Annotated in this window: 47 protein-coding genes and 1 pseudogene (2 of these 48 cut by a window edge); 32 read left to right on the top strand and 16 right to left on the bottom strand. The window is 60.6% G+C overall.

Going from position 1 to position 57,671, the window contains the following annotated elements:
• The 14 genes from dnaE to AC0L37_RS07400 all read left to right on the top strand — a co-directional run.
• Positions 1-1,831, top strand: partial view of a DNA polymerase III subunit alpha gene (dnaE, locus tag AC0L37_RS07335; protein ID WP_282221578.1) — the 3' portion only. The gene continues 1,625 nt to the left of window position 1, outside the view; 1,831 of the gene's 3,456 nt are visible here — the last part of the coding sequence; its start codon lies beyond the left edge, outside the window; its stop codon occupies positions 1,829-1,831.
• A 363-nt stretch (positions 1,832-2,194) separates the two neighbouring features.
• Complete coding sequence (gene rpsB / locus AC0L37_RS07340) at positions 2,195-3,010, top strand: 30S ribosomal protein S2 (protein ID WP_212657739.1); 816 nt, start codon at positions 2,195-2,197, stop codon at positions 3,008-3,010.
• 73 nt (positions 3,011-3,083) lie between these two features.
• A complete protein-coding gene (gene tsf, locus AC0L37_RS07345; protein ID WP_212657740.1) occupies positions 3,084-4,013 on the top strand; it encodes a translation elongation factor Ts in 930 nt (309 codons plus the stop codon).
• Positions 4,014-4,215: 202 nt separating this feature from the next.
• Complete coding sequence (gene pyrH, locus AC0L37_RS07350) at positions 4,216-4,935, top strand: UMP kinase (RefSeq protein WP_212657741.1); 720 nt, start codon at positions 4,216-4,218, stop codon at positions 4,933-4,935.
• A gap of 17 nt (positions 4,936-4,952) precedes the next feature.
• Positions 4,953-5,507 carry a ribosome recycling factor gene (gene frr, locus AC0L37_RS07355; RefSeq protein WP_212657742.1) on the top strand — a complete coding sequence of 185 codons (555 nt, stop codon included), beginning with the start codon at positions 4,953-4,955 and terminating at the stop codon, positions 5,505-5,507.
• Positions 5,508-5,536: 29 nt separating this feature from the next.
• Positions 5,537-6,298: an isoprenyl transferase gene (locus AC0L37_RS07360; RefSeq protein ID WP_282221577.1), complete on the top strand. Its 762-nt coding sequence runs from the start codon at positions 5,537-5,539 to the stop codon at positions 6,296-6,298.
• Positions 6,295-7,155, top strand: coding sequence for a phosphatidate cytidylyltransferase (locus tag AC0L37_RS07365; RefSeq protein WP_282221576.1), 861 nt, complete (start codon positions 6,295-6,297; stop codon positions 7,153-7,155). Before AC0L37_RS07360 ends, AC0L37_RS07365 begins: the two co-directional genes overlap by 4 nt.
• A 34-nt stretch (positions 7,156-7,189) precedes the next feature.
• The gene (gene rseP / locus AC0L37_RS07370; RefSeq protein WP_282221575.1) at positions 7,190-8,326 is read left to right on the top strand and encodes an RIP metalloprotease RseP; all 1,137 of its coding nucleotides are present in this window, start codon (positions 7,190-7,192) and stop codon (positions 8,324-8,326) included.
• 140 nt (positions 8,327-8,466) lie between these two features.
• Positions 8,467-10,650: an outer membrane protein assembly factor BamA gene (bamA, locus tag AC0L37_RS07375; RefSeq protein WP_473314880.1), complete on the top strand. Its 2,184-nt coding sequence runs from the start codon at positions 8,467-8,469 to the stop codon at positions 10,648-10,650.
• Positions 10,651-10,722: 72 nt separating this feature from the next.
• The gene (gene lpxD, locus AC0L37_RS07380) at positions 10,723-11,751 is read left to right on the top strand and encodes a UDP-3-O-(3-hydroxymyristoyl)glucosamine N-acyltransferase (protein ID WP_282221574.1); all 1,029 of its coding nucleotides are present in this window, start codon (positions 10,723-10,725) and stop codon (positions 11,749-11,751) included.
• Positions 11,748-12,212 carry a 3-hydroxyacyl-ACP dehydratase FabZ gene (gene fabZ / locus AC0L37_RS07385; protein ID WP_212657748.1) on the top strand — a complete coding sequence of 155 codons (465 nt, stop codon included), beginning with the start codon at positions 11,748-11,750 and terminating at the stop codon, positions 12,210-12,212. Before lpxD ends, fabZ begins: the two co-directional genes overlap by 4 nt.
• Positions 12,209-13,018, top strand: coding sequence for an acyl-ACP--UDP-N-acetylglucosamine O-acyltransferase (lpxA, locus tag AC0L37_RS07390; RefSeq protein ID WP_282221573.1), 810 nt, complete (start codon positions 12,209-12,211; stop codon positions 13,016-13,018). The genes fabZ and lpxA overlap by 4 nt, the downstream gene beginning before the upstream one ends.
• A gap of 8 nt (positions 13,019-13,026) precedes the next feature.
• Positions 13,027-13,863 (top strand): UDP-2,3-diacylglucosamine diphosphatase LpxI domain-containing protein, encoded by an 837-nt coding sequence (lpxI, locus tag AC0L37_RS07395; protein WP_282221572.1) that lies wholly within the window; start codon positions 13,027-13,029, stop codon positions 13,861-13,863.
• Positions 13,856-14,986, top strand: a complete 1,131-nt coding sequence (locus tag AC0L37_RS07400) for a lipid-A-disaccharide synthase (RefSeq protein WP_282223006.1) — start codon at positions 13,856-13,858, stop codon at positions 14,984-14,986. Before lpxI ends, AC0L37_RS07400 begins: the two co-directional genes overlap by 8 nt.
• On the opposite strand, the gene gltA is transcribed toward AC0L37_RS07400, so the two are convergent.
• Both gltA and gltX read right to left on the bottom strand, forming a co-directional pair.
• A complete protein-coding gene (gltA, locus tag AC0L37_RS07405; protein ID WP_212657752.1) occupies positions 14,983-16,272 on the bottom strand; it encodes a citrate synthase in 1,290 nt (429 codons plus the stop codon). The genes AC0L37_RS07400 and gltA overlap by 4 nt on opposite strands.
• 155 nt (positions 16,273-16,427) lie before the next feature.
• Entirely contained in the window at positions 16,428-17,846 is a 1,419-nt protein-coding gene (gltX, locus tag AC0L37_RS07410; protein ID WP_427857037.1) for a glutamate--tRNA ligase, read from the bottom strand.
• 242 nt (positions 17,847-18,088) lie between these two features.
• Here gltX and AC0L37_RS07415 point away from each other — a divergent pair, with 242 nt between their 5' ends.
• Complete coding sequence (locus tag AC0L37_RS07415; RefSeq protein WP_282221571.1) at positions 18,089-20,068, top strand: ComEC/Rec2 family competence protein; 1,980 nt, start codon at positions 18,089-18,091, stop codon at positions 20,066-20,068.
• Here the strand turns inward: AC0L37_RS07415 and AC0L37_RS07420 are convergent.
• Genes AC0L37_RS07420 through AC0L37_RS07435 form a run of 4 tightly spaced genes read right to left on the bottom strand, consistent with a single transcriptional unit; the run spans position 20,040 to position 24,422 of the window.
• Positions 20,040-21,998 (bottom strand): beta-galactosidase, encoded by a 1,959-nt coding sequence (locus tag AC0L37_RS07420; RefSeq protein WP_282221570.1) that lies wholly within the window; start codon positions 21,996-21,998, stop codon positions 20,040-20,042. The genes AC0L37_RS07415 and AC0L37_RS07420 overlap by 29 nt on opposite strands.
• A 10-nt stretch (positions 21,999-22,008) precedes the next feature.
• On the bottom strand, positions 22,009-22,884 hold the full coding sequence (locus AC0L37_RS07425; protein ID WP_282221569.1) for an SMP-30/gluconolactonase/LRE family protein: 876 nt from the start codon (positions 22,882-22,884) through the stop codon (positions 22,009-22,011).
• Entirely contained in the window at positions 22,881-23,492 is a 612-nt protein-coding gene (locus AC0L37_RS07430) for a 2-dehydro-3-deoxy-6-phosphogalactonate aldolase (protein WP_282221568.1), read from the bottom strand. Before AC0L37_RS07430 ends, AC0L37_RS07425 begins: the two co-directional genes overlap by 4 nt.
• 9 nt (positions 23,493-23,501) lie before the next feature.
• Positions 23,502-24,422 (bottom strand): 2-dehydro-3-deoxygalactonokinase, encoded by a 921-nt coding sequence (locus AC0L37_RS07435; protein ID WP_282221567.1) that lies wholly within the window; start codon positions 24,420-24,422, stop codon positions 23,502-23,504.
• Between the two features lie 294 nt (positions 24,423-24,716).
• Between AC0L37_RS07435 and AC0L37_RS07440 the strand changes: the two genes are divergently transcribed.
• Positions 24,717-26,525 (top strand): IlvD/Edd family dehydratase, encoded by a 1,809-nt coding sequence (locus tag AC0L37_RS07440; RefSeq protein ID WP_282221566.1) that lies wholly within the window; start codon positions 24,717-24,719, stop codon positions 26,523-26,525.
• Between the two features lie 103 nt (positions 26,526-26,628).
• Here the strand turns inward: AC0L37_RS07440 and aat are convergent.
• From aat to AC0L37_RS07465, 5 genes and pseudogenes are all read right to left on the bottom strand, one after another.
• Positions 26,629-27,257: pseudogene (gene aat / locus AC0L37_RS07445) on the bottom strand (leucyl/phenylalanyl-tRNA--protein transferase).
• A gap of 50 nt (positions 27,258-27,307) precedes the next feature.
• On the bottom strand, positions 27,308-28,654 hold the full coding sequence (gene accC, locus AC0L37_RS07450; protein WP_473314894.1) for an acetyl-CoA carboxylase biotin carboxylase subunit: 1,347 nt from the start codon (positions 28,652-28,654) through the stop codon (positions 27,308-27,310).
• A 10-nt stretch (positions 28,655-28,664) separates the two neighbouring features.
• Positions 28,665-29,159 carry an acetyl-CoA carboxylase biotin carboxyl carrier protein gene (gene accB, locus AC0L37_RS07455; RefSeq protein WP_473314896.1) on the bottom strand — a complete coding sequence of 165 codons (495 nt, stop codon included), beginning with the start codon at positions 29,157-29,159 and terminating at the stop codon, positions 28,665-28,667.
• A 34-nt stretch (positions 29,160-29,193) separates the two neighbouring features.
• Positions 29,194-29,631, bottom strand: coding sequence for a type II 3-dehydroquinate dehydratase (gene aroQ, locus AC0L37_RS07460; protein WP_212657763.1), 438 nt, complete (start codon positions 29,629-29,631; stop codon positions 29,194-29,196).
• Positions 29,632-29,725: 94 nt separating this feature from the next.
• The gene (locus tag AC0L37_RS07465; RefSeq protein WP_212657764.1) at positions 29,726-30,598 is read right to left on the bottom strand and encodes a DsbA family protein; all 873 of its coding nucleotides are present in this window, start codon (positions 30,596-30,598) and stop codon (positions 29,726-29,728) included.
• 154 nt (positions 30,599-30,752) lie between these two features.
• Between AC0L37_RS07465 and AC0L37_RS07470 the strand changes: the two genes are divergently transcribed.
• Both AC0L37_RS07470 and AC0L37_RS07475 read left to right on the top strand, forming a co-directional pair.
• Positions 30,753-31,898 carry a pyridoxal phosphate-dependent aminotransferase gene (locus AC0L37_RS07470; protein WP_282221564.1) on the top strand — a complete coding sequence of 382 codons (1,146 nt, stop codon included), beginning with the start codon at positions 30,753-30,755 and terminating at the stop codon, positions 31,896-31,898.
• Positions 31,899-31,999: 101 nt separating this feature from the next.
• Positions 32,000-32,581 carry a response regulator gene (locus tag AC0L37_RS07475; RefSeq protein ID WP_282221563.1) on the top strand — a complete coding sequence of 194 codons (582 nt, stop codon included), beginning with the start codon at positions 32,000-32,002 and terminating at the stop codon, positions 32,579-32,581.
• 67 nt (positions 32,582-32,648) lie between these two features.
• Here the strand turns inward: AC0L37_RS07475 and AC0L37_RS07480 are convergent, their stop codons facing one another.
• The gene (locus tag AC0L37_RS07480; protein ID WP_282221562.1) at positions 32,649-35,375 is read right to left on the bottom strand and encodes an Rne/Rng family ribonuclease; all 2,727 of its coding nucleotides are present in this window, start codon (positions 35,373-35,375) and stop codon (positions 32,649-32,651) included.
• Positions 35,376-36,019: 644 nt separating this feature from the next.
• On the opposite strand from AC0L37_RS07480, the gene AC0L37_RS07485 reads away from it, so the two are divergent.
• The 4 genes from AC0L37_RS07485 (at position 36,020) to prfB (ending at position 41,599) form a co-directional block, all read left to right on the top strand.
• Positions 36,020-37,270: an N-acetylmuramoyl-L-alanine amidase gene (locus tag AC0L37_RS07485; protein ID WP_282221561.1), complete on the top strand. Its 1,251-nt coding sequence runs from the start codon at positions 36,020-36,022 to the stop codon at positions 37,268-37,270.
• A gap of 182 nt (positions 37,271-37,452) precedes the next feature.
• Positions 37,453-39,924 carry a penicillin-binding protein 1A gene (locus AC0L37_RS07490; protein ID WP_282221560.1) on the top strand — a complete coding sequence of 824 codons (2,472 nt, stop codon included), beginning with the start codon at positions 37,453-37,455 and terminating at the stop codon, positions 39,922-39,924.
• Positions 39,925-40,419 (top strand): peptide deformylase, encoded by a 495-nt coding sequence (locus AC0L37_RS07495; protein ID WP_282221559.1) that lies wholly within the window; start codon positions 39,925-39,927, stop codon positions 40,417-40,419.
• A gap of 57 nt (positions 40,420-40,476) precedes the next feature.
• Positions 40,477-41,599 (top strand): peptide chain release factor 2 gene (gene prfB / locus AC0L37_RS07500; RefSeq protein ID WP_212657771.1). Its coding sequence is split into 2 segments (ribosomal slippage): positions 40,477-40,545 and positions 40,547-41,599, totalling 1,122 coding nucleotides; the frame shifts between segments, so codons are not numbered across the junction.
• 3 nt (positions 41,600-41,602) lie between these two features.
• On the opposite strand, the gene AC0L37_RS07505 is transcribed toward prfB, so the two are convergent.
• Together AC0L37_RS07505 and AC0L37_RS07510 are read right to left on the bottom strand one after the other, a co-directional pair.
• Positions 41,603-42,763 (bottom strand): M23 family metallopeptidase, encoded by a 1,161-nt coding sequence (locus AC0L37_RS07505; RefSeq protein ID WP_282221558.1) that lies wholly within the window; start codon positions 42,761-42,763, stop codon positions 41,603-41,605.
• A gap of 63 nt (positions 42,764-42,826) precedes the next feature.
• The gene (locus AC0L37_RS07510; RefSeq protein WP_282221557.1) at positions 42,827-43,315 is read right to left on the bottom strand and encodes a peroxiredoxin; all 489 of its coding nucleotides are present in this window, start codon (positions 43,313-43,315) and stop codon (positions 42,827-42,829) included.
• 141 nt (positions 43,316-43,456) lie between these two features.
• Between AC0L37_RS07510 and AC0L37_RS07515 the strand changes: the two genes are divergently transcribed.
• Entirely contained in the window at positions 43,457-46,942 is a 3,486-nt protein-coding gene (locus AC0L37_RS07515; protein ID WP_282221556.1) for an AsmA-like C-terminal domain-containing protein, read from the top strand.
• 53 nt (positions 46,943-46,995) lie between these two features.
• Here the strand turns inward: AC0L37_RS07515 and tyrS are convergent, their stop codons facing one another.
• Together tyrS and AC0L37_RS07525 are read right to left on the bottom strand one after the other, a co-directional pair.
• Entirely contained in the window at positions 46,996-48,240 is a 1,245-nt protein-coding gene (gene tyrS / locus AC0L37_RS07520; protein WP_282221555.1) for a tyrosine--tRNA ligase, read from the bottom strand.
• Positions 48,241-48,330: 90 nt separating this feature from the next.
• Complete coding sequence (locus AC0L37_RS07525; protein ID WP_282221554.1) at positions 48,331-48,993, bottom strand: alpha/beta hydrolase; 663 nt, start codon at positions 48,991-48,993, stop codon at positions 48,331-48,333.
• 288 nt (positions 48,994-49,281) lie between these two features.
• Here AC0L37_RS07525 and AC0L37_RS07530 point away from each other — a divergent pair, with 288 nt between their 5' ends.
• From AC0L37_RS07530 to aroA, 9 genes are all read left to right on the top strand, one after another.
• Positions 49,282-50,412 (top strand): cysteine desulfurase family protein, encoded by a 1,131-nt coding sequence (locus AC0L37_RS07530; protein ID WP_282221553.1) that lies wholly within the window; start codon positions 49,282-49,284, stop codon positions 50,410-50,412.
• 66 nt (positions 50,413-50,478) lie between these two features.
• Entirely contained in the window at positions 50,479-51,981 is a 1,503-nt protein-coding gene (gene sufB, locus AC0L37_RS07535) for a Fe-S cluster assembly protein SufB (protein WP_269368610.1), read from the top strand.
• The gene (locus tag AC0L37_RS07540; protein ID WP_269368609.1) at positions 51,978-52,451 is read left to right on the top strand and encodes a cupin domain-containing protein; all 474 of its coding nucleotides are present in this window, start codon (positions 51,978-51,980) and stop codon (positions 52,449-52,451) included. Before sufB ends, AC0L37_RS07540 begins: the two co-directional genes overlap by 4 nt.
• 91 nt (positions 52,452-52,542) lie before the next feature.
• Positions 52,543-53,292, top strand: a complete 750-nt coding sequence (sufC, locus tag AC0L37_RS07545; protein ID WP_282223005.1) for a Fe-S cluster assembly ATPase SufC — start codon at positions 52,543-52,545, stop codon at positions 53,290-53,292.
• 14 nt (positions 53,293-53,306) lie between these two features.
• A complete protein-coding gene (gene sufD / locus AC0L37_RS07550) occupies positions 53,307-54,503 on the top strand; it encodes a Fe-S cluster assembly protein SufD (protein WP_269368608.1) in 1,197 nt (398 codons plus the stop codon).
• Positions 54,503-55,723, top strand: coding sequence for a cysteine desulfurase (locus AC0L37_RS07555; protein ID WP_282221552.1), 1,221 nt, complete (start codon positions 54,503-54,505; stop codon positions 55,721-55,723). Before sufD ends, AC0L37_RS07555 begins: the two co-directional genes overlap by 1 nt.
• A gap of 16 nt (positions 55,724-55,739) precedes the next feature.
• Positions 55,740-56,165 (top strand): SUF system Fe-S cluster assembly protein, encoded by a 426-nt coding sequence (locus tag AC0L37_RS07560; RefSeq protein ID WP_249327595.1) that lies wholly within the window; start codon positions 55,740-55,742, stop codon positions 56,163-56,165.
• Positions 56,166-56,219: 54 nt separating this feature from the next.
• Positions 56,220-56,600 carry a HesB/IscA family protein gene (locus AC0L37_RS07565; protein ID WP_212657782.1) on the top strand — a complete coding sequence of 127 codons (381 nt, stop codon included), beginning with the start codon at positions 56,220-56,222 and terminating at the stop codon, positions 56,598-56,600.
• A gap of 71 nt (positions 56,601-56,671) precedes the next feature.
• Positions 56,672-57,671, top strand: partial view of a 3-phosphoshikimate 1-carboxyvinyltransferase gene (aroA, locus tag AC0L37_RS07570; protein WP_282221551.1) — the 5' portion only. The gene runs 278 nt beyond the window's last position; 1,000 of the gene's 1,278 nt are visible here — the first part of the coding sequence; it begins with the start codon at positions 56,672-56,674; the stop codon falls past the right edge of the window.

Consider the following 57,671-nt stretch of genomic DNA (forward strand, 5'->3'; position numbering starts at 1 on the left):
GGCGCCGCTTTATCGCGATCCGCGCTCGGACATGCCGGTGTGCCAGTACAATATGAAGTGGAGCGAGGCCGCCGGTCTGGTCAAGTTCGACTTTCTGGGCCTCAAGACACTGACCACGGTGCAGTACGCGGTCAATATGGTCAATCTGGATGGCGGCAGCTTCCGGATCGAAGATATCCCGATTAACGACAAGCCGACCTACGAGCTGTATGCGCGGGGCGACACGTTTGGCGTGTTCCAGGTTGAGGGCGCCGGCATGCGTCGGGCGCTGCTCGACATGAAGCCCGACCGGTTCGAGGACATCATCGCTATCGTGGCGTTGTATCGTCCCGGTCCAATGGACAATATTCCGCTGTTCTGTGACCGCAAGCATGGCCGCGAGGATGTGGAATACCCGCATCCAGAGCTGTCCAAGGTGCTCGATGAGACCTATGGCATTATCGTCTATCAGGAACAGGTGATGCAGATTGCGCAGCTGCTCAGCGGTTACTCGCTGGGTGAAGCCGATATGCTGCGCCGCGCCATGGGCAAGAAGATCAAGGCGGAGATGGACGCGCAGCGCGAGCGTTTCCGCGAAGGGGCGATCAAGCACGGTCTCAAGCAGTCGCTCGCCGACACAATTTTTGACCTGCTCGCCAAGTTCGCCAATTACGGCTTCAACAAGAGCCATGCCGCAACCTACGCCCTGGTGAGCTACCAGACCGCCTATCTCAAGGCGCATTATCCGCACGAGTTCCTGGCAGCGTCGATGACGCTGGATATGGGCAATACCGATAAGCTGGCCGAGTTCCGCAGCGAAGCCAAGCGCAACAAGATCGAACTCGTACCGCCCTGCGTGAACCGCTCACAGGTGGTGTTCTCGGTCAAGGACAAGGCCATTCTTTATGGCCTGTGCGCGGTCAAGGGCGTCGGTCGCCAGGTGGCAGAGCACATCATCGAGGTGCGTGGTGATACCCCTTTCAAAGACCTGGGTGACTTTGCTCGCCGGGTTGATCCGCGCGTGCTGTCCAAGCGGACACTGGAAACGCTGGCGAACGCCGGTGCGTTTGATGATATCGTGCCGCGGCGCGAAGTGGCCTTTGCGGCCATCGAAACCGTGATGGGCATGGCTCACACGCTGACCGCTGAGCGCAATGAAGGTCAGTGGAACATGTTCGACGCTGGCGAGCCTGAAACGCTGCGCCTGCCCGAAGGGGTGCCGAACTGGTCCACAACCGAACGTGCCGACCGTGAGCTTTCAGCCTTTGGCTTCCATCTGTCGGCCCACCCGCTCGATGCCTATTCCGACATGTTCGACAAGCTGCGCGTGCAGCGTTGGGGCGATTTTGAACGGGCCGTCAAGGATGGCGCCTCGGCGGGACGTCTGGCTGGGACCATTAGCGGTCGGCAGGATCGCCGGACCCGCAAGGGAACGCCGATGATGATCCTGACGCTATCCGATCAGTCGGGCAGCTATGAAGTGATCGCGTTTTCCGAGCAGATTACCCAGTTCGGTGCCATTCTGCAGCCGGGCAAATCCGTGATCCTGCAGGTTGGCGCGGATGAGCGCGCTGAAGGCGTGAGCCTGCGGCTGCTGTCGGCCGAGCCCATTGATGGCATTGCTGAAAAGATCGACCGCCGCCTGACGGTGTTTGCTGCCAGTGCCGCGCCCCTGGGATCTATCAGTGCCCAGCTCAAGCGGGGCGGGGAGGGATCTGTCAATTTCGTGGTGATCCGCGATGGTGGTGCCCGTGAGTACGAGATCGAACTGCCCGGCACCTACCTGCTGACAACGGCCGTCGCCGGCGGCATCAAGGCGCTTGAAGGCGTGACCGATGTTCGCTTCCACTGATTGAAGCGTGGTTTCTGCCGTCCTAGACGACGGTGATGTGGCTGTCATGTCGGGTTCATTGGCTGACGGCCTTGGTGCGAACGCTTGTTGTGCGCTGATCACGAAGTGTCAGTGCTTCGGGCGTTTGTCGTCTGCCTGTCGTGCGGCCCGCCGGTTTGCCTTCGCAAGGAATGGGCGTGGGGCAGGGCTGATCTCACTTGCCCTTTGTAGAGACATCGCCTATATCGCGCTTGCGTTTGACTGTGTGTCAGCGCGATTTCACACACGAGGCAGGCTTTTCGGGGAACCGAAAATCCATCCGGTGGCGGGATACCGTCGCAGCGCCTTGTGGAGGCATCAACCGGTAAACAAGGAGCAGCCCACATGGCACTGCCCGATTTCTCTATGCGTCAATTGCTTGAAGCTGGCGTCCACTTTGGTCACCAGAAGCACCGCTGGAACCCCAAGATGGAACGCTACATCTTTGGCGTTCGCAACGACATTCACATTCTCGATCTGAGCCAGACCGTGCCGGCTCTGAGCCGCGCCCTGCAGCTGATCAGCGACACTGTTGCTGACGGTGGCCGCGTGCTGTTCGTTGGTACCAAGCGTCAGGCTGCTCCGCTGGTAGCTGATGCTGCCAAGCAGTCGGCTCAGTACTTCGTGAACTCCCGCTGGCTCGGCGGCACGCTGACCAACTGGCAGACCATCTCGAACTCGATCGCCCGCCTGCGTACCCTGGAAGCCATGAGCGAAGACGAACTCGCTCTGCGCACCAAGAAGGAACGCCTGATGATGAGCCGCGAGCAGGAACGCCTTGAGCGTGACCTGGGCGGCATCAAGGACATGGGCAACCTGCCATCGCTGCTGTTCGTGATCGACACGAACAAGGAAGCCAATGCGATCAAGGAAGCTCGTCGTCTGGGTATCCCAGTTGTGGCTATCGTTGATACAAATTGCGATCCCGACACTGTCGATTACCCGATCCCGGGCAATGACGATGCGTCGCGCGCACTTGAACTCTACGTGTCGCTCGTCGCCAAGGCTGCCATTGACGGCATCGCCCGTTCGTCGTCCGACTTCGGCGCCGATCTGGGTGCTGTTGAGCAGGCTCCTGCAGAAGAACTGCCAGTTGAAGCAGCGCCTGCTGTTGAAGCTGCCGCAGAAGCACCTGCTGCCGCTGAACCAGCCGCCAAGTAAGTTCGCTACGACGAACTCTATATTGATTTGAACCATGCGGCCCCCTCAGACGGGGCCGCCAAGAGGTGACCCCATGGATATCACTGCAGGAATGGTCAAGCAGCTTCGCGACGCGACTGACGTCGGGATGATGGACTGCAAGAAGGCCCTGGTCGAAAACAATGGCGACATGGAAGCAGCAATCGACTGGTTGCGCACCCGTGGCTTGTCCAAGGCTGCCAAAAAGGCTGATCGTATTGCCGCCGAAGGCCTGGTTGGCATTGCCGCCGATGGCAAGAAGGCCGCCGTTGTCGAAGTGAACTCGGAAACTGACTTTGTTGCGCGCAACGAGCAGTTCCAGACCATCGTCGACAATATTGCCAAGCTGGCGCTCGACGCTGACGGCGACGCTGCCAAGCTCGGCGAAATGCCGTTCCCGGGCGCCGGTCATTCGGTTTCTGCCGAGTTGAACGAAGCCATCGCCAAGATTGGCGAGAACATGAACCTGCGTCGCACTGAGGTTGTCTCGGTGACTGATGGCGTGGTGGAAAGCTATGTCCACAATGCCGTCAAGGCAGGTCTGGGCAAGATCGGCATTCTGGTTGCACTGGAATCGACCGGCGACAAGGCTGCGCTGGCCACTCTGGGCAAGCAGCTGGCAATGCACATTGCAGCCACCAACCCGCTTTCGATCGATCCCGAAGACCTCGACCAGGACGTTGTGGCGCGCGAGCGCAGCATCATTCTCGAGCAGGTCAAGGAATCGGGCAAGCCCGCTGATATCGCCGAGAAGATGGTCGATGGCCGTATGCGCAAGTACTTCGAAGAAGTCACGCTGCTGGCACAGACCTTCGTGATCGATGGCGAGACCAAGGTCCGCGATGCGATCAAGAATGCCGAGAAGGATGTTGGCGCCCCGATCAAGCTGACCAAGTTCGTGCGCTATGCGCTGGGCGAGGGCATTGAGAAGGCCGAGAGTGACTTCGCTGCTGAAGTGGCTGCCACTGCCGGCGTGAAGAAGTAACGCCTTTAATGATTGCGGGCGGGCCCAAGGGCCCGCTCGCCGTTCTCCCGCCTGCCTTGATTTGGCCCGGGATCGAGCACAAAACCCTGTCTAAACTTGTTTCGACTGGTGTAGCGCTTTCTTTTGAAGGCGCTTTTGCCTTAGTGTCTGCCGGGCCGCCGGATTCGGTGCCCCACCGCTTTTTTCCGTAAGGGGTTCGTCGATGGTGCCTGCCTATAAACGCATTTTGCTCAAGGTGTCGGGTGAGGTGCTGGCCGGGGACCAGTCTTTCGGCATTGAACCCGAATTTCTCCAGTCCGTTGCCAAGCAGATCGCTGATGCCGCCAAGAACGGTTCGCAGATCGCTATTGTTATCGGTGCTGGCAATATTTTCCGCGGTATGGCTGTTGCGGCCAATGGCACTGATCGCGTGACCGCTGACCTGATGGGCATGCTGGGCACGGTGATCAATTCACTGGCCCTGAGCAATGCCATTGCCCGCCAGGGCATCAAGTCAAAGGTGTTTTCTGCGCTGAACATGCCCTCAGTCGCCGATAGCTTCACGGCACGTGCTGCCAAGGCTGCGCTGGATGAAGGGTTTGTCGTGGTGTGTGCCGGTGGTACCGGCAATCCGTTTTTTACGACCGATACGGCAGCGGCGCTCAAGGCCATCGAACTTGACTGCGACGTGTTGCTCAAGGGGACCAAGGTGGACGGCGTCTATTCAGCCGATCCCAAGAAGGATCCCAATGCGACCCGCTATGATACGATCAGCTACGATGACGTGATCGGTCAGAATTTGAAGGTTATGGACACAGCCGCATTCGCGCTTGCTCGTGATAATGGCTTGCCGATAATCGTGTATGCGCTTGACGACGAAGCCGGTCTGGCCGGTGTGCTGGCGGGGACTACCCGCTCTACGCGCGTTGGCTTGCCGCTCTAGACTGGAAGGACGGAAGAATGGCCTATAACCTGGACGACCTCAAAACCCGCATGCAGAAGTCGATTGCATCACTGCGCGACGAACTGGCTGGTTTGCGAACCGGACGGGCAAGCGCCAGTCTGCTCGAGCCCGTGACTGTTGAAGCCTATGGTTCGCGCATGCCGCTCAATCAGGTGGCGACCGTTACCGTGCCAGAGGCCCGCATGCTCAGCGTGCAGGTCTGGGATCGTGGTATGGCCAATGCCGTTGAAAAGGCAATCCGCGATAGCGGTCTGGGTCTGAACCCGATGGGCGAGGGGCAGATCATTCGCGTGCCGCTGCCCGAACTCAACGAAGAACGCCGGCGCGATCTAACCAAGGTTGCCCATACCTATGCTGAAGCTGCCCGTGTTGCGGTGCGCCATATTCGCCGCGACGGTATGGACGCGCTCAAGAAAGCCGAAAAGGATGGCGATCTGGGTCAGGACGAGGCACGCTCGCAGTCCGATCTGGTACAGAAGGCCACCGATGCTGCTGTCGCTGATATCGATCAGGTCGTGGCAGCAAAAGAAGCGGAAATCATGCAGGTTTGACGCAAACCCGCTGCGCTGGGAGGGCGTAGATGTCTATTGATCCAGCCATCGTCGCCGAACCGGTGCAGCGGTCGCCTTTGCGCGTGCCGCAGCATCTCGGCGTCATCATGGATGGCAATGGGCGTTGGGCAACGGCGCGGGGCAAGCGCCGAACCGAAGGCCATGTCGAAGGGGTCAAATCCCTGCGCAAGATGGTCGAGCTGTGCATCACCTATGGTGTGGGACATCTGACGGTGTTCAGTTTCTCGTCGGAGAACTGGAGCCGGCCGAGCGAAGAAGTATCCTTCATCTTCAATCTCCTGCGGCGCTTTGTTGCCTCGGATCTGCAGCGACTGATCCGCAACAATGTCCAGGTGCGGATCATTGGCAGCCGGGATGGCCTTGAGCCCTCTTTGGTGCGTCTGATCGACGACGTCGAAGCCAAGACAGCCGGCAATACCGGGCTGGTTCTGGTGGTCGCCTTCAATTATGGCGGCAAGGCCGAAATTGCCGAAGCAACACGACGGATCGCCCGCGAAGTGGCGGCCGGCCGGTTGTCTGCCGATGATATCGACGAGACCACCATCGAGGCGGCGCTTTATACGGCTGGTTTGCCCGACCCCGATTTGATCATCCGGACCAGCGGCGAACAGCGCATTTCCAATTTCCTGTTGTGGCAGGCGGCATATGCCGAGTTTGTCTTTGTGGATGAGCATTGGCCTGATTTTGATGAAGCCAGCTTTGTGCGGGTGCTCGAGACTTTCTCGCAGCGTGACCGGCGGTATGGCGGCATCGGGACGGAGCAGTCTTGAGTGATCCCAGCGAGCTTGGTTCAGAACCCTCCGGCGGTCGCCGCAGCCTGTGGTCAGATCTCGGTCCGCGGCTGATTTCCGCGATGGTCATGATTGCGCTGACCGTGGCGGCGCTATTTGTCGGCAGCTATTTCTTCGCCGCGGTCGTCGGTGCTGTATTTGCCGGCGCCTATCGCGAGTGGGAAACCATGGTCTCGCGTGCGCCGCTCACGCCGACGGGTATGGCGCTGATCGGCATTGTTGCCTTGTCTGGCCTGATATTTCCGCTGTTTGGAGCCCTTGGCAGCCTGACGGTGATTGCCATTGGCTGTGTCATTGCATTGTTGGCTCGTGGCGAAGGCATGTGGTGGCGGGTTCTGGGCCTGCTGATCTATGGCGCCATTATCATCGCGGCTCTTGTCATGCGCGGCGACACCATGGCCGGTGTGTGGGCCGGGCTTTATCTCGGCACGGTGGTGTGGATGACCGATTCTGCGGCGTTCTTCACCGGCCGCCAGATCGGCGGCGAGAAGCTGGCTCCGGATATCTCACCGGGCAAGACATGGTCGGGGGCACTGGGTGGCCTGGCGCTCGGCACCGGGGCAGGGCTGGTGATCTGGATTTTAGCGACGGATTCCCCGTGGTGGATCGGCTTGGCGTTGTCAGCAGCGATCAGCGTTCTGGGCCAGTTGGGCGATTTGAGCGAGAGTGCCGTCAAACGTCATTTCCGGGTCAAGGATAGCGGCGACATCATACCGGGGCATGGCGGGCTGATGGACCGACTGGACAGCCTCACATTTGGCGTGTTGCTGGTGTTGCTGGTCGGCACGCTTCATCTCGGCTTCGGCTCCGTCGCTGAAGGGCTGCTCTACTGGTAGATTGGCGCAAGGCGCCGACTGCACAAGGAAGACAATGTTCGAATTCATCTACTGGCTGCTCTCCTACGTCGTTCCGTTTCTCGCGGTCCTGACCGTGATCGTGTTCGTGCACGAGATGGGTCACTATCTCGTTGCCCGCTGGAACGGCATCGCCATCCAGACTTTCTCGGTCGGCTTTGGCCGCGAGTTGTTCGGCTGGGACGACCAGCACGGGACGCGCTGGCGTATCTCCGCGATCCCGCTGGGCGGCTATGTGCGGTTTGTCGGCGATATGGATGCCGCCAGCACGCCGGACCGTGAGGTGATCGCCAAGGCCGATCCTGAGTTGTCCAAGCGACTGTTTGCCAACAAGAATGTCTGGCAACGCATCTCTGTTGTGCTGGCCGGTCCGGTTGCCAATGTCATTCTGACTTTCGTCATTCTGTATGCGCTGCTGCTTGGCTATGGCCGCTATACCATCCCGCCTGTCGTGGGCACGGTGATTGCTGAATCACCTGCCGCAATGGCTGGTCTGGAGCCGGGTGATATTATCGTCTCGGTAGATGGCTATACGGTGCGTGGCTTTGAGGACTTCCAGCGTCTGGTCGCCACCAGCCCTGAGCGGCCGGTGACCATCGAACTGGAGCGCGGTAGCAGGCTTGAGACCCTGGTGCTGGTGCCTGAGGCCACCGAGGTGGAAGACAGGTTCGGCAATGCGCAACGGATTGGCCGAATCGGGGTGAGCCGCGACGTCGCTGAAGCCGATGTAACGCTCTATCGACCCAGCCCAATCGAAGCGATTGGTATGACAAGCGAAGAAATAAGCTTCATTGTGCAGCGCACCGCCGCTTTTCTTGGTGACTTCTTTGTGGGGCGCGGTGATGTCGAGCAATTGGGTGGACCGGTCAAAGTTGCCAAGGTTTCCGGCGAGGTTGCGACTCTGGGAATCGTCGCACTCATAAATCTGACGGCTTTGCTTTCGCTAAATATCGGAATTTTCAATCTTTTACCGGTACCCATGCTCGACGGCGGTCACCTCATGTACTATCTGGTGGAAGCTGTTCGAGGGCGTCCACTCAGCACGAAAGTTCAGGAAATCGGCTTCCGTATCGGATTTGCCCTTGTCCTGAGCCTCATGGTGTTTACGCTCTTTAACGATACGGTTTTTGCTCATCTGGGAATTCTGCGTTAACGCTCAGTTAACTTAGGTTCGTAAGGTGTTGCAGGAATACAAGAGCACCAAGCATTTGCTAACCGCGACAGGGCTTACGCCTTGTCCTTGGTTAAAAAGGCGGTAAAACGGTGTAATGGAGTTAGTCTTGGGGGAGCGCTATGCATGGCGATTCCTTGGGCATGGTCGCAGAAGGCAATAACAATATGATCCACCCCACCAAGTTGATGCGCGGCGCATTTCTGGCGCTAGCGATACTGGGCGCAGCACCGCTCGCAGGTCCCAGCATCCCGCTTCTTGGCGCTGCGACGGCTCAGGCGCAGGAGCAGCTGGTCGGCTCGGTGTTGTTTGAGGGCAATCGCCGCTTCACAGATGCGCAGCTTCTGGCAATGGTCGATGTGTCGGCTTCCGGCATTTTCACTCAGCAGCGTCTCGCATCCGATATCGAGAGTATTCGCCAGGCTTATGACCGCGATGGTTTTCTGACCGTATCGGTCACCTCGCGGACCGAGGCGACTGTTGATGGTCGTGTTCGTGTTATTTTCGTTGTCAATGAAGGTGATCGCGCGGGTATCGCGGCAATCAACTTCACTGGCAATAATTCTATCCAGGGTGGTAACCTCAAGGGTGCCATGCTGACCAAGGAAACCGGCATTCTGAGCTGGTTGTTCAAAGATGACGGCTATGACGAGCAGAAGCTTGCAGTCGATCGCGAGCGGATCCGTCTGTATTACGCCAATCGTGGTTTCCCTGATGCTCAGGTGACGTCAGTCGGTGAATACGATGCGGCTCGCAATGCCTATTTCATCAACTTCACCATCAATGAAGGCCAGAAGTACAAGTTTGCCGGCGTCGGTATCGAGACCAGCATTCCTGGCCTGAATACAGATGCGCTTCGCGGCACTGTGCAGACAGGTGAAGGCAGTCGTTATTCCGTGAGCGAACTGCAGTCGGCGATCGAAGACATGTCCTACGAAGCGACTACGCAGGGTTACTCCTTTGCTGATGTCCGGGCCCGTCTGGATCGCGATGTTGCCAATGGCACATTCAACGTCACTTACCTGGTCGATGAAGGTCCGCGCGTCTATGTTGAGCGGGTCAACATCACCGGCAATGACAAGACCCGCGACTTCGTTATCCGTCGTGAGCTGGAGTTTGCTGAAGGGGACCCCTTCAATCGTGCACTGGTGGTTCGTGGCCGCAACAACATTGACGCACTGGACTACTTCTCGTCCGTCAGCGTGACGACAGCTGCTGGCTCGGCTCCTGACAAGGTGGTCATCAATGTCGCTGTGACCGAAAAGTCCACCGGTGAGTATGGCGCCACTGCAGGCTATTCGACGACCGATGGTATTTTGGGCGAGGTCTCACTGACTGAACGCAATTTCCTGGGCCGTGGTCAGTATCTGCGCGCAGCCATTGGTGCATCCCAGGCCGGGCGGACGTTTGACTTCTCGTTCACCGAACCCCGTTTCATGGGCTTGAAGGTCTCTGCCGGCATTGACGCGTATCACCGCATCAATGAGGAAACGACCAGCACGTTCTATGGTTCGCAGGCGACCGGTGGTCAGTTGCGTGCCGGTATCCCACTGACGTCCGACTTGTCGTCGACGGTGTTTGCCGGTCTCGAGCGCAAGATCATTACCGACGTCAATGACAACCCGACATACCAGTCATCGTTGGTGGTGGATGGTCAGGAATTCAACAAGGCCTATATTGGCTACACCCTGACCTGGAATGGTCTGGATGATGTCAAGAAGCCAACTGAAGGCCTCTATGCAACGTTCACCCAGCAGTACATTGGCTGGGACCATAATCTGGTGAAGTCCGAAGCTCGCGCACGTTATTTCGTGCCCGTGGTGGAAGACAGCGGGATTGTTGCGAGCTTGAAAGGTCAGGCTGGCGTGATCAATGATCTGAGCGGCAACGGCGTTCATGCGGTTGAGGCGTTCAATCCTGGTACGCAGTTGATCCGTGGCTTTGAAGGCCGGGGCCTTGGTCCACGTCTGCAGAGCGGTGAGTATCTTGGTGCAACCATGTATGCCGGTCTGTCTGCCGAGATCAGCTTTCCGATCCCGGCTGTGCCTGAGAGCTATGGTCTGAGCGGCGCCCTGTGGGCCGATGCGGCTTGGGTTGATGGTCTGCCACGGATTGGCACTGGCAGTGCCGCACTGTCCAATGTTGATGCGGGCAGCCAGGACGCTCCATGGCGTACTTCGATCGGCGCGTCGCTGATCTGGGACAGCCCATTTGGTCCTCTGCGTGGCGATTTCGCCCACGTGCTGAACAAGTCGACGTCGGACCGTACGCAGGTCTTCCAGCTTTCGCTGCGGACTCTGCTCTAGCCATAATGGCGTAAAACAATTCTTTGAGCCGCGGGGCGGTAGCGCCGCGGCTCAATGCATTTAAGTGACATCATGGTCGACACTCGTTTTCATCGCTTTGCCGGCCCCACCACTGTCGGCACCCTTTTAAGAGCGCTTGAGCGCAACGATCTGTTGCAGGATTTAGCAGCGCCCGACCTGATGATCGACGGCGCAACTGACCTCGATGTGGCCGGTGCCAACGATCTCGCCCTTGCTGCCCATGTCAGCTACACCGACGCTCTTAAATCTACTGCTGCTGGTGTGGTCATTGTTTCTCAGGCCTTGGCTGATGCCGTTCCTGAGGACTGCGTGGCCCTGGTGTGCGACAAGCCGCATCATCTTTTCGCTGATGTCCTGGACTATCTCTATCCCAACAGCACGCGCAGCGTGATTGCCGGCGGTCGTGATGATTTGGGCGAGCCGGTTTTCGAAGCTGATGTGATGATCGGCACCAATGTGGTGCTCGGACAGGGCGTCGAGATTGGTCGTGGTTCGATCATCGGGGCGAACACGGTCATCGGGGCTGGTGTCACCATTGGCCGCAATACGACCATTGCCGCGAACTGCACCATCGATTGTGCGCATATCGGCAATGGCGTGGTGATTCACTCGGGCACGCGTATTGGCTCTGAGGGCTTTGGCTGGCTCGACTTTGGTGTGTCCAATCGCAAGTTGCCACAGTTGGGGCGCGTGCTGATCCAGAACAATGTTGAGATTGGTGCCAATGCAACGATCGATCGCGGCGCTCTTGGCGACACGATGATCGGCGAGGGCACCAAGATCGACAACCTTGTCCAAATCGGCCACAACTGCCGTATTGGTCGCAATTGCATTATTGCGGCGATGTCGGGCCTGTCAGGTTCCACCATCGTTGGCGATGGGGTTCTGATGGGTGGCGGCGTTGGCACATCAGGGCATTTGGAGATTGGTGCTGGGTCGGTCGTTCATGGCCGCGCCGCCGTCACCAAGGACTGGCCTGAGGGCTCTAAGCTTGCCGGGGCACCTGCCCAGGACATTATGGATTTCTGGCGAGAGATCGCCGCTATGCGCAAACTATCAAAAGGGGTTAAGCGGGGATGACCGAGAGCACTGAGCTCACAGCAATGAGCATTGCCGAGATCCTCACGGCCCTGCCGCATCGCTATCCGTTCCTGATGATTGACAAGATTATCAAGATCAATGGCGATGAGACGGCGGTTGGGGTCAAGAACGTCACGTTCAACGAGCCGATCTTCCAGGGGCATTTCCCCGAGAACCCGATTTTTCCGGGTGTCCTGATCATTGAAGGCATGGCCCAGACCGCTGGAGCAATCGTGATCAAACACGATTCCAACAGCGGCAAGAAGAACATCGTTTTGATGCTGGGGGTCGACAAGGCCAAGTTCCGCAAGCCAGCGGGTCCAGGTGACGTGATTGAATTTCACATTGCCAAGATCCAGCGTCGCCGCAATGTCGGCCGGTACAAGGCCGAGGCCATCGTTGACGGTACGGTCATTGCCGAGGCCGAAATCACGGCAATGATTGTCGAGGCGACTTCGTGAGCCTAGCGATCGTTCATCCGACAGCTCTTGTCGGTGCCGGCGCGCAGTTGGGCCAAGGCGTCAAGATCGGACCGTATTGTATTGTGGGCGACAAGGTCGTGCTGCATGACAATGTCGAGCTGGTTTCTCACGTGTCCATTGACGGCAATACCGTGGTCGGTGCGGGTACGCGGATTTACCCGTTTGCTTCCGTCGGCCACGAGCCGCAGGATCTGAAGTATCACGGTGAAGCCTCGCGGCTGGAAATCGGCGAGCGTTGCGTTATTCGCGAGTCGGTCACCATCAATCCGGGCACTGAAGGCGGCGGCATGCTGACCAAGATCGGCAATGAATGCCTGATCATGGCCAGTGCGCATGTGGCTCACGACGCGATCATTGGCAACAATGTGATCATGGCCAACTATGTCGGCATCGCTGGTCATTGCCAGATCGGTGACAATGTCATTTTTGGCGGCACTTGCGTCATCCATCAGTTCACGCGCATTGGTGCACACGCCTTTATCGGCGCGCAATCGATGGTTGATGGCGACATCATTCCCTACGGCATGGCTTTGGGTAATCGTGCATCGCTGACCGGTTTGAACCTGGTTGGTCTCAAGCGCCGCAAGTTTGATCGTGAAGCGATCCACCGGCTGCGTGCGGCCTACCGGCAGATTTTCTCCAATGAGGGAACACTGCGCGAACGGGTCGAAGATGCCGCTGACCTGTTCAAGGAAGATGCGCTGGTGCAGGATGTGGTGGCATTCATCATGGCGGCCTCTGACCGGCCGATTCTGACACCACGCAACGGCCAGTCCTCGGAGTGAGGAACAAGGTGGCGGGACGGCTCTCGATCTTTGCGGGGACCGGGGCTCTCGTTCCCCACATTGTCGAGGCAGCATTGAGCGGCGGCTACAAGGTGCAGGTGCTGACCCTGGCGCCGCGCGACGCAATCCCGGGCGTCAAGATGATCAACGTTGATCTCGACAACCCGCTTGGCATCATCTGGTCGCTGAAGGTATTTCGTACCACGCAAATTGCCATGGCCGGTGGCATCCACTTGCCAGACAAGGCGCGTGAGGGACTGATCCGGTTTGCCAATGGCAATGCCGATACCGGCAACGTGGTGGCCGAAGCGCCAGTTGGTGATGCCGCGCTGGGCGCGTTGGCAAAAGTACTCAAGAAAATGACCGGTGCCGACATGATCGGGGTGCATGAATTGTCCCCAGATCTGCTTGCTGGTGAGGGCGTCATTGCCGGCGCTGGATTTGACGATCACGCCGCCGCTTTATTCGCATTGGAAACAGCGCGGGCCATCGGAATGCTCGATATCGGACAGGCGGCGGTGACGTCAGGGCGCCGGATCATTGCCGTTGAAGACATTGGTGGCACCGATGCCCTGATCGAACGCGTCGGTGCACTGCGCGCGCGCGGGCTGGCTGGCAATGGCAGTACCCCGCTGATCCTGGCCAAGGCCATGCAGCCACAACAGGCCGGCTTCGTCGATTTGCCGGCCGTCGGGCCGCAGACTGTTACTGGCTGTGCCGCGGCCGGCATCGCGGCAATTGCGGTCGAGGCTGGGCATAGTCTGGTGTTGGAGCGCGCTGCGCTTCAGGCCGCCGCCAAGCAGCACGGCGTGGTGGTCCTGGGGATGGCTCTTGACCATGGATGAGCCGCTCAAGCTTTTCATTTTGGCGGGTGAACCATCGGGCGATCGGATTGCGGCCGATCTGGTGGCGCGGCTGCAGCAGCGTGTGCCGCTGGCCCTTGCCGGTGTAGGCGGTGACGAACTCAGCGCTCTGGGGCTTCAATCACTTTACCCCATGAGCGATCTGTCGGTGATGGGCATCAGTGATGTGTTGCGCCGACTACCGCTGCTGCTGTGGCGGGTTGAGCAGACCGCGCGCGCCATTCGGGCCGACAAGCCGGACATTGTTGTGCTGGTTGACGCGCAGGATTTCTCCAAACTGGTGGCCAAGCGCCTGAAGGCGCTCGGCTATGCGGGGACGGTCATCCTCTATGTCGCGCCGTCAGTTTGGGCGCGGGCGCCTGAACGGGCCGCCAAGCTCGAGCCGCTGTTCGACGAAGTTCTCGCGGTGCTGCCATTTGAGCCTGCGGTCATGCGGAGCCTGGGCGGCCCGCTCACCAGCTATGTGGGGCATCCGGCTCTCGCCGAAAGGCTGGAACAGTCTGATGGGGCCGAGAAGGGACCGCTGGTGTTGTTGCCAGGGAGCCGCGAGGGTGAGTTGCGTCGACATTTGCCGCTATTTCGGTCCGTTGTGGCGCAACTGGCCGAGCACCCCGTCATTGATGGTGTAGTGATCCCGACGCTGCCATCACTGGCAGTGCGCATTCAAGCCGAAGTTGCTGACTGGCCTGTGCCAGTGGCTGTGATCGATCAGCGTGGCGATCGCCGGGCCCTATACGGGCGGGCTGTTGCGGCGCTGTCAGTGGCTGGCACGGCAACGCTGGAACTGGCATTGGCCCGCGTGCCAATGGTGGTGAGCTATGTGATGGATGGGCACCAAGCGCGGGTCTTCGACAAGCTGGGACGCCCCATAATTTCTCTGCCCAACATCATTCTGGATCGCCCCGAAGTCAGCGAACTGGTGCAGGCCAAGCCGGACGCAGACGCCATCGTTGCCAGTCTGTGCGCATTGCTGGACAACAAAAAAGCCCGCCAGGACCAGATATTGGCCTTTGGCGAGCTTGTCGAATTGATGGTGGCGGGCAGCGCCGACTTTCCCCGTCAGGATCCAGCGGACCGGATCCTGAGCTATTGGTCTGCCGCTTAGCGGGCGTCGACCTGCTTGTAGTCGCGGGCTGGCGAGCCATCATAAAGCTGGCGTGGGCGACCAATCTTCTTCTGCGGATCGCCGATCATTTCCTTCCACTGGGAAATCCAGCCGACGGTGCGGGCGACAGAGAACAGCACGGTGAACATCGACGTCGGGAAGCCAATCGCTTCAAGGATGATGCCCGAGTAGAAGTCCACATTCGGGTAGAGCTTGCGCTCGATGAAGTATGGATCTTCAAGCGCGATCTTCTCGAGTTCCTGCGCCACCTGCAGCGTGGGATTGTTGTGCACGCCGAGCAGGTCAAGGACCTCCTTGGCAGTCTTCTGCATCACGGTCGCGCGGGGATCGAAGTTCTTGTAGACGCGATGGCCAAAGCCCATCAGCTTGAACGGATCGCTCTTGTCCTTGGCGCGGGCAATGAACTCAGGAATGCGATCGACGGTGCCGATTTCCTTGAGCATGTTGAGCGCAGCTTCGTTGGCGCCGCCATGGGCAGGGCCCCACAGGCAAGCCACACCGGCTGCGATACAGGCGAATGGGTTGGCGTCGGACGAACCAGCCAGGCGCACTGTCGACGTCGAGGCGTTCTGCTCGTGGTCTGCATGCAGGGTGAAAATCAGGTCCATTGCCTTGGCAATGGTCGGGTTCACCTCATAATTCTCGGCGGGAACCGAAAAGCACATGTGCAGGAAGTTCGACGCGTAATCGAGATCGTTGCGTGGATACACGAAGGGCTGGCCGACCGAGTATTTGTAGGCCATGGCCGCGATCGTTGGCATCTTGGCGATCATGCGGATCGAGGCGATCTCGCGCTGCTGCGGATCGGTGATGTCGGTGGAGTCATGGTAGAACGCTGCCATGGCGCCGACCACACCGGTCATGATGGCCATTGGATGGGCATCGCGGCGGAAGCCACGGTAGAAGTAGTGCATCTGCTCATGCACCATGGTGTGACGTGTCACCAGTTCATCGAACTCGACCAGTTGGGTCTTGTTGGGCAGTTCGCCGTAGAGCAGCAGATAGCAGACTTCTATGTACGAAGCGTTTTCCGAGAGCTGATCAATGGGATAGCCGCGGTAGAGCAACTGGCCCTTGTCACCATCGATATAGGTGATGGCACTGTCACAGGCCGCCGTGGAGGTAAACCCCGGGTCGTACGTAAACATGCCGGTCTTGGCGTATAAGGTGCGGATGTCGATGACATCCGGACCAACGGTGCCAGACAGAAGCGGGAATTCGTGGGTCTGATCCCCGATGACGAGTTTGGCGACTTTATCGGTCATTTAGCTCTCCTCGAAGGCCCCGGAACCCCAATTGGAAAGGGATTTCGGTAGGGTCGGGGCCGTGTATGTGGCAGTCACATAATTACCGGACAGGTATCAGCTTTTGCTGTCCTGAGGCAACTGATGGGTAAGCAAGGCTTACCCTGCTATTAGCACTAGACAGCGCTGATTTGATCCTGAAGGCGCGCCATTGCTTCGTCGCGACCGATCAGCACCATAACCTCAAAGATGCCTGGTGAGACAGTGCGTCCGGTCAGCGCAGCCCGCAATGGCTGTGCCAGTTTGCCCAGCTTGAGGCCCTTGGCCTCGGCCAGGGTGCGCATGGCAGCGTCGATGGCAGGCACCGACCATTCATTGAGACCGTGCAGCATTTCGGCCATGTCGCCAAGCACGATGCGCGATTCCGGTGTCAGCAGCGCTGACGCCTTTTCATCAATAGCAAGCGGACGTGACGCGTAGATGAACTGGGCCAGATCGATGAGTTCCAACACGGTTTTGGCGCGTGGCTGCAATTCGGGTAGGGCGCTGAGGGCGGTGTCCCGGTTGGCCGAGAGTCCCTCGGCGTCAGCAGTGCGGCCAACTTCCCGGGCCGTTGCCAGCATGACGTCGTAGAGATATTCCGGCGTTGCTTCGCGGATGTAATGGCCGTTGATGTTCTCTAGCTTTACGAAGTCGAAGCGTGCGGCGCCCTTGTTGAGGCCGTCCAGCGCAAACCACTCGACCATCTGGTCGGTGCTGAAGAACTCGTCGTCGCCATGGCTCCAGCCGAGACGGGCCAGATAGTTGCGCAGGGCTTCAGGCAAGTATCCCATCTGGCGGTAGGCTTCTACGCCCAGAGCGCCATGACGCTTGGAGAGCTTGGCGCCGTCAGGACCGTGGATCAACGGGATATGGGCCATCTCCGGCACGGGCCAGCCCATGGCGTTGTAGATGATAATCTGGCGGGCAGCATTAGTCAGGTGATCGTCGCCACGGATAATGTGGGTGACGCCCATATCGTGATCATCGACCACCACGGCGTGCATATAGGTGGGCGTGCCGTCAGAGCGCATGATGATGAAATCATCCAGGTTCTCGGCCTTGAATACGACCTGGCCCTGCACATGGTCGTTGACGGCGATGTCGCCGCTCAGCGGCGCCTTGATGCGGATCACCGGGGCAACCCCCTCGGGAGCTTCGCTCTGGTCGCGATCGCGCCAGTAACCGTTATAGCGTGGCGGCTTGCCGGCGGCACGGGCCTCTTCACGCATCTGGTCTAGCTCGGCTGATGAGCAATAGCAGTAGTAGGCATGGCCCAGTTCAACCAACTGGCGCGCCACTTCGGCGTGACGGTCGGCGCGTGCGAACTGGCTGATCGGGTCGCCTTCCCAATCCAGACCCAGCCATTTGAGGCCATCGATCAAGGCAACCACAGCCGCATCAGTAGAGCGTTCGCGGTCCGTATCTTCGATACGCAGCAGCATCTTGCCGCCCTGGTTTTTGGCGAATGCCCAGCTGAACAGCGCCGTGCGGGCGCCGCCAATGTGCAGATAACCAGTGGGCGAAGGGGCGAAACGGGTGACGACCTGGGACATGAGACCGGAGTGCTTGGAGAGATTGAGAGCCGTGTGTAGCATAGAGGGGCACGAGCGCAAGGGCGGGGGCAGGGCCGGTGCAGCGGGGCGAAACTCTCGATCGCGAAATCGACGATATGAGACGGGTCTCACCCGCATCCCCTATGCCTGCAGTCCTGCCCGGACGGGGTCGTCAGACTGGACGAACCGCTCCCTTCTCTGCGGCTGTGACGCAAGTCAGGGACGCTGTATCGGCGCGGCGGTTGTTCATCCTGTTGCCCTTTGCAATGCTGGCGGGGCTGATTGCGTATGCCAGTCTTCCCGTTGAACCGCAAAGCTGGGCGTTGGTCGCCGTCGGGCTGGCCGTCCTGGCATTGGTCGTAGCACTGCGTGCGTCGACTATCCTGCCGCTGATGGGCCTGCTGGCCGCGTTTTGGGCCGGGGTCTGCCTATTGCCACTACATGGGTTCTGGTTCGGCACCGAAATGCTGCGCTATCCGGCTTATGGGGCGTATTCGGCACGGGTCGATGCCATTGTTTCGGCCACTGAAAGTACGCGCCGCATCATCATTTCGGACCTGACCCCGCTCGATGGCGCCCGAGCACTGCCGATTGTCCGGGCACGGTTGGTCACGCCACCCACGCCGCCGCTGGCGCCGGGCGACACGATTGCGGCCAAAGTTCGCTTGGCACCGGTTCCCGGTCCCGTTCTTCCCGGTAGCTTTGATGGACAGTTTCACGCCTACTTCGCCGGTGTTGGTGCCTATGGCATTGTAACCAGCGGTTTTTCCAAAACCGGGTCGGGTGCGCAGTTCGACCCGGGGCGCGTGGTTGAGCAATTGCGCATGGGGATTGGTGCTCGTATCGCCGGTGAGCTTGATGGTGCTTCAGCCGCCATTGGGCGGGCCATGGTGGTGGGCGATCAAAGCGAGATCACCGATGAAACCCGCGAGGTGATGGCGCAGTCAGGGCTGGCCCATATCTATTCGATATCCGGGCTGCATCTATCGATTGTTGCGGGTGGCGTGTTCTGGCTGATGCGCTGGCTGCTTGCCGCCATTCCGCCTGTCGCCAATCGCTGGCCGGTCAAGAAGGTAGCGGCAGTGACCGGGCTGATCGCGGCAGGGGGATATCTGCTGCTGGCCGGTGGCGTGGGGAATATCCCGGCCCTGCGTTCAACCATGATGCTGGGCCTGATCTTTGGTGCGGTTCTGGCCGGGCGCCGGGCGCTGACAATGCGCAATGTTGCCATTGCGGCCCTTGCGATCATGGTGATTGATCCAGCCAGCGTGTTCCGGGCCAGTTTCCAGCTGTCATTTGCCGCTGTGGTGGCCTTGATCGGTATCTACGAGATGCCGCGATCTGCCCCAAGGGGTAATCGCAACTGGATTGCTCGCATGGGCGGATCGTTATGGGCTGCGGCGGCTACGAGCCTGATCGCCGGTACGGCGACGCTGCTGTTTTCCGCATATCATTTCCAGCAGACCGCACCCCTCAGCGTGGTAGGCAATGTGTTGGTGCTGCCTGTCGTCAGCCTGATCATCATGCCCTTCGGGGTGTTGTCCGTGCTGGCGATGCCATTGGGCATCGAGAAGCCCTTTGTCGCCATCATGGGCTGGGGCATCGACCGGATGGTCGATGGTGCTGTTCTGGTGGCGGGTTGGAGCGCCGGACTAACGGGTAACCCATTGCTGACCGTTTGGGCCCTGATCATCGGTCTGGCGGCCTTGGCGTGGTTTGCCTTTTTGCCCAATCGCTGGCGCTTGGCTGGCCCGCTGCTGGCGGTGCCGTTGGTGCTGCTGTTTGGGCTGGACCACCGTCCCGATGTGCTGATTGCCGACACCACCCAGGCAGTGGCGGTTCGACAAGGCGAAGCGATGGGACTGGTGACGGGGCGTGGCGGCAGTTTTGCGGTCAATGTTTGGAGCGATCACTACCAGGAGGAGATCGCTGACACTTTCGAAGGAGCCCGCTGCGACAGATTGGGGTGCATCGCGCGTACCCTGGAATTCTCTATCGCCGTGATCAAAAATGCCGCCGCTTTTGCTGAAGATTGCGGGCTGCATGATTTGGTGGTCGCTCGTCTGCGCGCGCCGGTTACCTGCAAAGGAAGCCTGGTAATCGACAGTGAAGACCTGCAGGCCCGGGGCGTGCAGTGGCTGCGCTGGGATGGTTCGGCGGCGCGGTTTGACCTCCGCACCGCCATTCCCAACCTCAACCGGCCGTGGCGAGTCGCGCGATAGTAACGCCAGCTGCAGGAATCTCGGCGGTGCCAAGCACGTATCCGGCTTCGTCATGTGCAGGTGTCAGGGTGGCTGGGCCAGCATTGTAGTTGACGTAGACACGCAGGCCGTCGCGCGTGCGGCAGCGCACGCCCGCTGGCAGGTTCAATGTCACCAGATCGGCCTCGGCGATCAGATAGTCGACCACGCGATGGACGAGTGCCTTGGTGCCGGTGCCGCCCAGATAATAGAGCTTGCCCTGATTGACCAGAACCGGCCAACCTTCGGTGTCCTCGATGACCACATTGGCCTTGGTCTCGATGCGTTCGCGCCAGTGGTGGACCGAGCCGCTACCTTTGACCTCGATTTCGAGCGACGGATCAATACTGTCGATGCGCAGCACCTTGAGGTCGAGCAGATTGCTTGGCAGATCCGGCGCCAGCCTGGGCGGGATGGCGAAATTCTGCGTCTTGGAGCCAGAGCGCGGACCGATCAGCAGGTGGCCATCAAATTCGCTGATTGCCGTGCGCAGCTCGTCATTCCAGGCAAACAGTGCCGGGATAGCAATAATGTCGTAGCCGGCAAAGCTAGTGGTGCTGGGTGGTAGAATATCGATATCCAGCCCGTGACGGCGGAAGGCCGCATAGAGCGCCCGCACATGGGCGCCATGCGTGAAGCCCTTGGCCTGCGGTTGAACGTCCCAGGCCCATTCGCTCTGATAGTCATATACGAGGCCGACGCGTCCCTTGCTGGCGGCGCCCGTAATGCCGATCGACTTGAGTTCCTGCGCGACCTGAAGGGCTTCATGGTAAGCGGGAGCAGGTTCGCTGTCGGGGCGCAAGAGGCCGGCATGCATCTGTTCCTGCGCAAAGGGTGCCTGGCGCCAGCGGAAATAGGAAACAACCTCCGCGCCATGGGCAAAGGCTTCCCACGCCCAGAGACGCGCCATGCCGGGCAAGGGATCGGGATTGAAATCGGCCCAGTTCACCGGACCGGGCTGCTGTTCCATGATCCACCAGCGGCCGTGACCAACGGTGCGGTAGAGATCGTGGTGGAATGCCTGATAGTCGGGTTCACCCTGGCGCAGATACTGGCGCTTGACCTCTTCGGGCTCGGTGCTAACAGCGAGATGGCCAATCGGGTAAGCGTCCCAGGCCGCCACATCAAGGGATTTGGCAACGTCATAGTGGTCGAATTCGGTATAGCGGCCCATGAAGTTATGGATGACCGGCAGGTCGGGGCGCTTGGCTTTGAGGATGTCGTACTGCACCTTGTTGAAGGCGGCGACCTGATCTGATGCGTAGCGCCGATAGTCCAGGTCATGGGCGGGCGCTGGTTCGCAGACCAGAAGATTGGGGAGTTCGACCTGATCGAAGCGGTTGTATTCCATGGACCAGAACACATTGCCCCATGCCTCGTTCAAGGCTTCGACCGTGCCGTATTTTTCGGCCAGCCAGCGCTGAAACCCAGCCTTTGCGGCGGGCGAATAGGAATAGGTGGTGCCGTGGCAGCCATATTCATTGTCGGTCTGCCAGCCGCCCAGCGCGGGATGGCCGGCGACGGCATCGGCCAGCAACTGCGTGATGCGGGCGGATTCTTCGCGATAGCCACGATGCGAGAAATCGTAGTGGCGGCGCGAGCCAAAACCTTTCTGGCGGCCATTGGCGTCGACAGCGAGCATGTCGGGGTGCTTGTCGACCATCCAGCGTGGTGGGGTGGCAGTGGGTGTGCAGAAAATGACCTTGAGCCCGTGGCGTCCCAGCACATCCATGGAGCGGATGATCCAATCGAACTGCAGATACCCCGGCGTGGGTTCGAGTTTTGACCAGGCGAACTCGCCTATCCGGACATAGGCGATGCCGACCTCAGCCATGCGCGCTGCATCCTGCTCCCAGACCTCCTCGGACCAGTGTTCTGGATAGTAGCAAACGCCCAGGGCTGGATTGATCATGACGGAGTTCTCAGAGTTTGATTGGGGTTTCGGCCTGACCGGCGACGTCGACGTCGACAGCAAAGACACTGCCGGCGTGTGGTTCATTGGCCCTCTGTTCTGGGCTCAGTCCGGTATTGGCGGTGGTGATGAACATGGTCTTGAGGTCAGCTCCACCAAAGGCAGGGCAGGTCACCTGACTGACGGGGAGTTCAACGATCCGATCGATTGATCCATCGGGTGCGTGGCGGACGACACAATTGCCGCCCCAACGCGCGTTCCAGAGGTAGCCTTCGCTATCCACGACCGCGCCGTCAGGGGAGCCGCGATGGTCCGATACATCGGCAAACAATGTCCACTCGCCAATCGGCATGCCGGTTGCCGGATCAGTGGCGCATTGCATGATCTGGCGGGTCGGGGTGTCGGACCAGTAGGCAATGGTGCCATCGGGCGAGAAGCAGGTGGCATTTGGAATGCTGATATTGGACTTGAGCGTGCTCAGCGTGCCGTCACGATAGTGATAGACGGCGCCGATAGGCGTTTCTTCGTTCTTGCCCATGGTGCCGATCCAGAAGGCGCCAGAGGGATGCACGCGGCTATCATTGGTGCGGGTCTCGCCATTGCTGGCTTCGATGCCGACAATCGGCGCGATGCCGCCCATGGTGATGTCAAAACCCTTGAGTCCGGTTTCAGCGGCCAGCACCAGGGTGTTGTCGTCAACAATGGCGGCCGCAGCGACCACTTCGTTGAACAGCCACTGATTGGTGATTTCACCGGCAGCATTGGCCGCGTACAGGGTGTCTTCCTTGATATCAAAAAAGAACAGTTCCTGGCGTCCGGGATGCCAGAGCGGGCCCTCACCGAGGGTGCACTGGGTGTCGATGAGAAGGCGGGCCGTCTGGCTCATTCGGGGAACCCCGCATCATAGGCGGCAACCGCTGCATTTGCGCGTTCGCTAACCTGGGCTGCGTCCATGCCGGGCTTGTAGATATAGGTTCCCAGGCCAAAGCCCGAGCAACCGGCAGCGAAGTACTCATCGAAATTGTCGGGATTGGCACCGCCGACCGCATAGAGCGGAATTTCCGGCGGCAGCACGGCCTTCATGGCCTTGATACCCTTGGGGCCGAGCACTTCGGCGGGAAAGAACTTCAGGCCTGTGGCACCCGCCTTGATGGCGCGGAATGCGTCGGAGGGCGTGAATACGCCGGGGAAGGACAACATCTGCATTCGGATCGTTTCTGCGATCACCTGCTTGTTGGTGTCAGGCGAGACAACGAATGTGCCGCCTGCCTCGGATACGGCGGCGACCTGCTTCTTGCTCAGCACGGTACCCGCCCCAATGGTGGCGATATCGCCCAGCGCATTTGACGCCATGGCGATACTGATCAGCGCATCGGGGGAATTGAGCGGGACCTCGATCATGGTGATCCCTGCCTCGATCAGGGCTTCACAAACATCGATGGTTTCGCTGGGGGTGATGCCGCGCAGAATGGCAATGAGGTGACGGTGTTCCATAAGCGGCTCCTAGGCGGCGTAGCTGCGCGCGGCCTTCAGGCCCGCCAGCACAACATTGGTGGTGTCCTGCGGCAACCCGATGGCGCCAAACATTTCAAGGACTTGGGCGTAAAGGGCGCACAGGCTGGGTGAGCCAATCAATGGCACTGCCTGCTGGCCGATCAAATGGCGGTTGCTGGCGACTTCAGTCCCGATCAGCAGACCCGAGAGATAGCCAGCGCACCAGTCAGGCTGACGATTTGAAAGCAGGGCGCCGGCGCGTACCTGAAACAGGGTGCCGAGCAATTGTTCGGGGTGGTCCAGACCGGCGCGGGCGCCTGCTATAAAGCCCTCCGCTCGGCCGGGACCGTCGAGGTCCCCGTTCATGGAGTGGCGCAGGACCGAATGGGTACGCAGGACTTCGTAGATTTCGCCGGTCATCGCCGTTGAGAAGTGGTCAATGCGGGTTCCCGAAAGACGGGCCCATTTGGAGTGGGTGCCGGGCATGCAAACCATGCCGGAAAAGGCGGGCTCAAGAGCCGCAAGACCGAGTAATTGGGTCTCTTCGCCGCGCATGACATTGTCAGCGCCCGCCTTTTGGCAAACGCCGGGCAGAATCGCCGGGGCGAAGCGTCCGTCAGGCATTGTGGGGTGGACAGCGCCGGCCAGCAGACCGCGCAAATCGGTGGGAGCTTCAAGATAAGGGGCCTCGAGCCAGCCCTGACGCGCGCCGGCCATGCCACAGATCAGCACGTCCAGTGCTCCCCCGCCGGCAGCCGTAACCCCATCAAGCACCTCGATAAGTGCGGCGGGAAATTCCTCGCGAGTCAGCTTACCCATGCCCTTGGCCGATTGCCGCTCCAGCGCCACGCTGCCATCAGGGGCAATGCCCCATGCTCGCAGGTTGGATGTGCCCCAATCAACGGCGACCCAGTCTACGATATTCGTCACGAATTCCCCTCCGTCGCCCAAATTTGGCGCGACCCTAATGGCTGAATCTCATTTCAGCCAGACCGAATATCCAGCCCGGTCGTCGTCAAACCTGCTCTCCGAAGCATCGTCCTGTCTCGTCGTCGGGTAAGTCCGTGTGAGCGTTCCGACAGATTTTCGCGAGATTTCTGGACTTTGCGCATAAGTATGATTTTTTCTACCAAAGACCATTCACAGCGCGTCCAGCCATGCTAGAACGTTGGCAAATCCCGGCGCCTGCGTGCGCACGGTGAGGAGCAGCAAGGAAGTTCAAAAATGACGGCAGGTAACGGCGATTCAGCGGGCAACAAATTGCGTTCGCGCGCCTGGTTCGACAATCCAGAGAACCCGGACATGACGGCTCTCTATCTTGAGCGCTACATGAATTTCGGCGTTTCGCGTGAAGAGCTGCAGTCAGGCAAGCCCATTATCGGTATTGCCCAGACCGGTTCGGATTTGAGCCCCTGCAACCGTCATCACATCGTTCTGGCAGAGCGCGTGCGTGAAGGCATTCGCGAAGCGGGCGGTATTGCCATCGAATTTCCGGTGCATCCGATTCAGGAAACCGGCAAGCGTCCGACGGCGGGGCTGGATCGCAATCTGGCCTATCTTGGTCTGGTTGAAGTTCTGTACGGCTATCCACTTGATGGCGTTGTGCTGACCATTGGTTGCGACAAGACCACGCCCGCCATGCTGATGGGTGCTGCTACCGTCAATATTCCGTCGATTGCCCTGTCGGTCGGCCCCATGCTGAACGGCTGGCACAAGGGCGAGCGCACTGGCTCGGGCACCATTGTGTGGAAGGCGCGCCAGATGATGGCCGCCGGCGAAATCGACTATGCCCAGTTCATCGAACTGGTGGCCTCATCGGCCCCCTCGACCGGCTTCTGCAACACCATGGGCACGGCTTCGACCATGAATTCGCTGGCGGAAGCGCTGGGCATGCAATTGCCCGGTTCGGCGGCAATTCCCGCGCCCTATCGTGATCGCCAGGAAATGGCTTATCGCACCGGCAAGCGGATCGTTGACATGGTGCATGAGGACCTCAAACCCTCTGACGTCATGACCAAGGACAATTTCGTCAACGCCATCGTGGTCAATTCGGCCATTGGTGGTTCGACCAACGCGCCGATCCACATTCAGGCCATCGCCAAGCACATGGGCGTTGAGCTCGAGTTGCAGGATTTCCAGACCCACGGCCACAAGGTGCCGCTGCTGGTGAACCTGCAGCCCGCCGGTGAATATCTGGGCGAAGATTTCTATCATGCCGGCGGTGTGCCGGCGGTGGTCAATGAGTTGATGGGGCAGGGGCTGATCCGTGAGGGTGCGCCGACAGTCAACGGCAAGACCATTGGCGAAAACTGCGCCGCGACCACCATTCAGGACGACAAGGTCATCCGTCACTTCGACAACCCGCTCAAGGTGGATGCAGGCTTCCTGGTGCTGCGTGGTAATCTGTTCGACAATGCCATCATGAAGACCAGCGTGATCTCGCCGGAGTTCCGCGATCGCTACCTCAACAACCCAGCCCATCCAGGCATGTTTGAGGGCAAGGCGGTGGTCTTTGATGGTCCGGAAGATTATCACCACCGGATCGATGATCCGGCGCTAGAAATCAACGAAAACACGCTGTTGTTCATGCGCGGCGCTGGTCCGATCGGCTATCCCGGCGCGGCCGAAGTGGTCAATATGCGGCCACCCAGCTATCTGATCAAAAAGGGTATTACAGCGCTCGCCTGCATTGGCGATGGTCGTCAGTCCGGCACCTCCGGCTCACCCTCGATCCTGAACGCTTCGCCAGAAGCTGCCGCGGGTGGCAATCTGGCCATTCTCAAGACTGGCGATCAGGTTCGGATCGATCTGAACAAGGGGCAGGCCAACATTCTGATCTCGGACGAAGAGATCGCCACACGGCGTGCCGATCTGGAAGCTTCGGGTGGCTATAAGTATCCCAAGCATCAGACCCCATGGCAGGAAATCCAGCGCGGTATCGTTGGCCAGCTGGGTGATGGCGCCATCCTCAAGCCTGCCGAGAAGTATCAGCGGATTGCCCAGAGTGAGGGCGTGCCGCGCGACAACCACTAGGTTGCGCCAAGCCCCCAAAACACCATAGGTCCCGCCAACTGGTGGGGCCTTTTTCGTTTCTGCCACTGCGTTATCGGTAACGAGTCGGTTGCGCGTTGGGCGGTCAGTTTCGGTCGATGGCTGACCAGTCGCCCTGCAGCAGGAGTGCATCGGCAAGGCGCTCTTCATAAAGTTCGCGGGGGATTTCGATGCCGCCCAGCGATTCCAGATGATCGGTGAGAAACTGGGTGTCGAGCAGCACGTAGCCACCGGTGTTGAGCCGATCCACCAGATGGGCCATGGCGATCTTGCTGGCATTGGTACGGCGGTGGAACATGGATTCCCCGAAAAGGCGCCGCCAATGGCGAGCCCGTAAAGTCCGCCGACCAGTTCGGCGCCGTCCCAGACCTCAACCGTGTGGGCCACACCGCGTTCGAACAACTCGCCATAGACTGACCGGATGGTGCGGTTGATCCAGGTCGTGTCGCGGTCTGCGCCCACTGTGGCACAGGCGTCGATTACAGCTTCGAAATCGGTATCGACCTTGGTGACAAAACCGGATTTGCGGATTGCCTTGCGCAGGCTGGTGGAGAGGCGAAAGCCGTCTAGGGGAATGATGCCGCGCTGCTCCGGGCTGACCCAGAACAGGTTCTCGTCCTGAGCGTCCTCAGACATGGGAAAGATGCCCGCCTGATAGGCGCGCACGATCAAATCAGGGGTGATCTCAAGTTCGAACGGGTTTGGGCGGGACATGACGCACCTTGGGTCTAAAGGAAAGGGGCGCAGTGCGCCCCTTTGGTAGATCAGACCTTGTTCTCGGCCAGGTATTTTTCAAGCCAGTGAATGTCATAATTGCCCGAAAGAATGTCGGGCTCCTTGATCAGACGCTGGAACAGCGGCAGCGTGGTCTTGATGCCGTCGATGACGAACTCGTCAATGGCGCGGCGCAGGCGCTGCAGGCACTCGTCGCGGGTGCGACCGTAGACGATCAGCTTGCCGATGAGCGAGTCGTAATAGGGCGGGATCTTGTAGCCCTGATAAACCGCCGAATCGACGCGAATGCCGACGCCACCTGCGGGGTGGTAGAAGGTGATCGTTCCGGGCGAAGGAGCGAAGGTCTGTGGGTCTTCGGCATTGATGCGCACTTCAATGGCGTGACCGTTGAACTGGACCTTGTCCTGGGTAATGGACAGCTTCTCGCCCGACGCGACGCGAATCTGCTCATAGACGATGTCTATACCGGTGATGCGTTCGGTGACCGGATGCTCCACCTGCAGGCGGGTGTTCATTTCGATGAAATAGAACTCACCGTCTTCGTAGAGAAATCCGATCGTGCCAGCGCCTGAGTATTTCAGCTTGCGCATGGCGACGGCGCAGATTTCGCCGATTTCGTCGCGTTCCTGCGGCTTGATGGTGGGGCCACCGGCCTCTTCCCAAACCTTCTGATTGCGGCGCTGCAGCGAGCAGTCACGAACGCCCAGATGCACCGCATTGCCCTGTCCGTCGCCCAGTATCTGGACTTCGATGTGGCGCGGCTTGCCGAGGTATTTTTCCATGTAGACCGAGCCATTGCCGAAAGCGGCAGCAGCTTCGGAACGTGCGGTGGACCAGGCGGTCAACACGTCGTCTTCGGAGTTGGCCAGCTTCATGCCGCGACCACCACCGCCAGCGGTGGCCTTGATCAGGACGGGATAGCCAATTTCCTTGGCCATGCGCTTGGCTTCAGCTTCGGTTTCAACCGCGCCGGGCGAGCCGGGAACCACGGGAATGCCAAGCTCGACGGCGGTCTTTTTGGCCGTGATCTTGTCGCCCATGATGTCGATATGGTGGCTGGAGGGACCGATGAAGGTCACCTTGTGCTCGGTCAGGATCTTGGCGAAGCGCGCATTCTCGGACAGGAATCCATAGCCGGGATGCACGGCGTCGGCGCCGGTGATCTCGATGGCAGCCATGATCGAGGGAATGTTGAGATAGCTGTCCTTGGCGGACGGCGGCCCAATGCAGACGCTTTCGTCGGCAAGGCGAACGTGCATGGCATTGGCGTCAGCGGTGGAGTGCACCGCCACGGTCTGGATGCCGAGCTCCTTGCAGGCGCGCAGGATGCGCAATGCGATTTCGCCGCGATTGGCGATCAGGACCTTTTGGAACATGGGGTTCCCCTTACTCGATGACGACGAGTGGCTCGCCGTATTCCACCGGCTGGGCGTCCTCGAACAGGATGCGCGTGACGGTGCCCGAGCGATGTGCGGGGATCTGGTTCATGGTCTTCATGGCTTCAATGATGAGCAGCGTCTGGCCCTCGGTCACCTTGGCGCCAACCGAAACAAATGCCGCCTTGCCTGGCTCTGGTGCGGTGTAGGCGGTGCCAACCATCGGCGAGGTCAGTGTGCCGGGGTTGGAAGCGGGATCTTCAGCGGCAGCAGGCGCTGCAGCAGGAACCGAGCCAGCTGGTGCCATCGAGGCGGCAGGCGCTGCCGCGGGTGCGGGCGCATAATGCTGCGGCGCTGCGTAGGTTACGCCTTCATGGGGGTATGAGCGGGTGACACGGACCCGGAAGTCCTCCTGCTCGATTTCGATCTCGGCGAGATCTTCCTTGTTCAGCAGCTCGGCGATGGCTCGGATCAGATCCTGATCCACTTGCGATGACTTGGTCATTCTTGTCGGTCTCCCGCGCGTTACGCGTTGATCGTTACTTGAGTTTTTCGGCGAGCGCCATGAGCGCCATTGTATACCCGGTGACACCAAAGCCGCAAATGACACCGAACGCCACAGCCGACACATAGGAATGGTGCCGGAAGGCTTCGCGCTGGTGGATGTTGCTCAGATGCACTTCTGCAACGGGCAGCCCGACGGCCTTGAGCGCGTCATGGATGGCTACGGACGTATGGGAATAGGCCGCCGGATTGATGATAATCGCGTCGGCGGTCTTGCGGGCATCCTGAATCCAGGTGACCAGCTCGCCTTCGTGATTGGATTGGCGGAAGTCGATTGTCAGGCCCTGTTCAGTGCCTGTCTGCTTGCACAGAGCCTCGATATCCTTGAGCGTTTGCGCGCCATAGATATCCGGCTCGCGCGTGCCGAGCAGATTGAGGTTCGGGCCGTTGAGGACGAGAACGCGCTTTGCCATAATTTTTGCCTTGTGCACCGGGTCTTCGTGCTGAAGCAAGCGCGGTTACACGAAATGCACCGAAAACGCAAAGAACCCGGTAGATTATCACCGATCAGCTATCGCACTGGGTTTCGCCGCATTCGCGCATATTGGCGATACGCTGGCGCAGTTCATCCACGCCGATGGCGCCCGGAATGACCTCATTGCCGATGATATAGGTCGGGGTGCCGGTGATGTTGAGCGCCTTGGCGATCTCATAGGACGTCTGGATCGTCCTGGAGACGCTGTCAGTGCCCATATCGAGCTCAAGGCTGACCGGGCTCAGGCCCAGGTCGGCTGCGGCCGCCAGGGCCACATCCTTGTCGACCTTGCCGCGACTGGTGAACAGCGCTTCGTGGAAGCTCCAGTAGTCGACATCAGAATCACCAACCAGCACGGCGATGCGGGCGGCATCGATGGATTCGTTGGAGAGAATGGGGAATTCCTTGAAGATCACGCGCAGATTGGGATCTTCGGCCAGCAGGGTGGCCAGGTCGGGCAGGGCCGAGCGGCAGTAGCCGCAATTGTAATCAAAGAACTCGACCAGGGTCACATCACCATCGGGATTGCCGACCACAACCTGACCGGGGTCATTGAAGATCGCTTCCTGCATGGTGGCAATGGCGGCGGTGGCCTGACTGCGTTCTTCGGCGCGCAGTGTCGAATCAAGCGCCACCGAGACGCGCTGCAGGATTTTTGGATCGCTCATCAGGAAGGATTCGATCATCGGGTTGATGATGTCGGCGTCGAGCGTGGCGACTTCCTGAGCAGGCGCTGCAGCCATGGTGGCGCTGCGCTGGGCGTCATAGGCGGTGATTGCGTCATCAATCATGGCCTGCACAGCCACGCTGTCCGTCTGCGGGGCGGGCTGGATGATTGTGGCATAGCCCAGGGCGCCAGCAAGGATACCCGCAAGGGCGACGAGAGCGATGGTGACGCGTGACATGGCTGGTTGGAACTCCGGTCCTGATGAAACGCCTGCCTTCTAGCAGAGCTGAAGCCAGATTAGCAGGGGGAGTGAACAGGTGCTTGGTGTGCCCATCAATTGTTGTTGAGGGGCGGGGCAGTTCGCGATAGGCGGATGGGGTCAAGGAGTGTGCATGACCGACCTTCCCGCCGACGGGCTGATGCCCTTTCACGCCATGGAAATTCTCAAGCGCGCCAAGGTGCTTGAGGCAAGCGGGCGCAGCATCTGCCATCTCGAGGTGGGCGAACCCGGTTCGCCGCCGGCGCCCAAGGTGCTCGAAGCAGTGCGTCAGGCGTTGCCGCAGGCACAGGGCTACACCAATGCCAAGGGTCTGGGCGAGCTGCGCGAGGGCCTTGTCGCCTACTACCAGAACCAGCATGACGTGGTTGTGGATGCCGACGCCATTGTGTGCACTATGGGGTCATCGGCCGGTTTTATCCTGGCCTTCCACACGGCGTTTCGGCCCGGCGCGCGGATCGCCATCACCCGGCCGGGCTATCCGGCCTATGTGAACACGCTGCTCGGGCTGGGCTTCGGTATCACCGAAATCCCGCTGTCCGTCAGCAATGGCTGGCGCCTGACCGGCGCTGATATTGCATCCGCTCATGCGGAGCAGCCATTTGAAGGGCTGCTGTTTGCCAGTCCGGCCAATCCCACCGGTGCCGCGATTGATCGGGCAGGGCTGGCTGACATTATCGCCACTTGCGAGCGTCTGGGGATAACTTTGATCTCCGACGAGATCTATCACGGTCTCGATTATCGCGGTCCCTCCGTCAGCGCGTTGGAGTTGACGAAAAACGCTATCATTATCAATAGCTTCTCAAAGTATTATTGCATGACCGGCTGGCGTATTGGCTGGATGGTGTTGCCTGAAAAGCTGGTGCGACGGGCCGAAATCCTGCAGCAGAACCTGTTTATCTCAGCGCCGACACTGAGCCAGATTGCGGCGACTGTGGCGCTGGGGGAACGCGATTATGCCGAAGAGCAGAAAGCGGGCTACGCAAACAACAGGTTGGCGCTCGACGACGGGCTGCGCGCCTTGGGGTTTGATGTCGGCGGGGCGTCCGACGGTGCGTTCTATGCCTATGTCGGTATCTCCAAATTCTCCAATGATTCCATGGCGTTCTGCGAAGCCATGCTGGAGGAAGCGGGCGTGGCGATGACGCCTGGCATCGATTTCGATCGGGTCAATGGGCAGGGCTATGTGCGGCTGTCCTATGCGGGAAAAAGCGAGACAATTGCGCTGGCGCTTGAGCGCATGAGCGGGTTTTTACGCTAACAGACTGTTAGCACTGAACTTAGGAAGTGCACCGCAACACTGACATTGACGCAACTTTGCGGTGCTAGAGTGCATTGGCGGGAGGACGAGGAGGTCCGGCCATGCATGCACAACCGGTTGATCCGAGTGTTCTGGCGCATTGCGTTGCCATTGTTGTGTCCCAGAACAAGGAAGATGGCGAGGCGCTGATGCGACTTGCCGAACGGCTTCGCTTCGGCGCGGTGATAGCCCACTCACTCAAGCTCAAGCCGGAGCCTTTCAATCACCGCCTGGTATTCTTTCTGGTCCATTTCGACTTCGCCAATACCGCCCGCATGCAATTGCTGCGCGATCTGCGCCACTTTCCCTCAGTCAGCCTTGCCTATGCGCCGGTGGTGATGTTTTTGCGCGATGCGTCGGCAGCGCAAATCAGAGCCGGCATCGAGATGGGCTTTGACGATGTGATCAATGTGCCGGGCGAGGGGCCCGATATTGCGCATCGGCTGGCAAGCCAGATCGGGCGCGAACATCTCTATGTCGAAACCCGCACCTATCTGGGGCCTGACCGTCACCGCATGGACAGGTTCGGGCCTGGCCCGGCGCAGCGTCAGGCGGAAGAACCCCATGCCCGTCTGTTCATTATGCGCACGGTCGAGGAAGGGGTCCATATCGTGCGGCGCGAGGATGTCCACAAAGCCCATTGAGGCCGGTTGGCGCGCTCGCAGCCCCCCAAAACAATGAAGGCGGCCCGAGGGCCGCCTTCTGTGTGTCTTAGCCCAGGCCAAGGCGGCGTTGCCACCAGCCGGCCTTCTTCTTGGGTGCCGGTTCGTCAGCCGTTTCGGCTTCGCTCGGTGCGGCGCTGGATGAAACCACAACGCCCTCTTCAGGCAGTTCCTTCTTGGCGCGGCGTGGCTTGGCTGGCGCCTCGGGTGCGGCTTCAACGGCTGCGGCAGCTTCTGGCGCTGGTGCAGGTTCGGCTGCGGGTGCAGCTTCAGCGACGCTGACCTCTGGCGCTGCCTCAGCGGCTGCTTCAGTGGCCTTTGGCTTGCGCGCCCGTGGCTTACGCTTGGGCTTTTCGGCCGGCGCTTCCTCGGCCGCAGCGTCTGGCGCCGCAGCAGCGGCTTCAGCGGCAACAGCGGCCACTTCGGCTGGCGAGGTTGGCTTGCCCGCTGCCGGCTTGCGACGGCGGGTCCGCTTGGGCTTTTCAGCCGGTGCGTCTTCTGCCGCAACTTCAACAGCTTCAGCGGGTGCCGCTTCTGCGGGAGCAGCTTCGGCGGGTGCTGCCAGTTCTTCCTGGACCAGCAGCTTGTCGGCCACTGCATCGACAGTTTCAGGTGTCAGCGCGGTTTCACCGGTGGCTGGGGACTGTTCGGTTCCCTCTTCGCCATCGCGACGGTTGCGGCGGCCACCACGACGACCGCGGCGGCGGCGCTTGCGCGGCTCGCCATCGGCGCCTTCAGCATCTTCAGCTGTGGGACGAGCGCTGTTTTCCTCGCCGTCTTCGGCCTCGGCATCAGCATCGGCTTCAGCGCCTTCGGCAGGAGCCTGTGCGGCGCGCTGCTGGGGTGGACGCTGGCCATTCTCTTCGCCGCGCTCGGCACCGCCACGACGGCGACGGCGACGACGGCGTGTCCGGCCTTCACCTTCGCCAGCGTCGGCGTTGGATGCGGCCTTTTCCTCGGCTTCTTCGTCCTCGACCTCGTCGACGATATCATCGTCAGCATCGTCTTCGATGATGGCGCTATCGACGCGGACATGCTCGGCAGCGCGCTGCTCGGCATAGGCGATGACGCGGGCGTCGCCCTTCTCGATGGCGAACTGGTGACCGGTCATCTTGCCATCAGCGGTGATGGTGATGGATAGCTGGTTGCGGATTTCCAGCGTGGTCAGGGTCTCGCGCTTGAAGTTGAGGATATAGAGGGCGACCTCAACGGGCACCCGCACATTGATCGACTGGCCCTGACGGCGCAGCACGTGTTCCTCGATATTGCGCATGATCATCAGCGCCAGCGACTCGACCGAGCGCACCAGACCGGTGCCATCGCACATCGGGCACTTGTGGGTGGAGCTTTCAACGACGCCAAAGCGGATACGCTGACGGCTCATTTCCATCAGGCCGAAATGACTGATGCGGCCAACCTGAATGCGGGCGCGATCGTCCTTGAGGCAATCCTTGAGCTTGCGCTCGACAGCCCGGTTGGAGCGGTTTTCCATCATGTCGATGAAATCGATCACGATCAGACCGGCCAGATCCCGCAGACGGAGCTGGCGCGCGACTTCATCGGCAGCTTCCAGATTGGTCTGGAGCGCGGTGTCCTCGATATTGTGCTCCTTGGTGGAGCGGCCCGAGTTCACGTCGATCGAAACCAGCGCTTCAGTCGGGTTGATCACAATGTAACCGCCTGAAGGCAGGGTGACCGTGGGCGAGAACATGGAGTCGAGCTGTGCCTCGATGCCATATTTGGAGAATAGCGGCTGATCATCCTTGTAGAGCTGCACGTTCTTGGCGTGGCTCGGCATGATCATGCGCATGAAGTCCTTGGCTTCACGGAAGGCGTCGTCGCCCGCCACAAAGACCTCGTCGATCTCCTTGTTGTAGAGATCGCGGATGGTTCGCTTGATCAGCGAGCCTTCCTCATAGACCAGGCACGGTGCCTGGCTCTTGAGGGTGAGCTCGCGCACGCTCTCCCAGAGGCGCATCAGATATTCAAAGTCGCGCTTGACCTCGGCCTTGGTGCGTGACGCACCGGCGGTGCGCAGAATGACGCCCATGCCCTGGGGTACTTCGAGATCGGACGTGATTTCCTTGAGGCGCTTGCGATCAGCAGCGTTGGTGATCTTGCGCGAGATGCCGCCACCGCGAGCGGTATTGGGCATCAGCACCGAATAGCGACCAGCCAGCGAGAGATAGGTTGTCAGGGCAGCGCCCTTGTTGCCGCGCTCTTCCTTGACCACCTGCACCAGCATGACCTGACGGCGCTTGATGACTTCCTGGATCTTGTAGTGCTTGCGGGTGTGGCTCTGACGGCGACGCTCTGGCACTTCCTCAAGCGCATCGGCGCCACCGATCGATTCGACCGGTTCGGAATTGGCTGGAGCCTGTTCGATGTGGCTCTCGTCTTCCCCGTCAGCGCTGTCGGAATCGCCATCGGTCTCGGCTGCAGCTTCTGCCGCGCCGGTATCCTCGGAGTCTTCCGCGTGCTCGTCGTCGTGTTCTTCGTCGCGCAGCAGGGCTTCGCGGTCAGCAACGGGGATCTGGTAATAGTCTGGGTGGATTTCGCTAAAGGCCAGGAAGCCATGGCGATTGCCGCCATAGTCGACAAAGGCGGCCTGCAGGGACGGCTCAACGCGCGTCACCTTGGCGAGGTAGATGTTACCCCGCAACTGGCGGCGGGTCGCCGATTCAAAGTCGAACTCCTCGAGCCGGTTACCTGCGGTAACGACGATCCGTGTTTCTTCCGGGTGGATGGCATCCACCAGCATTCTCTTGGTAGCCATAATTAACTCCGCGCGCTCGCGCGCCGACAAGAGGGCGCCGGATAGCCGACATCCTTCTGGTAGCGCAGTGCGAGGCGAATGGTTTGGGGGTAAGTGCGCGCAGAAGCTCTGCCTTGGGCGCGCCGATATGATTGGTCATGGCTGAAAGTTGCAGCGTGACAAAGCGGCAATCGTCTTGTTCGATCGCGTCGCGTGTTGTCCGACTGCGGGCCATCTGACCTCTTCCTATTGGGTTGCCTGTATCCGAGGATCAACGGGCAACCGTCCGGCCCGAGTGGGACCGAAATTCGTATAAAAGCGCAAGAATTGCCGCTTTCAAGCCAGGGTCAGCGGGTCTCTTCGTCCCGCGTCCCGGCCACTTCTCGTTCCGCCGTTGTGAGCTTTAAGCTGCAAAAACAGGTGCACCGAGAAGCTTGCGCTTCACCATAAGCGTGTAGGGGCGTCGCGACCAAATGGCAACAGGAAACTCCAAAACCCAGCCATGACGGCGATTTGTCTGGGCATAGGCGAGCCGATGGCAGAGCGGATGTTGGCCCGGTGGGCAAATCATCGCATAAGAGCCAGATGCGCCGCAGAATCGCCCAAAGCGGATGGGAGATGCAGCGCATTCAGATTTAGGGGTCGATCTGCTCTTGTTCCATTCCATGCGTATTCTGCTGTTGCCACTGCTGGTCTGCCTGATGTCGATGACGGTTGGCAGCCTGGCGCAAGAAGCGGTGGCGCCCGTTTCGGCGCCCGTTGGCCTGCCCAATGTGATGGATGTGCGGGTTACGGTGACGCCCGAGCGCGCCCGGCTGGTCATTGATCTGGCCGCCAAGACCGAATTCTCGCTGGTTTCGCTGAGTGAGCCGGATCGACTGGCCATTGACGTGCGCGCGGCCACCCTCACTGTGCCAGAGCCGGTAGCGACGCCGTCGGAAGAAGGCGTGATCTCCGAATATCGGGTGGAGCAGGCTGGCCCGGACCGGGTGCGCACCACGCTGATGCTATCGGCGCCCGCCCAGGTACAGCAGGCTTATGTGCTCGATCCGTTCGAAGATCAGCCCGCGCGTCTGGTTGTAGATATCATTCCGGCCAGCGCCGGCGAGTTCGCGACCAATGTCGCGCGGGACCTGGCGACGGCGCAGGATATGGCGGCACTGGGCGCCGTCGTGCCCGTGACCGACAGTTCAACGCCGGCGGGCGGTTCGGAACTGCCAATCGCAACGCGTCCGCTGGTAGTGATTGACCCCGGTCATGGCGGCATTGACAGCGGCGCCGAGGCGGCCGGGGGCATCAAGGAAAAGGACATCGTGTTGTCCTTTGCGCTCAAGCTGCAGCAATTGCTGGTGGATTCGGGCCGGTTCGACGTGGCGCTGACGCGTGAGGATGACACGTTTCTGCGCCTTGAGGAGCGGGTTGCGCTGGCGCGGAACAACAAGGCCGACATTTTCATCTCGATCCATGCCGACAGCTTCCAGCAGCCCGAAATTCGCGGCGCCAGCGTCTATACGCGCGACGAGAACGCCACCGACGTGCTGGACAAGGTGCTGGCCGACTCCGAGAACAAGAGCGATGTGATCGCCGGGTTTGCCATGCCGCAAATGGCGCCCGAGGTGGTCGACATCCTGCTCGACCTGATGCGGCGCGAAATGCGGCACCAGTCCTATACGCTGGCCCAGTCCATCGTGCATCAGCTCGAGCCCAGCGTGACGCTGCGGCGGTTTCCGGTGCGGCAGGCCGATTTTTTTGTGCTGCAGGCGCCCGACGTGCCCTCCGTTCTGGTTGAGCTGGGGTTTCTGTCCAATGCCAGCGACATGGCCAATCTGCTGCAGGGCGACTGGCAGAGCCGGACAGCGGATGCACTGGCACGCGGGATTTCGAGCTATTTTGACAGCCTGAGTGCCCCGCAGTGATGTGATAATTCGGCCACGACGGCGAGCAAGCGGTGGAAGCGTGGGGACGTTGCGGGCTTGTGATCCACTTTGGGGCCCGCGTCTGCTATGATTCTGCCAACTATCCCGGTGCGCCAGAGGCGGCACCGCATTGACCATCAAGCGTTTCTGGCCATACGAGGCGCTGCGGAGAGATTGACTATATGCTGCGCTTGATCGGCTGGCTGTTCGGCTTTGGAATGTTTCTGGCCTTGGTCGCGGTTGCCGGGGGCGTCATCTATCTGACGTCGGTATCCTCGCAACTGCCCGACTATACCGTGCTCAAGGATTATCAGCCGCCGGTGACGACGCGCGTGCACGCGGCCGATGGCACGCTGCTGGCCGAATTTGCCCGCGAACGGCGGCTGTTCCAGCCCATCGAGACGGTACCGCCGCTTGTTATCGAGGCGTTCCTGTCGGCAGAGGACAAGGACTTCTACAGCCATGGCGGCATCGCCATTGATGGCATTTTCCGCGCGCTGCGTGACAATGCGCTGGCGCGGCTGGATGGTAATAATGCCATTCAGGGCGGCGGTTCATCGATCACCCAGCAGGTAGCCAAGAATTTCCTGCTGACCGCGGACCAGACCTGGGATCGCAAACTGCAGGAAGCGCTGCTGGCGATCCGGATCGAATCGACCTTTTCCAAGGACCGGATCCTTGAGCTCTATCTCAACGAGATCTTTCTGGGCCTGAACTCCTATGGAGTGGCGGCGGCGGCGCTGAACTATTTCGACAAGGCGCTGTATCAGCTGACGCTGAGCGAGGCCGCCTATATCGCGGCGCTGCCCAAGGGGCCGAACAATTACCATCCATTCCGACGCCCGCAGGCGGCCATTGAGCGCCGCAACTGGGTCATCGATCGCATGGTCGAGAATGGCTATGTCAGCGCCAAGGACGGCGCCGCGTCCAAGGACGAGCCGCTCAATGTCATTCCGCGTTCGGGCGGCAGCCAGCTCTATTCGGCCGAGTATTTCACCGAGGAAGTCCGGCGCGAGCTGGCCAAGCTGTATGGCGAGGACCAGCTGTATGGCGGCGGGCTGTCGGTGCGCACGACGCTGGAGCCCAAACTGCAGGGCTATGCACGCCAGGCGCTGATGGACGGGCTGATTGCCTATGACCATGGCAAGGGGTTCCGCGAGCCGGTGGCCAGCATCGAGCTGGGCTCGGACTGGGGCATCGACGTCAACAAGGTGTCGCCGCTGAGCGATGTGCCCGAGTGGCAACTCGCCGTGGTGCTCGAGCTGGGCCAGAACGAGGCGCGCATCGGGCTGCGCCCCGATGGTGCCGCGGGCGGCGGGGTGTCGGACGAACGGCTTGAGGGCACGCTGTCTGGCCCGGAAATCAAGTGGGTTTCCAAGCCGGTACAGGACATTCTCAAGGTGGGGGATGTGGTCTATGTCTCGCCTGTGGCGGGCAAGACCGGGATCTATACGCTTGAACAGGTGCCCGAGATCGAGGGCGCGCTGGTGGCGATGGATCCACGCACCGGACGCGTTCTGGCCATGGTGGGCGGATTTTCCTATTCGCTGAGCGAATTCAACCGGGCGACCCAGGCGCTGCGGCAGCCCGGTTCCTCGTTCAAACCGATTGTCTATGCAGCGGCGCTGGACAATGGCTATACGCCGGCCTCGGTGGTGCTCGATGCGCCGGTTGAAATCCGCAATAGCGATGGCTCGATCTGGCGCCCGGAAAACTACGCGCAGGAGTTTTACGGTCCGCAGACGCTGCGGCGCGGCATTGAACGCAGCCGGAACGTGATGACAGTGCGGCTGGCGCGCGATATCGGCATGCCGCTGGTGGCCGAATATGCCCGCCTGTTCGGCGTCTATGACACCATGCAGCCGGTGCTGGCGATGGCGCTGGGCGCGGGTGAAACCACCGATATGCGGATGACAGCGGCCTATGCGACCATTGCCAATGGCGGGCGCAAGATTGTGCCGACGCTGATCGACCGCGTGCAGGATCGCTATGGCGTGACGGTCTACAAGCATGACCAGCGCCTGTGCCAGGGCTGCAAGGCGGATGGCTGGCAAGGGCAGGGTGAACCGCTGATCGTGGACAATCGCGAGCAGGTGCTCGACCCGATGACGGCCTATCAGATCACCTCGATGATGGAAGGCGTGGTGCAGCGCGGCACCGGTACCGCCGCCAAGGTGCTCAACCGTCCCGTGGCCGGCAAGACCGGCACAACCAATGATTACAAGGATGCCTGGTTTGTCGGGTTTACGCCCGAACTGGCGGTGGGCGTCTATGTCGGTTACGACCAGCCGCGGTCGATGGGGCGCTCGGTGACAGGTGGCTCGTTCGCGGTGCCGATCTTCACCGAATTTGTCGGCAAGGCGCTTGAGGGCAAGCCGGCCACGCAGTTCAAGGTGCCAGCGGGCATGAGCACGGCCTGGATCAATCCCAATTCGGGCGTGAAGGCATTTGATGGCGAAGCGGCCATTGAGGAAGCGTTCAAACCCGGAACCGGCCCCAATCTGATGACCTCGGTGATCGGGCTGGACGTCAATACGTTCGATGCCATCCAGCGCCAGCAGCAGATGCAGCAGCAATATGGCGGCGGGATTACCCAGCCGAGCGGCAATGGGCAGTATCTCGATCCCAATCTTGGACGTGGCGGGCTGTTCTAGATGGCGGACTTTACCGTCTATCCCGATCCGGTCCTGACCCAGGCGGCGGCTGCGCGCGCAGTTGACGATGGGATGCGGGCGGCGGGTGTAGCCTTGCAGGCGGCGGCTGCCAGCGTTGAAGCCTATGGGCTGGCGGCAGTCCATATCGGACTGCTGGAGCCCGTGGTGGTGGTCAGCGTGGCCGGGCAAGGCGCGGCGCGTGATTATCGCGTGATGTTCAATCCGCGGATTGTCGCACTGGCGGATGAGAAGGCCTTCGGCCCCGAGGGCTCGGTCTCAATGCCGGGCATTGAAGTGCCGATCGAGCGGGCCGAGTGGGCCGAGATCGCCTTTGACAGTGCCGAAGGCCATGGCGATACGATGCGGCTTGAGGGCTTTGCTGCGCGGGTCGCCCAACATGAGATCGATCAGGTGAACGGGGTGTTTTTCCTCAACCGGCTGTCGCGGCTCAAGCGCGATACGGCGATCCGGAAATTCCACAAGAGCCAGCGCTAGGTTGATCGCGGCGGGCGGGTCGGCTACACGGGGCGCCGCTAATACAGGATAGATTCAATGCGCACGGAAATCGAAAAGACCGTCGCCGAAATCGAGCAGGTTCTGACCCTGCTGAGGAGGCATCTTTGACTGGGATACTGCAGAAATACGCCTCGACGCGCTAACGGCGCAGACTGAATCCCCCGAATTCTGGAATGATCCGGAAAAGGCCCGCACGACCATGCGCGAGCGCGATGAGCTCGACGTGGCGGTCAAATCCGTGCGCGAGCTGGAAGCAGGGATTCGCGACAATTCCGAGCTGATCGAACTGGGCGAGCTGGAAGGCGATGCCGAGGTGGTCAAGGAAGCCGAAGACGCCCTGCTTGAGCTCAAGCAGCTGGCGCGACGCCGGCAGATCGAAACGCTGCTGTCGGGCGAGGTGGACAGCAATGATTGCTATGTGGAAATCCACTCCGGTGCCGGCGGTACCGAGAGCCAGGACTGGGCCAACATGCTTTTGCGCATGTACACCCGCTGGGCGGAACGGCGGAAGATGAAGGTCGACGTCATCGAAATGCACGATGGCGAAGAAGCTGGCATCAAGTCCGCCACCATTCTGGTCAAGGGCCACAACGCCTATGGCTGGATGAAGACCGAGAGCGGCGTGCATCGTCTGGTGCGCATCAGCCCCTATGACTCGGCTGCGCGGCGCCACACCAGCTTCTCGAGCGTCTGGGTCTATCCAGTGGTCGATGATTCCATCGATATCGAGATCCGCGAAGCCGATCTCAAGGTCGATACCTATCGCGCCTCGGGCGCTGGTGGTCAGCACGTCAATACGACGGACTCGGCGATCCGCATCACCCATATTCCGTCAGGCATTATCGTGGCCTGTCAGCAGGAGCGTAGCCAGCACAAGAACCGTGCGACGGCCATGGCCATGCTGAAATCGCGGCTATATGAAGCCGAACTGCAGAAGCGCGAGGAAGAGGCCAACGCCCAGGCGGCGAGCAAGACCGAGATCGGCTGGGGTCACCAGATCCGCAGCTATGTCCTGCAACCCTACCAGATGGTCAAGGATCTGCGTACGAGCGTGGAAAGCGGCCAGCCTTCGCTGGTGCTGGATGGGGATCTGGATGGCTTCATGGAAGCCGCACTTGCCCAGCGTGTGGGCGTGGCGACTGATGTGGAGAGCGAGTAGGCGTTAGCTCAACAGGGCTGACAGTCGGTTACCAGCATCAAGGAAGGCCTTGGGGTTGATGGCGCTGTCGCCCTTGCGCACTTCAAAATGCAGATGCGGGCCGGTTGACCGGCCCGTTGAGCCGACCTTGGCAATGGGGGTGCCGGTGCTGACGCGCTGGCCCTCCTTGCTGAGATAACCCGACAGATGCGCGTAGCGGGTTACGAGGCCGCCATCGTGGGTGACCTCGACCACCTTGCCATAGCCCGAGCGGGTGCCCACGAAAGTGACGACACCCCGTCCCGCGCTATAGACGGGTGTACCTGACGCTGCAGCGAAGTCGAGACCGGAGTGGAAGGCGCGGTTGCCGGTAAAGGGGTCGGTGCGGTTACCAAAGGTCGAGCTGCGGCGATAATTGCCGGAAATGGGCATGTGGACGGGCGCACCCTCGATGCTGTCGCGCGCCGCCTTGTAACGCAGCAACGCTTCCATCACGGCATTGGCGTCATCGACCATTGGCGAGCTTTCGCTGCTGTCGACGGCGTCGAGCAGGGGGCCACCCATGCCGGCTTCACCTGCCGGCAGATCAACGCGAATGCCCAGATCGCTCAATTCGGCGACAATGCTGTCGGTGCGGGCCACGGCCGTCTCGGCGATGGAGGTCATGGCAAACTGGGTTTCGTCCATCATCTGGTTGACGGCTGCGGCGGTCGCGTCGATGTCGGGGTTGCCGCCAATAGCCGGGTTGGCCAGAAAGGCGAGCGGCATGTCGGACTGGGCTGGCTGGGAGAGCGTTGCCGCTTCAATGCCAAGTTCGCCAGCCTTGTCGACCAGAATACGGACCAGTTGGTGCTGTTCGAGCAGAACTTCCTGCTGCTGAGCCAGTTCCTGGAGCTGCAGGTTGACGTCGCCGGCCTGGGCATAGCTGCGCGAGTGCAGGCGGTCGATTTCGACGCGGAGCTGGGCGATGCGGTCTTCATAGGCCTGGACGACCTGTTCGCTCTGGCCATTGAGCAGGCGGGAGATGTCGGGCGAGAGCAGAAACGCGGTGCCGAGCAGTCCATTGCCGCCCAGCAGCAGTGCGAACATGGTGTAGAACAGGGCGGGATGGACGCCGTGACGGGCTGGTCTGGTCGATTTGTCGCGACCTTTGTCGGTCCGCCCGAAACTGGCTTGATTACGCACTCTACATCCCCGTCGCACCACACTTATGGTAAGCAGAGTATGGCGCGCCGTGGTTAATAAAGCCTATTTGGCGCCTTGTTCGGACAGGTGTTTTGCCAGGGTATCGAGCACTTTTTGAGCGTGGCCACGTATGCGGGTGGCCTTGATTACCGCGGCAATGGTGCCATCGGCAGCGATGATGAAACTAGTGCGGATCAACCCCATGAACTCACGGCCATAGAGTTTCTTGAGCTGCCACAGACCGTAGGCCTGGATGGCAACACGATTGGGATCGGCGGCGAGCGGCACCTTCAGATCGTGTCTGGCGCGAAACTTCTGATGGCTTTGACTGGTGTCGGGAGAGATGCCGACAAGAGTGGCGCCGAGGGCGGTAAACTCGTCAGCGAGATCGGAGAATTCGCGGTTCTCGTCATTGCAGCCGGGCGTGCCATCCTGCGGGTAGAAGAACAATACGACGGGGCTGCCTGTGTGGGCGGCGAGATGAAAGTCACGGCCGTTGTCGAGGGGCAGGGAAAAGTCTGGCGCTTTGTCCCCTGTTGCGAGTTGGCTCATGACGCGTCCTATCAGTGAATGCTCGAAAAATGTGGGTGTCGGTGCCCTAAAACAGCCGGTATCATTGGGCATTAGAGCGCATAACGCGCCTGATTCCTTTGGGCGCCAGAAGATATCGGCAGAGCCTGGTTCTGGAAGCAAGTGAGCGCGTCAATCTTACCACCAGACACCCCCGACATTAAGGCGGCGCCAGCCAAGCGCCACCCTGTGCGCCATACAGCCAAAATCGCGGTCTGGGTTCTGGGTATTCCGGCGCTTCTGTCGCTGCTGCTCTATCTGGTGCTGCTGATCACGCCGATCCGCCTGCCATTCGGCAGTGAGGCGGCGCAGGCCGCCGCCAGTTCGGCGCTGCCGCCGACCAGTCAATTGACGCTGGGCCCCATGGCGCTGGCGCTGGAAAACGGTGTATGGCCGGTCATCCAGTTCTCGCCGGTATTGTTCACCGACAGCAAGACAGGTGCGCGGGTCGCCATGGATGCGCTGGAAGTCGGCTTTTCGCCGACCCGGGCCTTGTTCGGCCAGCCTGGCGCGACGGTGACCATCGTCAAACCCCACATCCAGATTGTGCAGGATCTGTTCGGGCCCCGGCTGACGAGCTTTCAACTGGTGGAAGACCCCGGCGGCGGCCCTCCCATTATCCGGGTTCAGGAAGGCGATGATGCCTTTCCCACGGTTGATATCGGATCAGAGGGCATTGATCTGGGCGCGGCTGCAGCGCCCATTTCCATGCGCTCGGACAATGACTGGCTGATCTACAATCTCGAAGCCAGCGAAGTGGGTATTGCCGATCTGGTGGATCAAGCGGCGCAGGGGCGGTTCTCGCGGCTGCGCGTGCGTGACGGCATCGTGGGCATGCATGATTCCGTCTATGGGCTGTTCCGCCGCTTTGAGGACATCAACCTGGAGATAGGCCCATCTGCCGATTTGCAGGATACGCACGGCACGTTCTCGGCGACACTGGGTGGACGGCGGCTGTCGGGCAGCGTGTCGCGCACGCTCGACGATGCAGGCAATGCCCGGTTCGAGGCCGATGTAGCCAATATCGATTTCGCGGCGTTTCTGCCCTTTATCGACGATGCCGGCAGCATGGCGGCGCTGCGTGGCGCCGGGGCCTTGTCGATTGACGTCAATTTCGATGGCGCGCGCGGCAAGCTGGTCGATGGGCGGTTCAAGGTCGACCTGACCGGGCTCGATCTGCGGCTCAAGGATGCCTATTTTCCGATCGCCAGTTCGATCATGGATATCAACTGGACGCCGGGTTCGGGGCAGTTCTCCCTAGAGGATGCGGCGCTTCAGATTGGCAATAGTTCGGCTCGGGTGTCGGGCGTTTTTGCCATGGGGCTGGACCCGACCTATGGGCCGACGCTGGGTATTGCGCTGAACGCGAGTAAGGTCATCATCCACCCCGAAGATATGGAAGCGCCGCGAACGCCGTTTGACAGCGTGGAGTTCTCGGGCTGGTCGGCACCGCTTTACGGGGCGCTGGGCATTGATCGGTTGATCGCGCGCAAGGGCGCGGCTCTGGTGGAGGCCGCGGGCCGTATGGACATGCTGCAGGCCGGGCTGGGGATCGACATGACGATCGCCGGGCAGGGCGTCAGCGCGGACGACATGAAACGCCTGTGGCCCTACGTGATGGCGTCGGAAAGCCGCGACTGGTTTGTGGCCAATGTAACCGAAGGCGCAGTCAAGACGGCGCGCATGGCATTCAGGTTTCCTGTCGGCTCGATGGGGGAAGAGGGCGAGAACAAGCCGATCCCCGATGGCGCGATCCAGATCGATCTGGTGGGCGAGGGGGTGGCGGTCAAACCAACCGCGGCGATGGCACCGATTGCGGTGGGCGGCGAGACGCGGCTGCAGATCGATGATGCCGATGTCACCATTTCGGCGGGTGGTGGGCGACTGGCGACAGAAGCCGGCACGATCGTGGTCGCCAATCCGGCGGTGATTATCGACAATTCGCAGCTCGACGACCGGATCGTCGAGGTTTCCGGCGATATCACCAGCGCCATTCCGGCCTTGCTCGATCTGGTGGAAAGCCAGCAGCCCGATCTGCTCGCCAATGCCGAATTGCCGTTTGATCTCAAAGCACTGACCGGGGTGGTAGATGCGGGGTTGGTGGCCACGATCCATCTGCCGGACGAGGCATCGGGCCGGCAGATGAGCTTTGACTATGTGCTCAACGGCACAGTGGCCGATTTCACCAGCACCCAGCCCATCGAAAATCGCAGCATTGGCAATGGCCAGCTGACCTTCAGCGCGTCGCAGGACGGCTATCAGCTGGGTGGAACGGCGGAGATCGACGGCATCCCGGCCCGCGTGGAAATTGGTGGTACGCCGACCACTGATCCGATGTTCCGGCTGTCTTCGACCCTGGATGTGGCCGAACTGGCCAAGATGGGGGTGGATGCCTCGAAATTCCTCTCGGGCAAGGTGCGCTTTGTGGCGCAGCCGGCGGCTGACGGAACACTGCAAATGGCGGTCGACCTCAAGGATGCCGCGCTCAATATCAAGGATCTGGGGATCACCAAGGCAGCCGGTACGGCCGGTTCGCTCAGTGCGATTGTGCGCCAGGACGGTGAGCGCACTGCGCTGAGCGGGATAGACCTGTCGTTTGGCAGTGTGCGGGCACTGGGCGAGATGGAAGTCGATGTCAGCAAGGGGCTAGTGTCGGCCGATTTCAGCCAGATTGCGCTGAGCCAGGGCGATAGTGCGCGGCTGACGGTCGCGCCGCTTGATGGCGGCTATGCGGTGCGCATTGGCGGCACCCAGCTTGATCTCAAGCCGATGCTAAAGCGGTTCTTCGGGCTCAATGAAGGGGCGGGCGGGGTGCAGGCCACCCAGCTGGACCAGACAATTGTGCTCGATGTCGAGCTGGAGCGGGCGCTGGGTTTCTATGCGACCACGGCGTTCAATCTTGATCTCTCATTGCGGTTGCGCGGCAGTGATGTGCGCGAGGCCAGCCTGACCGGGCAGTTCAATGACGGCAATGGGCTGTCGGTGACCAGCAATCCGGCACCGAAGGGGCGGACGATTTCGGTGGCCTTCAATGATGCCGGCACAATCCTGCGCTTTCTGGGGGTCTATTCCCAGCTTGCGGGTGGTTCGGGCAATCTGGTGCTGACCACCGATCGCGATCAGGATGTCGAGATGGGGCAGTTGCTGATGCGCGACTTTGCCATTGTCGATGAGGCCAATGTTGCGCAGGTGCTGGGCAATCACTCGGATTCGCGGGCGGCAATTGCGCGGCAGAACCGGCTCGATTTTGATGTGGCCGAGGTTGATTTTCTGAGGCGCTCAGACCGGGTAGAGGTGAGCAATGCCATGGTGACCGGCAGCACGGTGGGCGGCACGATGCGCGGGTTCATCTATACCAAACAGAAGCAATATGATCTGACGGGCACCTATGTGCCGCTGTTCGGGCTCAACAGCGTGTTCCAAAAGATTCCGCTGCTCGGCCCGATCCTGGGCGGGCGCGATGGCGAGGGCCTGGTGGGCGTGACCTTTGCGGTGCAGGGGCCGCTGGACAAACCCGAGTTCAAGATCAATCCGTTATCGGCGCTGGTGCCGGGGGCGTTCCGCGAGCTGTTCGAATTCAGGGCCAAGGAATTGCCGCAGGCAGAATAGAAAAAGGCGCCGATTGCGCGGCGCCCTTTGTCTGGTTCGCTGTAAGGTCTCGATCAGACCGGCTTGAGCAGCGCGTGGCGCTTCTTGCCCACCGAAAGCTTGATGACGCCTTCTTCGAGCAGGGCATTGTCGCCAATGGCCAGCTTGTCGTCGTCGATCACCGCGTCATTGACGCGAACGGCGCCCGATTTGACGTGGCGGCGCGCTTCGCCATTGGAAGCCGCCAGACCAACCGTGACCAGGGCGGCCAGAATGCCGACGCCGCCCGCCAGTTCGGCATGGGTGACGGTGGCGGTGGGCAGCGACAGATCAATCGAGCCCGCCTCAAAGGTGGCACGGGCGGTTTCGGCAGCCTCTTCGGCGGCAGCGCGGCCGCGGATCATGGCGGTGACTTCGGTGGCGAGGCGCTTTTTGGCTTCGTTGATGTCCCCGGCAATGACGCGGGCGATCTCATCGAGCGGCAGGGTGGTGTAGAGCTTGAGGAAGCGCTCGACGTCAGCGTCCTCGGTATTGCGCCAGTACTGCCAGAAATCATAGGCCGAGAGCAGGTCTTCATTGAGCCAGATGGCCCCGTTGAGCGACTTGCCCATCTTGGCGCCCGAGGCGGTGGTCAGCAGCGGGCTGGTCAGGGCATAGAGCTGGGGGGTGCCCAGACGATGACCCAGATCGATGCCGTTGACGATATTGCCCCACTGGTCCGAGCCGCCCATCTGCAGCCGCACGCCATAGCGGCGGTTGAGCTCGACGAAGTCGTAGGCCTGCAGGATCATGTAGTTGAATTCGAGGAAGCTGAGCGACTGCTCGCGATCAAGCCGCTGCTTGACCGAGTCAAAGCTGAGCATGCGGTTGATCGAGAAGTGCTGGCCGACATCGCGCAGGAATTCGAGATAGTTGAGCGGCATGAGCCACTCGGCATTGTTGAGCATCAGTGCGTCTTTGGCGGCATCGCCAAAGGTCAGGTAGTTGGAGAACACCTGCTTGATGCCATTGATGTTGGCATCAATGGTGTCGGTGGTCATCAGCTTGCGCGCTTCGTCCTTGAAGGAGGGGTCGCCCACCATGCCGGTGCCGCCGCCCATCAGGGCTACGGCGCGGTGGCCGGTCTTTTCGAGCCAGTGCAGCATCATGATCTGGATCAGGCTGCCGACATGGAGCGAGGAGGCGGTGGGATCAAAACCGATATAGGCGGTGACGGTCTCGGTGCAGAACAGCTCGTCCAGCCCCGTATCGTCGGAGGTCTGGTGGATGAAGCCGCGCTCGGAGAGCGTGCGGAGAAATTCAGATTTGAACTGGGTCATTTGGTGCGATCCGGATAACGCTTTTGGAATGGGGAGACCCGCCTGGCGGCATCTCCCCGGGTTCGGATGATCGCAATAATGCGCTAGAGACTAGCGCCCGCCGCCGTCGGCGATCTCCTGACGGCGACGGTCGAGATATTCGGCGCAGGCGGTGGTCAGTTCGTCCACCTTGCCCTCGAAGAAGTGGTTGGCACCTTCAACGATCTGCTGCTCGATGGTGATGCCCTTCTGGGTCTTGAGCTTGTCGACCAGCTTCTGCACCGAGCTTGGCGGCGCGACGCGGTCCTTGTCACCATGGATGATCAGGCCCGAAGACGGGCAGGGCGCCAGGAACGAGAAGTCATAAAGGTTTTCCGGTGGGGCAATCGAGATGAAGCCCTCAACCTCGGGACGGCGCATCAGCAGCTGCATGCCGATCCAGGCACCAAAGGAGAATCCGGCGATCCAGCAGCCGCGCGATTCGCGGTTGATGGTCTGCAGCCAATCGAGTGCGGATGCGGCGTCAGAGAGTTCACCGACACCGTGATCGAACATGCCCTGGCTGCGGCCGACGCCGCGCGAATTGAAGCGGAGTACCGCAAAGCCGCGTTCAACGAACATGTAGAACAGGTTGTAGATGATCTGGTTATTCATCGTGCCACCAAACTGGGGGTGGGGATGAAGCAGGATGGCAATCGGAGCATTGGGCTCCTTGCCTGGCTGGTAACGGCCTTCCAGACGACCCTCGGGTCCGTTGAAAATCACTTCTGGCATGGTGTCACTTCTTCCGGCCGTTGTGGCTCTGTTCGTGTGCATTCTGCGGTGTTTTGGCGGGGGGCTGCGGCTTGACTAAGCCTGCCCGGCTCCCTAAAACATGGGTCGCAAAATCTAGTTTAGAATTATTCGAAACTCGGGTTTTAGGCCACGTGCGGCCTGCAAGAGCGCCCCTTGTAATGAAGTTGGGCGTCAAATTTCAAGAAGTGTTTGCAAGCAGGGGCGCCAAGGCGTCTCGGCACAGGCATGGATGGTATGAGCGGCGCGCATGCGCCAAACGGGAATCCGATGACCAGACCGGCGATCTATCTTGATCATAACGCCGCGTCCCCGCTTCTGCCTGAAGCGCGGTCGGCGCTGATGGCTGCGCTCGATCTGGTCGGCAATCCATCATCGGCGCATGGCCATGGCCGTGCCCTGCGCAATGTTATCGACACCGCCCGGGGGCAAGTGGCTGCGCTGGCAGGTGCCGAGCGCAAGCAGGTGGTGTTCACCGGTTCGGCGACCGAAGCGATCACCCAGGCTATTGTCGGTGGCGCCAAGGCGTTTGCTGCCAGTGCCATTGTCATCAGTGCCGGTGAGCATGCGGCGGTAGGCAAGGCGGCCGAAGCGACCGGATTGCCGGTGATCACCATTGGCCTGCTGGGCGATGGCTGCATTGATCTCGATCAACTGGCGCAGGTAATTGCGGACGCCGAGGGCAATCTGCTGGTGGCGCTGCACTGGGTGAACAATGAGACCGGCGTGATCCAGCCCATGGGGCGGATCAATGGGCTGGTCGGACCAACCCGGCATACGCTGTTTGTTGATGCGGTTCAGGCCTTTGGCAAGCTGGACCTCGAATTTGCCGCTTCGGCACCCGATATGATGGCGGTGAGTGGCCACAAGATTGGCGCTGCGGCCGGTATCGGTGCGCTGCTGGTCAAGGCTCATGCCGACACTGTCCGGTTGATTCCGGGCGGCGGGCAGGAGCAGGGCCGACGCGGTGGCACTGAAGCGGTGGCGCTGATTGCGGCCTTTGGTGCGGCAGCGGCTGCCATCGCCGGACGTTACGAGGCGGCCGATGTTGCGGCACTGACGGCACGGCTCGAAGCAGCCCTGCCTGCTGAAGCGGTGGTGTTTGGCGGCGATCGGTTGGGCAATGTGACAAATTTCGCGGTGCCGCGCGTAAAGAACAGTACAGCGATGATGGGACTGGACCTGCTGGGTCTGTCGGTATCGTCGGGCTCTGCCTGCTCGTCGGGAAAGGTTGGTCCCAGCCATGTGCTGGCTGCCATGGGGGTCAATGAAGACCTGGCTGAGTGCGCATTGCGTGTCAGCCTGGGTTGGAATTCCACTGCGGCGGACGTTGATGCGTTCGTTGCCGGTTACAAATCAGTGCTTGAGCGCCAGAGGGCGCGGCAAGGGCAGGCGGCCTAGGCTGCATCAGTTTTAGACGGTTCGCGGCGACCTTGAATCGCCGAGGAGCAATTAGGAGAAGCCGACATGGCGGACTACGACCATATTCCGACGCTCAAAGAGAACATTGATCGCGCCACCGTGGATTCGGTGCTGTCGCTTGACGTGGACAAGTACAAATACGGTTTCGAGACCGATATCGAATCCGACATGGCCCCGAAGGGTCTGAGCGAAGATACGGTCCGGTTCATCTCGGCCAAGAAGAATGAACCCGAGTGGATGCTGGAATGGCGTCTGGAAGCCTATAAGCGCTTCCTGACCCTGGAAGAGCCGACCTGGGCCAAGGTGCATTACCCCAAGATCGATCTTCAGGACATGTACTACTACGCTGCGCCCAAATCGACGCCAGCGCCCACCAGTCTGGATGAAGTCGATCCGGCGCTGCTCGAGATGTATGACAAGCTGGGCATTCCGCTCAAGGAGCGCGAGATCCTGGCCGGCGTCGAGCGTCCCAATGTGGCCGTCGACGCGGTGATGGATTCGGTGTCCGTCGTGACCACGTTCCGTGAGGAACTGGCCAAGGTGGGCATCATCTTCTGCTCGATCTCGGAAGCCATTCGTGAATATCCCGAGATGATCAAGAAGTACCTCGCCTCTGTGGTGCCGGTTTCGGACAATTACTATGCGACGCTGAACAGCGCCGTGTTTACCGATGGCTCGTTCGTCTACATCCCCAAGGGCGTCCGCTGCCCGATGGAGCTGAGCACCTATTTCCGGATCAACGAAAAAAAGACCGGGCAGTTCGAGCGCACGCTGATCATCGCCGAAGAAGGTAGCTATGTGAGCTATCTCGAAGGCTGCACCGCACCAATGCGCGCCGAGAGCCAGCTGCATGCCGCTGTGGTGGAGCTGGTGGCGATGGATGATGCCGAGATCAAGTACTCGACCGTTCAGAACTGGTATCCCGGCGACAAGGACGGCAAGGGCGGCATCTACAATTTCGTTACCAAGCGTGGCGATTGCCGCGGCGCCAATTCCAAGATCTCCTGGACCCAGGTGGAAACCGGTTCGGCCGTGACCTGGAAGTATCCAAGCTGCATTCTGCGCGGCGACGGTTCGCGCGGCGAGTTCTACTCGATCGCCATTTCGAACGGCTATCAGCAGGTCGATAGCGGCACCAAGATGATCCATCTGGGCAAGAACACGTCCAGCCGCATCATCTCCAAGGGCATTGCCGCCGGCTTTTCGGACAATACCTATCGCGGTCAGGTCTCGGCTCATGCCAAGGCCAAGAATGCGCGCAACTTCACGCAGTGCGACAGCTTGCTGATCGGCGACAAGTGCGGCGCCCATACCGTGCCCTATATCGAGAGCCGCAATGGCACCGCGGTGTTCGAGCACGAAGCGACAACGTCCAAGATTTCGGACGACCAGATGTTTTATTGCCAGCAGCGTGGCCTGAACGAAGAAGAAGCGGTGGCGTTGATCGTGAACGGCTTCGTGCGCGACGTGCTGCAGCATCTGCCCATGGAATTCATGGTCGAGACGCAGAAGCTGATCGCCATCAGCCTCGAAGGCAGTGTTGGATGAGCCAGAACAATATGCAGACCGTGGTCAGCCTGGCTGATCTGGCGCTCAAGCGGCGCGACATGGCTGCGGGTATTGGTTCGAATTCAGCCAATATCTCCAAGGCCATGGGACTGACCCAGCTTGGTGCGAGCTATTTCGAAGTCGCGCCGGGCGAAGCCGCCTTTCCGCTGCATGCCCATTATCAGGAAGATGAGATCATCATCATTTTGTCGGGCACAGGCACCTATCGCTTCGGCGAGCACAGCCATGCGGTCAAGGCGGGTGATGCCCTGTCGGCCCCCGCTGGTCGGGCGGAGCTGGCGCATCAACTGACCAATACGGGCAGCGAGAGCCTGAAATACATCTGTGTTTCGACCCTGCCTGAAATCAATGTGGTGGAGCTGCCCGAGCTGGGTGTGGTGCGCATTCATAGCCGCGCACCCAATGGCCCGGGGTCGGTAGAGCTGAAAACGCCCGCCAGCAACACGTAATTCGGGCTTCGGCCCAGACGCAATTGGGGGCATTGCCCCGCACAAACGGACGGCAGCAGTGCCGGAAAGAGCAGACAAGATGACCACTCCAATCCTTGAAATCCGCAATTTGCATGCGCGTATCGAAGATCGTGAAATCCTTAAGGGCGTGAACCTGATCATTCCGCCCGGCGAAGTGCACGCCGTGATGGGCCGCAATGGTTCGGGTAAGTCGACGCTGAGCTATGTGCTGGCCGGCAAGGAAGACTATGAGATCACCGAGGGCGAAGTGCTGCTCGACGGCGAGAACCTGCTGGACATGGACCCGGCCGAGCGCGCTGCGGCCGGCCTGTTCCTGGCCTTCCAGTACCCGATCGAAATTCCCGGCGTGGCAACCATGACCTTCCTCAAGGCCGCCATGAACGCCCAGCGCAAGGCACGCGGCGAAGCCGAGATGAGCACCCCCGATTTCATGCGCACGGTGAAGACTGCCGGCACCGATCTGCAGATCGACACCGCCATGCTCAAGCGTCCGCTCAATGTTGGCTTTTCGGGCGGCGAGAAGAAGCGCGCCGAAGTGCTGCAGATGGCGCTGCTCGAGCCCAAGATGTGCATTCTCGACGAGACAGATTCGGGCCTCGATATCGATGCGCTGCAGGTCGTTTCCAAGGGCGTGAACGCGCTGCGGACTGCGGGTCGCTCGATGCTGGTGATCACGCACTATCAGCGCCTGCTTAACCACATCGTGCCTGACGTGGTGCATGTGTTCAGCGATGGCAAGATTGTCGAAAGCGGCGACAAGGATCTGGCACTCAAGCTCGAAGCCAAGGGCTATGCCGACTTCGACGGCGCGGCGGCCTGATCATGAGACAGACCATGCCCGTCCGGCTCGGTGCAGCCGAAGATACATTGATCGCCCAGCTCAACAGCGTGGGTGCGACCGCAGAAGCCGAACGGATGACCGTTGCGGGCCTGCCGACGCGCCGGGTCGAGAGCTATCACTATACCGACCTCAAGACGCTGCTTAAAGCCGTGCCCCCGCTGGCACAGGCCGCCAACGAAGCCAGCGCCCCGGCGCTGCGTGTTCCCGGCGCCTACCGGTTGATGATTGCCAATGGCGTGGTGCAGTCCGCGACCACGGCGCCCGCTGGCGTGATCGTCGGCAAGGCCGAGGGTGGCGTGCTGAGCACGCGCGACGACGTGCTGGTGCATCTCAATGGGGCGCTGGCCAAGGAAAGCCTGACGCTGACGCTGGAGAACAGTGTTGATCCGGTGATCCAGATTGATCGCCGTGCCGAAGGCGAAGCAGCCCATGTGGCGGATTCGCTGAAGATCTTTGTGGCAGACAATGCCTCGGCGGTAATCCTGGAGACCTTCTCGGGCTCCGATGCCGCCCATGTGGGTAATCACGCGACCTATCTGGCAGTTGGCAAAAATGCGGTGGTGACCCATATCACCGTTGATCTGTCGGCCAAGGCGACCACGCACTTCGCGACCAATGAGTATCAGCTGGCCGAAGGCGCCAAGCTGCGCACGCTGACGATCCATGCCGGTGCGGCGCTGTCGCGCTCGCAGGTGTTCGCCCGCTTTGCCGGCGAAGGTGCCCATGCCGACTTTACCGGGCTCAACCTGGTCGAAGACGGTCAGCACAATGACATCACGATCGATATCCGGCACGGCGTGGCCAACACGACCAGCCAGGAAATGTACAAGCAGATCGCCCGTGGGCGGTCCAAGGCGGTGTTCCAGGGCAAGATCGTTGTCGACCGCGACGCCCAGAAGGTCGACGCCAAGATGATGATGCAGGGGCTTATGCTCTCGGACGAAGCCGAGATCCTGAGCAAGCCTGAGCTGGAAATCTATGCCGATGACGTGGTGTGCGGTCATGGCTCGACCTGTGGCGAGCTGGACGAAGACTCCATGTTCTACCTGATGAGCCGCGGCATTCCCAAGGCTGAAGCCGAGACCATGCTGGTGCGCGGCTTCATCGAGGAAGTGCTCGACCCGATCGAAGATGAAGAGCTCAACGAAGCCCTGACAGGCATTGTTGATGGCTGGTTGCTGGGGGCCTGATGGCTTTCGATCTCGATACAGTCCGGGCGGACTTTCCGATCCTGTCGGAAGTCATCCACGGCAAGCGTCTGGTCTATCTGGACAGCGGTGCATCGGCGCAGAAGCCAGTGCAAGTGCTTGATCGGATGGATTATGCGTTCCGCCACGAATACGCCAACGTCCACCGGGGCCTGCATACGTTGGCCAACCGGGCCACTGAGGCCTATGAGGGCGGTCGCGAGGCCACAAGGGCGTTTCTGAATGCGGGCCGGGTCGAGGAAATCATCTTCACCCGTTCGGCGACCGAGGCGATCAATCTGGTGGCGTCGTCCTTTGCCGGGCCGCGCATCAGCGCGGGTGACGAAATCGTGCTCTCGATCATGGAGCACCACTCCAATATCGTGCCGTGGCACTTTCACCGCGAACGCAAGGGTGCGGTGATCAAATGGGTCGATGTACGCGATGATGGCAGTTTTGATCTGGAGGCCTTCGAGGCCTCACTGAGTGACCGGACGCGTATCGTTGCGGTTACCCATATGTCCAATGTTCTGGGCACGGTGACGCCGATCAAGCAGGTTATCGAGATCGCCCATGCGCGCGGCATTCCGGTGCTGATCGATGGCAGCCAGGGCGCCGTGCACACCAAGGTCGATGTGCAGGATCTGGATGCTGATTTCTACATCATGACCGGGCACAAGCTGTACGGCCCCACCGGGATCGGTGTGCTGTATGGCAAGTATGACCTGCTGGCCGAAATGCAGCCCTATCAGGGTGGCGGCGAGATGATCGATACGGTCAGCCTGGACGAGGTGAGCTATAACGAGCCGCCGCATCGCTTCGAGGCTGGTACCCCGCCGATCGTGCAGGGCATCGGGCTGGGTGCAGCGCTGAAATACATCACCGATCTGGGGCAGGACGCGATTGCGGTCCACGAGGCCGAGGTGGCTGCCTATGCCGCCGAGCGGCTGAGCCGGATCAATTCGCTGCGCATGATTGGCACCGCGCCGGGCAAGGGCGGGATTTTCTCGTTTGAGATCAAGGGGGCGCATGCCCACGACGTCTCGACGATCCTGGATCGCTATGGCATCGCCGTGCGGGCCGGGACGCATTGCGCCCAGCCGCTGCTCAAACGTTTTGGTGTCACCTCTACCTGCCGTGCCTCGTTCGCCCTATATAACGGCAAGGACGATGTGGACGCTCTGGTGGACGGCATTGAACGCGCCATGACCTTTTTCGCGTAACAGCGAGGACTTTTGAATGACCGACGACGCCAAGACTGACGAGACGAGCATCGACGAATCCCAGATCGCGCCAGCACCGGCACTGCCTGTGGCGGGCGTTCAGCCGACCATTGGCGGCGATCTGCCCGAATCCGAGGTGGAGCGCATCACCTCCGATCTGATCGGGGCGCTCAAGACCGTCTATGATCCGGAAATTCCGGTCGATATCTATGAGCTGGGCCTGATCTACAAGGTTGATCTGGATGACGACCGCAATCTGGTGATCGACATGACGCTGACCGCGCCGGGCTGTCCGGTAGCTGGCGAAATGCCGGGCTGGGTGGAAAATGCCGCGCGCAGCGTCGAGGGCATTCAGGACGTCACCGTCAATATGGTGTTTGATCCCCCCTGGGATGCCACCCGCATGAGCGAAGAAGCTCAAGTTGCGTTGAACTGGTGGTAATTTCGGCCGGTCAGACCTATATATCGTGAAACGCCGATAGAAAGATTTCCGCCTATGGCCTTCAAGATCATGTCGCTGAGTGATGCCGCTGCAGAGCGAATCCGCGAAATCATCGAAGATTCCGACAAGCCCGTGATCGGCGTGCGTGTCGGCGTCAAGAATGCCGGCTGCGCGGGCATGGCCTATACGCTTGACTATGTGAGCGAGCCGGTGGCCGGTGACGACCATGTCAGCGACAAGGGCGTTGAGGTCTATGTCGAGCCCAAGGCGACGATGTTCCTGCTTGGCACGATGATGGATTTCGAAGAATCCAAGATGAGCGCCGGTTTCACTTTCCGCAATCCCAACCAGACCGGGGAATGCGGTTGTGGCGAGAGCGTGCAGCTCAAGCCCGCTGACCTCAAGGCCATCGCCGAGGCGCGCGCCACCGCCTAGCGCTGGTTGCACGGCGGGGCGGTATGGCCTAACAGGTCTGAGCATTTTGGCTCCAGCCCCTGAGACCATTCATGACTGCTCTGCCCGCGGCTCTCGCGATTACGCCGCCATCCCATCCGCTTGTGGGCCGCGTGTCCCCGCCAGGCTCGAAATCCATCACCAACCGGGCCTTGCTGCTCGCGGCGCTGGCCAATGGCACCAGCCATCTCACCGGCGCGCTCAAGAGCAAGGACACCGTGCTGATGGCGGCGGCGCTGCGCCAGATGGGTGTCAGCGTCGAAGAGCCCGACGCCACCAGTTTCGTGGTCACCAGTTCGGGCCGGCTGCAAGCGCCCGAGGGACCACTTTTCCTGGGCAATGCGGGCACGGCAACGCGGTTTCTGACCGCTGCGGTGGCCACGGTGAACGGCACGGTCATTGTTAATGGTGACGAAGAGATGCAGGTGCGTCCGATTGGGCCACTGGTCGACGCGCTGGTGTCACTGGGCATTGAGGCGAGCTGTCCGACAGGCTGCCCGCCGGTGACCATTGTGGGCAAGGGCAGCTTTGGCCAGGGCCGGGTCGAAATCGATGGCGGGCTTTCCAGCCAATATGTTTCAGCACTGCTGATGGCGGCGCCGCTGGGCGATGGTCCAGTCGAGATCGCCCTGACGGGCAGCGATATCGGCGCGCGCGGCTATGTCGATCTGACGCTGGCTGCCATGCGCAGCTTTGGCGCGGTGGTCGAACAGGTCGATGCGGGCACTTGGCGGGTTGAACCCACCGGTTACACGGCCACCGACCTGCTGATTGAGCCCGACGCGTCGGCGGCAACCTATCTATGGGGCGCAGCGGCGCTCACTGGCGGCGATATTGACCTCGGGGTTGAGGCGGACGCCTTCACTCAGCCCGATGCTGCTGCACAGGCTGTTATAGCACTGTTTCCCAATATGCCGGCCGTGATCGACGGCTCGCAAATGCAGGATGCGGTGCCGACCCTGGCGGTGCTGGCAGCGTTCAACAATTATCCCGTGCGGTTTGTCGGTATCGCCAATCTGCGTGTCAAGGAAACTGACCGGGTGCATGCGGTGG

Source organism: Devosia sp. J2-20 (assembly GCF_055808475.1).

What these genes read in the sequence shown, in the direction of transcription:
- AC0L37_RS07480 (WP_282221562.1), bottom strand. Translation starts at nt 35,375, where the DNA reads ATGGCTACCAAGAGAATGCTGGTGGATGCCATCCACCCGGAAGAAACA.
- AC0L37_RS07525 (WP_282221554.1), bottom strand. Translation starts at nt 48,993, where the DNA reads ATGCCAGAAGTGATTTTCAACGGACCCGAGGGTCGTCTGGAAGGCCGT.
- AC0L37_RS07530 (WP_282221553.1), top strand. Translation starts at nt 49,282, where the DNA reads ATGACCAGACCGGCGATCTATCTTGATCATAACGCCGCGTCCCCGCTT.
- AC0L37_RS07540 (WP_269368609.1), top strand. Translation starts at nt 51,978, where the DNA reads ATGAGCCAGAACAATATGCAGACCGTGGTCAGCCTGGCTGATCTGGCG.
- AC0L37_RS07555 (WP_282221552.1), top strand. Translation starts at nt 54,503, where the DNA reads ATGGCTTTCGATCTCGATACAGTCCGGGCGGACTTTCCGATCCTGTCG.
- aroQ (WP_212657763.1), bottom strand. Translation starts at nt 29,631, where the DNA reads ATGGCAAAGCGCGTTCTCGTCCTCAACGGCCCGAACCTCAATCTGCTC.
- AC0L37_RS07470 (WP_282221564.1), top strand. Translation starts at nt 30,753, where the DNA reads ATGACCGACCTTCCCGCCGACGGGCTGATGCCCTTTCACGCCATGGAA.
- accC (WP_473314894.1), bottom strand. Translation starts at nt 28,654, where the DNA reads ATGTTCCAAAAGGTCCTGATCGCCAATCGCGGCGAAATCGCATTGCGC.
- AC0L37_RS07485 (WP_282221561.1), top strand. Translation starts at nt 36,020, where the DNA reads ATGCGTATTCTGCTGTTGCCACTGCTGGTCTGCCTGATGTCGATGACG.
- AC0L37_RS07560 (WP_249327595.1), top strand. Translation starts at nt 55,740, where the DNA reads ATGACCGACGACGCCAAGACTGACGAGACGAGCATCGACGAATCCCAG.
- AC0L37_RS07475 (WP_282221563.1), top strand. Translation starts at nt 32,000, where the DNA reads ATGCATGCACAACCGGTTGATCCGAGTGTTCTGGCGCATTGCGTTGCC.
- sufD (WP_269368608.1), top strand. Translation starts at nt 53,307, where the DNA reads ATGCCCGTCCGGCTCGGTGCAGCCGAAGATACATTGATCGCCCAGCTC.
- bamA (WP_473314880.1), top strand. Translation starts at nt 8,467, where the DNA reads ATGCATGGCGATTCCTTGGGCATGGTCGCAGAAGGCAATAACAATATG.
- AC0L37_RS07430 (WP_282221568.1), bottom strand. Translation starts at nt 23,492, where the DNA reads ATGGAACACCGTCACCTCATTGCCATTCTGCGCGGCATCACCCCCAGC.
- pyrH (WP_212657741.1), top strand. Translation starts at nt 4,216, where the DNA reads ATGGTGCCTGCCTATAAACGCATTTTGCTCAAGGTGTCGGGTGAGGTG.
- AC0L37_RS07360 (WP_282221577.1), top strand. Translation starts at nt 5,537, where the DNA reads ATGTCTATTGATCCAGCCATCGTCGCCGAACCGGTGCAGCGGTCGCCT.
- gltX (WP_427857037.1), bottom strand. Translation starts at nt 17,846, where the DNA reads ATGTCCCAGGTCGTCACCCGTTTCGCCCCTTCGCCCACTGGTTATCTG.
- accB (WP_473314896.1), bottom strand. Translation starts at nt 29,159, where the DNA reads ATGACCAAGTCATCGCAAGTGGATCAGGATCTGATCCGAGCCATCGCC.
- AC0L37_RS07510 (WP_282221557.1), bottom strand. Translation starts at nt 43,315, where the DNA reads ATGAGCCAACTCGCAACAGGGGACAAAGCGCCAGACTTTTCCCTGCCC.
- AC0L37_RS07495 (WP_282221559.1), top strand. Translation starts at nt 39,925, where the DNA reads ATGGCGGACTTTACCGTCTATCCCGATCCGGTCCTGACCCAGGCGGCG.
- AC0L37_RS07400 (WP_282223006.1), top strand. Translation starts at nt 13,856, where the DNA reads ATGGATGAGCCGCTCAAGCTTTTCATTTTGGCGGGTGAACCATCGGGC.
- tyrS (WP_282221555.1), bottom strand. Translation starts at nt 48,240, where the DNA reads ATGACCCAGTTCAAATCTGAATTTCTCCGCACGCTCTCCGAGCGCGGC.
- rpsB (WP_212657739.1), top strand. Translation starts at nt 2,195, where the DNA reads ATGGCACTGCCCGATTTCTCTATGCGTCAATTGCTTGAAGCTGGCGTC.
- AC0L37_RS07425 (WP_282221569.1), bottom strand. Translation starts at nt 22,884, where the DNA reads ATGAGCCAGACGGCCCGCCTTCTCATCGACACCCAGTGCACCCTCGGT.
- AC0L37_RS07490 (WP_282221560.1), top strand. Translation starts at nt 37,453, where the DNA reads ATGCTGCGCTTGATCGGCTGGCTGTTCGGCTTTGGAATGTTTCTGGCC.
- AC0L37_RS07465 (WP_212657764.1), bottom strand. Translation starts at nt 30,598, where the DNA reads ATGTCACGCGTCACCATCGCTCTCGTCGCCCTTGCGGGTATCCTTGCT.
- fabZ (WP_212657748.1), top strand. Translation starts at nt 11,748, where the DNA reads ATGACCGAGAGCACTGAGCTCACAGCAATGAGCATTGCCGAGATCCTC.
- AC0L37_RS07420 (WP_282221570.1), bottom strand. Translation starts at nt 21,998, where the DNA reads ATGATCAATCCAGCCCTGGGCGTTTGCTACTATCCAGAACACTGGTCC.
- lpxD (WP_282221574.1), top strand. Translation starts at nt 10,723, where the DNA reads ATGGTCGACACTCGTTTTCATCGCTTTGCCGGCCCCACCACTGTCGGC.
- gltA (WP_212657752.1), bottom strand. Translation starts at nt 16,272, where the DNA reads ATGACCGATAAAGTCGCCAAACTCGTCATCGGGGATCAGACCCACGAA.
- rseP (WP_282221575.1), top strand. Translation starts at nt 7,190, where the DNA reads ATGTTCGAATTCATCTACTGGCTGCTCTCCTACGTCGTTCCGTTTCTC.
- sufB (WP_269368610.1), top strand. Translation starts at nt 50,479, where the DNA reads ATGGCGGACTACGACCATATTCCGACGCTCAAAGAGAACATTGATCGC.
- tsf (WP_212657740.1), top strand. Translation starts at nt 3,084, where the DNA reads ATGGATATCACTGCAGGAATGGTCAAGCAGCTTCGCGACGCGACTGAC.
- frr (WP_212657742.1), top strand. Translation starts at nt 4,953, where the DNA reads ATGGCCTATAACCTGGACGACCTCAAAACCCGCATGCAGAAGTCGATT.
- AC0L37_RS07565 (WP_212657782.1), top strand. Translation starts at nt 56,220, where the DNA reads ATGGCCTTCAAGATCATGTCGCTGAGTGATGCCGCTGCAGAGCGAATC.
- AC0L37_RS07440 (WP_282221566.1), top strand. Translation starts at nt 24,717, where the DNA reads ATGACGGCAGGTAACGGCGATTCAGCGGGCAACAAATTGCGTTCGCGC.